At 32.6% G+C, this 57,671-nt stretch carries 52 protein-coding genes and 1 riboswitch (2 of these 53 only partly in view); of the genes, 26 read left to right on the top strand and 26 right to left on the bottom strand.

Features of this window, described 5'->3' with window-relative positions; genetic code table 11:
* From Q0871_RS02060 to Q0871_RS02035, 6 genes are all read left to right on the top strand, one after another.
* Positions 1–12, top strand: partial view of a type I restriction-modification system subunit M gene (locus Q0871_RS02060; RefSeq protein WP_299317300.1) — the end only. The gene continues 2,118 nt to the left of window position 1, outside the view; the window shows 12 of its 2,130 coding nt (coding positions 2,119–2,130); its start codon lies beyond the left edge, outside the window; its stop codon occupies positions 10–12.
* On the top strand, positions 2–1,333 hold the full coding sequence (locus tag Q0871_RS02055) for a restriction endonuclease subunit S (protein ID WP_299317299.1): 1,332 nt from the start codon (positions 2–4) through the stop codon (positions 1,331–1,333). The genes Q0871_RS02060 and Q0871_RS02055 overlap by 11 nt, the downstream gene beginning before the upstream one ends.
* Positions 1,334–6,187 carry a DUF3883 domain-containing protein gene (locus tag Q0871_RS02050; RefSeq protein ID WP_299317298.1) on the top strand — a complete coding sequence of 1,618 codons (4,854 nt, stop codon included), beginning with the start codon at positions 1,334–1,336 and terminating at the stop codon, positions 6,185–6,187.
* Between the two features lies 1 nt (position 6,188).
* A complete protein-coding gene (locus tag Q0871_RS02045; protein WP_299317297.1) occupies positions 6,189–9,476 on the top strand; it encodes a type I restriction endonuclease subunit R in 3,288 nt (1,095 codons plus the stop codon).
* 238 nt (positions 9,477–9,714) lie between these two features.
* The gene (locus Q0871_RS02040; protein ID WP_299317296.1) at positions 9,715–9,915 is read left to right on the top strand and encodes a hypothetical protein; all 201 of its coding nucleotides are present in this window, start codon (positions 9,715–9,717) and stop codon (positions 9,913–9,915) included.
* 66 nt (positions 9,916–9,981) lie between these two features.
* Positions 9,982–10,185: an MbcA/ParS/Xre antitoxin family protein gene (locus Q0871_RS02035; protein WP_299317295.1), complete on the top strand. Its 204-nt coding sequence runs from the start codon at positions 9,982–9,984 to the stop codon at positions 10,183–10,185.
* A 60-nt stretch (positions 10,186–10,245) separates the two neighbouring features.
* Here the strand turns inward: Q0871_RS02035 and Q0871_RS02030 are convergent, their stop codons facing one another.
* From Q0871_RS02030 to Q0871_RS01990, 9 genes are all read right to left on the bottom strand, one after another.
* Positions 10,246–10,635 (bottom strand): hypothetical protein, encoded by a 390-nt coding sequence (locus tag Q0871_RS02030; protein ID WP_299317294.1) that lies wholly within the window; start codon positions 10,633–10,635, stop codon positions 10,246–10,248.
* A gap of 1 nt (position 10,636) precedes the next feature.
* The gene (locus Q0871_RS02025) at positions 10,637–12,733 is read right to left on the bottom strand and encodes a hypothetical protein (protein ID WP_299317293.1); all 2,097 of its coding nucleotides are present in this window, start codon (positions 12,731–12,733) and stop codon (positions 10,637–10,639) included.
* Positions 12,726–14,162 (bottom strand): site-specific integrase, encoded by a 1,437-nt coding sequence (locus Q0871_RS02020; protein WP_299317292.1) that lies wholly within the window; start codon positions 14,160–14,162, stop codon positions 12,726–12,728. The genes Q0871_RS02025 and Q0871_RS02020 overlap by 8 nt, the downstream gene beginning before the upstream one ends.
* Positions 14,155–15,288: a site-specific integrase gene (locus tag Q0871_RS02015; protein ID WP_299317291.1), complete on the bottom strand. Its 1,134-nt coding sequence runs from the start codon at positions 15,286–15,288 to the stop codon at positions 14,155–14,157. The genes Q0871_RS02020 and Q0871_RS02015 overlap by 8 nt, the downstream gene beginning before the upstream one ends.
* Before the next feature lie 977 nt (positions 15,289–16,265).
* The gene (locus tag Q0871_RS02010) at positions 16,266–16,865 is read right to left on the bottom strand and encodes a hypothetical protein (protein ID WP_299317290.1); all 600 of its coding nucleotides are present in this window, start codon (positions 16,863–16,865) and stop codon (positions 16,266–16,268) included.
* Between the two features lie 10 nt (positions 16,866–16,875).
* The gene (locus tag Q0871_RS02005; protein ID WP_299317289.1) at positions 16,876–17,292 is read right to left on the bottom strand and encodes a hypothetical protein; all 417 of its coding nucleotides are present in this window, start codon (positions 17,290–17,292) and stop codon (positions 16,876–16,878) included.
* On the bottom strand, positions 17,280–18,080 hold the full coding sequence (locus Q0871_RS02000; protein ID WP_299317288.1) for an ImmA/IrrE family metallo-endopeptidase: 801 nt from the start codon (positions 18,078–18,080) through the stop codon (positions 17,280–17,282). Before Q0871_RS02000 ends, Q0871_RS02005 begins: the two co-directional genes overlap by 13 nt.
* Positions 18,064–18,462: a hypothetical protein gene (locus Q0871_RS01995; protein ID WP_299317287.1), complete on the bottom strand. Its 399-nt coding sequence runs from the start codon at positions 18,460–18,462 to the stop codon at positions 18,064–18,066. The genes Q0871_RS02000 and Q0871_RS01995 overlap by 17 nt, the downstream gene beginning before the upstream one ends.
* Positions 18,441–19,046 carry a hypothetical protein gene (locus Q0871_RS01990; protein ID WP_299317286.1) on the bottom strand — a complete coding sequence of 202 codons (606 nt, stop codon included), beginning with the start codon at positions 19,044–19,046 and terminating at the stop codon, positions 18,441–18,443. Before Q0871_RS01990 ends, Q0871_RS01995 begins: the two co-directional genes overlap by 22 nt.
* Before the next feature lie 203 nt (positions 19,047–19,249).
* Here Q0871_RS01990 and Q0871_RS01985 point away from each other — a divergent pair, with 203 nt between their 5' ends.
* Genes Q0871_RS01985 through Q0871_RS01970 form a run of 4 tightly spaced genes read left to right on the top strand, consistent with a single transcriptional unit; the run spans position 19,250 to position 21,968 of the window.
* Positions 19,250–19,423: a hypothetical protein gene (locus Q0871_RS01985; RefSeq protein WP_299317285.1), complete on the top strand. Its 174-nt coding sequence runs from the start codon at positions 19,250–19,252 to the stop codon at positions 19,421–19,423.
* A 59-nt stretch (positions 19,424–19,482) separates the two neighbouring features.
* Positions 19,483–19,632 (top strand): hypothetical protein, encoded by a 150-nt coding sequence (locus Q0871_RS01980; RefSeq protein ID WP_299317284.1) that lies wholly within the window; start codon positions 19,483–19,485, stop codon positions 19,630–19,632.
* A 50-nt stretch (positions 19,633–19,682) separates the two neighbouring features.
* Positions 19,683–20,933: a hypothetical protein gene (locus Q0871_RS01975; RefSeq protein WP_299317283.1), complete on the top strand. Its 1,251-nt coding sequence runs from the start codon at positions 19,683–19,685 to the stop codon at positions 20,931–20,933.
* Positions 20,934–20,972: 39 nt separating this feature from the next.
* Entirely contained in the window at positions 20,973–21,968 is a 996-nt protein-coding gene (locus Q0871_RS01970) for a helix-turn-helix domain-containing protein (RefSeq protein ID WP_299317282.1), read from the top strand.
* A 727-nt stretch (positions 21,969–22,695) separates the two neighbouring features.
* Here the strand turns inward: Q0871_RS01970 and Q0871_RS01965 are convergent.
* Positions 22,696–26,160, bottom strand: a complete 3,465-nt coding sequence (locus Q0871_RS01965) for a PQQ-dependent sugar dehydrogenase (RefSeq protein ID WP_299317281.1) — start codon at positions 26,158–26,160, stop codon at positions 22,696–22,698.
* Positions 26,161–27,000: 840 nt separating this feature from the next.
* On the opposite strand from Q0871_RS01965, the gene Q0871_RS01960 reads away from it, so the two are divergent.
* The 4 genes from Q0871_RS01960 (at position 27,001) to Q0871_RS01945 (ending at position 30,146) form a co-directional block, all read left to right on the top strand.
* A complete protein-coding gene (locus Q0871_RS01960) occupies positions 27,001–27,564 on the top strand; it encodes a TetR/AcrR family transcriptional regulator (protein ID WP_299317280.1) in 564 nt (187 codons plus the stop codon).
* A gap of 50 nt (positions 27,565–27,614) precedes the next feature.
* Positions 27,615–28,025: a nuclear transport factor 2 family protein gene (locus tag Q0871_RS01955; protein ID WP_299317279.1), complete on the top strand. Its 411-nt coding sequence runs from the start codon at positions 27,615–27,617 to the stop codon at positions 28,023–28,025.
* Between the two features lie 18 nt (positions 28,026–28,043).
* On the top strand, positions 28,044–29,012 hold the full coding sequence (locus tag Q0871_RS01950; protein WP_299317278.1) for an alpha/beta hydrolase: 969 nt from the start codon (positions 28,044–28,046) through the stop codon (positions 29,010–29,012).
* Positions 29,013–29,168: 156 nt separating this feature from the next.
* Positions 29,169–30,146: an alpha/beta hydrolase gene (locus Q0871_RS01945; RefSeq protein WP_299317277.1), complete on the top strand. Its 978-nt coding sequence runs from the start codon at positions 29,169–29,171 to the stop codon at positions 30,144–30,146.
* A 17-nt stretch (positions 30,147–30,163) separates the two neighbouring features.
* On the opposite strand, the gene Q0871_RS01940 is transcribed toward Q0871_RS01945, so the two are convergent.
* The 8 genes from Q0871_RS01940 to Q0871_RS01905 all read right to left on the bottom strand — a co-directional run bounded on the left by Q0871_RS01940 (position 30,164) and on the right by Q0871_RS01905 (position 37,054).
* The gene (locus tag Q0871_RS01940) at positions 30,164–31,036 is read right to left on the bottom strand and encodes an RNA polymerase sigma factor (protein WP_299317276.1); all 873 of its coding nucleotides are present in this window, start codon (positions 31,034–31,036) and stop codon (positions 30,164–30,166) included.
* A gap of 56 nt (positions 31,037–31,092) precedes the next feature.
* Entirely contained in the window at positions 31,093–31,842 is a 750-nt protein-coding gene (locus Q0871_RS01935; RefSeq protein ID WP_299317275.1) for an SDR family oxidoreductase, read from the bottom strand.
* 417 nt (positions 31,843–32,259) lie between these two features.
* Entirely contained in the window at positions 32,260–32,487 is a 228-nt protein-coding gene (locus Q0871_RS01930) for a CDGSH iron-sulfur domain-containing protein (protein WP_027067135.1), read from the bottom strand.
* 465 nt (positions 32,488–32,952) lie between these two features.
* Positions 32,953–33,552 (bottom strand): DUF6642 family protein, encoded by a 600-nt coding sequence (locus Q0871_RS01925; protein ID WP_299317274.1) that lies wholly within the window; start codon positions 33,550–33,552, stop codon positions 32,953–32,955.
* Positions 33,553–33,630: 78 nt separating this feature from the next.
* On the bottom strand, positions 33,631–34,353 hold the full coding sequence (locus tag Q0871_RS01920; RefSeq protein WP_299317273.1) for an alpha/beta fold hydrolase: 723 nt from the start codon (positions 34,351–34,353) through the stop codon (positions 33,631–33,633).
* Positions 34,354–34,578: 225 nt separating this feature from the next.
* The gene (locus tag Q0871_RS01915) at positions 34,579–35,145 is read right to left on the bottom strand and encodes a hypothetical protein (protein ID WP_299317272.1); all 567 of its coding nucleotides are present in this window, start codon (positions 35,143–35,145) and stop codon (positions 34,579–34,581) included.
* A 32-nt stretch (positions 35,146–35,177) separates the two neighbouring features.
* A complete protein-coding gene (locus Q0871_RS01910) occupies positions 35,178–35,897 on the bottom strand; it encodes an NAD(P)-dependent oxidoreductase (protein ID WP_299317271.1) in 720 nt (239 codons plus the stop codon).
* A 107-nt stretch (positions 35,898–36,004) separates the two neighbouring features.
* Positions 36,005–37,054, bottom strand: coding sequence for a serine hydrolase (locus Q0871_RS01905; protein ID WP_299317270.1), 1,050 nt, complete (start codon positions 37,052–37,054; stop codon positions 36,005–36,007).
* 251 nt (positions 37,055–37,305) lie between these two features.
* Positions 37,306–37,399: riboswitch (TPP riboswitch) on the top strand.
* 91 nt (positions 37,400–37,490) lie between these two features.
* Here Q0871_RS01905 and thiS point away from each other — a divergent pair.
* The 5 genes from thiS (at position 37,491) to thiH (ending at position 40,951) form a co-directional block, all read left to right on the top strand.
* On the top strand, positions 37,491–37,694 hold the full coding sequence (gene thiS / locus Q0871_RS01900; RefSeq protein WP_299317269.1) for a sulfur carrier protein ThiS: 204 nt from the start codon (positions 37,491–37,493) through the stop codon (positions 37,692–37,694).
* Positions 37,695–37,767: 73 nt separating this feature from the next.
* Positions 37,768–38,403, top strand: a complete 636-nt coding sequence (locus tag Q0871_RS01895; protein ID WP_299317268.1) for a thiamine phosphate synthase — start codon at positions 37,768–37,770, stop codon at positions 38,401–38,403.
* 8 nt (positions 38,404–38,411) lie between these two features.
* Entirely contained in the window at positions 38,412–39,065 is a 654-nt protein-coding gene (gene thiE, locus Q0871_RS01890) for a thiamine phosphate synthase (protein ID WP_299317267.1), read from the top strand.
* 1 nt (position 39,066) lies between these two features.
* Positions 39,067–39,831 (top strand): thiazole synthase, encoded by a 765-nt coding sequence (locus tag Q0871_RS01885; RefSeq protein WP_299317266.1) that lies wholly within the window; start codon positions 39,067–39,069, stop codon positions 39,829–39,831.
* Between the two features lie 4 nt (positions 39,832–39,835).
* Complete coding sequence (thiH, locus tag Q0871_RS01880; RefSeq protein WP_299317265.1) at positions 39,836–40,951, top strand: 2-iminoacetate synthase ThiH; 1,116 nt, start codon at positions 39,836–39,838, stop codon at positions 40,949–40,951.
* 25 nt (positions 40,952–40,976) lie between these two features.
* On the opposite strand, the gene Q0871_RS01875 is transcribed toward thiH, so the two are convergent.
* The 4 genes from Q0871_RS01875 to Q0871_RS01860 form a co-directional block, all read right to left on the bottom strand.
* Complete coding sequence (locus tag Q0871_RS01875) at positions 40,977–41,414, bottom strand: hypothetical protein (RefSeq protein ID WP_299317264.1); 438 nt, start codon at positions 41,412–41,414, stop codon at positions 40,977–40,979.
* Positions 41,415–41,574: 160 nt separating this feature from the next.
* A complete protein-coding gene (locus Q0871_RS01870) occupies positions 41,575–43,581 on the bottom strand; it encodes a UvrD-helicase domain-containing protein (RefSeq protein WP_299317263.1) in 2,007 nt (668 codons plus the stop codon).
* Positions 43,581–45,659 carry an AAA family ATPase gene (locus Q0871_RS01865; RefSeq protein WP_299317262.1) on the bottom strand — a complete coding sequence of 693 codons (2,079 nt, stop codon included), beginning with the start codon at positions 45,657–45,659 and terminating at the stop codon, positions 43,581–43,583. The genes Q0871_RS01870 and Q0871_RS01865 overlap by 1 nt, the downstream gene beginning before the upstream one ends.
* A gap of 168 nt (positions 45,660–45,827) precedes the next feature.
* Entirely contained in the window at positions 45,828–45,968 is a 141-nt protein-coding gene (locus Q0871_RS01860; protein ID WP_299317261.1) for a hypothetical protein, read from the bottom strand.
* Between the two features lie 212 nt (positions 45,969–46,180).
* On the opposite strand from Q0871_RS01860, the gene Q0871_RS01855 reads away from it, so the two are divergent.
* Positions 46,181–47,113: a pyridoxamine 5'-phosphate oxidase family protein gene (locus tag Q0871_RS01855; RefSeq protein WP_299317260.1), complete on the top strand. Its 933-nt coding sequence runs from the start codon at positions 46,181–46,183 to the stop codon at positions 47,111–47,113.
* Between the two features lie 56 nt (positions 47,114–47,169).
* Here the strand turns inward: Q0871_RS01855 and Q0871_RS01850 are convergent, their stop codons facing one another.
* From Q0871_RS01850 to Q0871_RS01835, 4 genes are all read right to left on the bottom strand, one after another.
* The gene (locus Q0871_RS01850) at positions 47,170–48,375 is read right to left on the bottom strand and encodes a MalY/PatB family protein (RefSeq protein ID WP_299317259.1); all 1,206 of its coding nucleotides are present in this window, start codon (positions 48,373–48,375) and stop codon (positions 47,170–47,172) included.
* Between the two features lie 79 nt (positions 48,376–48,454).
* Positions 48,455–50,008: an aryl-sulfate sulfotransferase gene (locus tag Q0871_RS01845; protein ID WP_299317258.1), complete on the bottom strand. Its 1,554-nt coding sequence runs from the start codon at positions 50,006–50,008 to the stop codon at positions 48,455–48,457.
* Between the two features lie 255 nt (positions 50,009–50,263).
* The gene (locus Q0871_RS01840) at positions 50,264–51,346 is read right to left on the bottom strand and encodes an Ig-like domain-containing protein (protein ID WP_299317257.1); all 1,083 of its coding nucleotides are present in this window, start codon (positions 51,344–51,346) and stop codon (positions 50,264–50,266) included.
* The gene (locus tag Q0871_RS01835) at positions 51,346–52,467 is read right to left on the bottom strand and encodes a hypothetical protein (protein ID WP_299317256.1); all 1,122 of its coding nucleotides are present in this window, start codon (positions 52,465–52,467) and stop codon (positions 51,346–51,348) included. Before Q0871_RS01835 ends, Q0871_RS01840 begins: the two co-directional genes overlap by 1 nt.
* A gap of 542 nt (positions 52,468–53,009) precedes the next feature.
* On the opposite strand from Q0871_RS01835, the gene Q0871_RS01830 reads away from it, so the two are divergent.
* The 6 genes in view from Q0871_RS01830 to Q0871_RS01805 are tightly spaced (at most 5 nt apart) and all read left to right on the top strand, a layout consistent with a single transcriptional unit that may run on beyond the window.
* A complete protein-coding gene (locus tag Q0871_RS01830; RefSeq protein ID WP_299317255.1) occupies positions 53,010–53,564 on the top strand; it encodes a LemA family protein in 555 nt (184 codons plus the stop codon).
* A gap of 5 nt (positions 53,565–53,569) precedes the next feature.
* On the top strand, positions 53,570–54,721 hold the full coding sequence (locus Q0871_RS01825; protein WP_299317254.1) for a glycosyltransferase family 4 protein: 1,152 nt from the start codon (positions 53,570–53,572) through the stop codon (positions 54,719–54,721).
* Between the two features lies 1 nt (position 54,722).
* Positions 54,723–55,676, top strand: coding sequence for a hypothetical protein (locus tag Q0871_RS01820; RefSeq protein WP_299317253.1), 954 nt, complete (start codon positions 54,723–54,725; stop codon positions 55,674–55,676).
* A gap of 4 nt (positions 55,677–55,680) precedes the next feature.
* On the top strand, positions 55,681–56,088 hold the full coding sequence (locus tag Q0871_RS01815) for a hypothetical protein (RefSeq protein WP_299317252.1): 408 nt from the start codon (positions 55,681–55,683) through the stop codon (positions 56,086–56,088).
* Entirely contained in the window at positions 56,088–57,191 is a 1,104-nt protein-coding gene (locus Q0871_RS01810) for a glycosyltransferase family 4 protein (protein ID WP_299317251.1), read from the top strand. The genes Q0871_RS01815 and Q0871_RS01810 overlap by 1 nt, the downstream gene beginning before the upstream one ends.
* Positions 57,188–57,671, top strand: partial view of a hypothetical protein gene (locus tag Q0871_RS01805; RefSeq protein WP_299317250.1) — the 5' portion only. It continues 125 nt past the right edge of the window; the window shows 484 of its 609 coding nt (coding positions 1–484); its start codon is at positions 57,188–57,190; its stop codon lies off the right edge, out of view. The genes Q0871_RS01810 and Q0871_RS01805 overlap by 4 nt, the downstream gene beginning before the upstream one ends.

The raw sequence follows: 57,671 nt of genomic DNA, 5'->3' as shown, positions 1-57,671 counted from the left end.
CATGAACAATAATTGGAAAGAGTTTAGTTTGGGCGAGCTATGCGAAAGAGTTTCCGTAGGACATGTTGGACCTACATCAATTTTTTTTACAGATAAAAAGAATGGCATTCCATTAATAAGATCTATGAACGTAAAACCTGGAGAGTTCAGGCAACACGTCATGGCATATATTACTAAGGAGTTTCATAATAAATTAAAAAAATCACAATTAAAATCTGAAGATATATTAATAGTTAGAGTTGGAGCTAATAGAGGTGATTGTTGTACTGTCCCAAAGGGAATTGGTGAAATTAACTGTGCAAATATTGTTTTTGCCAGACCTAAAAATAAAAGCGGATATTTAGGTTACTTTTTTAGAAGTCCAATAGGACAAGGAATCTTACAAAGTTTATCTACTGGGGCAGCTCAAGGTGTAATAAATACCGGTTCAATTGAGAATATAAAAATTCCAATGCCTAATTACGAAAATCAAAAAAAAATAGCCACAATCCTTTCTGCATACGATGATTTAATAGAAAACAACAACCAACGCATTACGCTATTAGAAGAAATGGCAGAGGAAATCTACAAAGAGTGGTTTGTACGTTTTCGTTTTCCTGGCTATAAAGAAGCTGTGTTTTTAGATAAAGAAGGAAATAAAGTTGCTCACGGAACAAAAGGTGCTATTCCTGAAGGTTGGGAGAATACACAACTTAAAAATCACATTGAATATTACAGAGGAAAATCATACTCATCAGCAGAATTAAGAGATGATGAAGGTTTGGCTATGTTGAATTTAAAAAATGTAAATAGACAAGGAGGGTTTAGAAGGGATGGCTTAAAATATTTTGAGGGAAAATATAATCCTAATAATGAAGCTTATTCTGGAGATATTATAATGGCTGTAACTGATATGACTCAAGAAAGAGAAATTGTAGGTAGAGTTGCAAGAGTACCAGATATGGGAATTGATAAATTTATTATTTCAATGGATTTAATAAGAATTGAGCCAATAAAACTACCTAAATTATTTACGTATTGCTTTTTTAGATTTTCTGGAATCGGTTATCAATTAAAAGAATTTGCAAACGGAGCTAATGTTTTACACTTAACGCCCAGTTTAATAGAGTTTCAAAAAGCTATTATTCCTGCTATTGAAATTTGTAAGGATTTTGAGAAAATCGTTGAACCAATGATTACAGAGATAGATCTTTTAAATAATAAAAATCAAATCCTTCAAGAAACCAGAGATTTATTATTACCACGTTTAATAAGTGGAAAGTTATCTGTGGAGGAGTTGGAGGTAGAAGAGATGAATATGGCTGCAGAGCCTCAAGAAAAATATAGTAAGTAAATGCAAGACCTTCTCGTTACACATATAGATAATACCGCTATAAAAGATTTAATAAAATTAAGGCGTCAAGAATATTTACAAGCGCCTTTGCGTATTGTTGAAGATTATAATAATGAGAATAAAAATATAGACGAGTATAACGGTAGGCAACTACTAGAAATGATACAAAATGCCAATGACGAGAGCGATACGTTAAAGGCAAAGAAAGTATTTATTAAAGTAGATGAAAAGAGCCTAATTATTGCCAACAATGGTAATGCCTTTTCTTTAGGAGGTGTGGAGTCGTTAATGTATAGCGATTTAAGTCCTAAAACTATGGAAGAAAACAAGGTTGGTAAAAAAGGATTAGGTTTTAGATCTATACTTAACTGGTCTAAAGAAATTTATATTGCCAGCTACGATTTGCATTTAAAGTTCTCTGAACAACACGCTTCAAATTTTTTACAAAGCGTTTTAGAAGAGAAGCCTGAAATTAAAGAAACTTTAAAACGTAAAACTAAAAAACACATCCCAATTTCTGTTTTAAGATGTCCATACATAGAAACTGATCCTTCTAAAAAGAAATTTGAAAACTATGATACCGTTATAGAATTGTCTTTAAAAGATGATGAAACTATTTATGAGAGTATCATCAATCAAATAGAAAAAGATATTGTTCCAGAAGTGCTTATATTTCTTAATAAGTTAGAAGAAATTGAAGTAGAAACACCAGAATCTCATTTTCAATATACCAAGGAAGAAAATAAATCTGAAAACCAAATAACGATTACAAAAACAGATTTTTTAGATGAGGAAAATAACCAAGAGTGGCTTTGGAATATTTTAGAAGATGAAGGAGTACTTGAAGGTGTAGAAGAAACTAAAAAGTACGAATTAAAAATAGCTTATAATCCAAATGAAGAGGTTAGTTTTCATAAACTGTTTTCTTATTTTAGAACAGAAGTGGATTTTCCTTATCCAGTAATAGCACACGGTTCTTTTGAATTAAAGTCGGATCGTAACCAACTCTCTAGAGATAAAAATAATTTTAATGTTTTGCTTATTGAAAAGTTAGCAAAGCTTTTGGTTGATTGTGCATTAAAACTAACAGAAAGCGACGTTAGTAATTATGATGCGCTTAAATTATTAATACCTACTGGTCATCAACATTCTTCTTTATATGATGATCCTTGGAACTTTGATGATTTAATTAAGGATTATATCAATGAAACTGCAATATTTCCAACAATTAACAATGAGTATATAACGTTAGAAGACGATTTTAATTTTTATGATGTAGAAATAGACCATTTAATACCAAAAACGCATTTCTCAGATTTCAGTACACTTTTAAAATCAACATCTGACGATACAATTACTGATTATTTTTCTGAAGAATATGAAGATATAATTTATCCTGAAAAACAGTTTACAGAAAAACTAAATAAAATTATTAATGATAATGGTTTCTCTATAGATGAAAAAGTAGAATGGATAGATATACTTAGTCGTAATACAAAGAATTTTTATCATTCAGAAAAACCTACACTACCAAACTTATTAATTAATGCAGAAGGCGAAATAATTAATACAGGTAAAGAAGAAATTATTCTACCGCCAAAAGAATCTACTTATAAGCTGCCAACCGAATTAGAGTTGCAATTTATTGGTAGAGATTTTACAGAAAAACTAAAAGAACAAATAGATGGTGATATTCGTAATTTATCGACACGTTTAAGAGTTTTTCAGGTAGACGAATATTCTATGACTGTTGTTGCTAGAAAAGTAATTTCTGCTTCACATAAACTATTAGATAACGCTAACGAGAAAAGTCCAGCTATTGTTAGCGGAATGCATACAGTATTATTTCATATTTATAATGGTTTGGACGAGGAAGATAAAAGATTCTTTTTTCCAAACTTACCATCACCTTTACTATATAGCTTAAATGGAAATTTAAAAGCTGCGAATAAGCTTTATTTTGGTGAAAATTATGATGCAGGCTATTTATGTAAGCACCTATTAAAATCTATTGAGGAAGATGTCTTTATTGGTTCTTTAGAAAAAAACGGACTAAGTGATTTAATAGAAGAACATCAAATATCTAAATTAGAAAAATATTTAAAATGGATTGGCGTAGCAGATATGCCAAGACGTAAAATATTTGAAAACAATAGCATACCAAATAAGCAAGAGTATGTTAATTACATTTTTGATAATTTAAGCTATCCTTATTCACTTCCAGATGATCCTAAGACATTTGAAACAAGAGAGGAAATAGGTAGAACTTATGCTCACGAGATTAATGTTTTATGGTATGACTATTTTGATGAAATTATCGAGAACACTGCCATAGAATTCTTATTAGCTTGGTTTGTCAAAGACAGAGAGATTAATAACAGCATAGTAATTGATAATGACCATGACAAGGCTGAATTATGGTTTTTGTTTGATAGTGTTCGTAATCATAGGTATTTGGAAGATAATGATGTTAGATCATATCTTTTATTTTTTTTAAAAAACACCAAGTTTATTCCTGTTGATGGAGGAAAAAGAGCAAAGCCAACAGAGTGCGTAGCTAATAGTGGAAATTTATCACCGCTAGTGCATACACCTCAAATTAATTACGATGCAGATGTCTTTAACTATTACAATATTAAAGAGGATCAGATAGAACTGCTATTAAATAGATTAGGAGTTAAAGAAAGTTTTAAAGAACTATCTGTTCAAGTTATGTATCGTCTTTTAAATGAACATCACAACCACTTTAATAAAAACAAAAGCTCTGCTTCGATACTTTACAATGCTATAATAGATGCTACTATGAATTTACCCAAAGATTTTAATTGGGATTTTGATGAGCGTAACAAGTACTTAGAAAATGGTGTAGTATTAAGTATCGTAAATGGTAAAAATGAATATGTGCCCATAAGCGAAGCAACTTATGTTTTAAATCCAAATCACAGTCAAGATTTATTAGCAAAGTTAAAGGTTTCTAAAATTAGACAAAGAGTTGGTAATACCAGGATTAAAGAGTTGTTTGGTGTGCAGCCAATGGATCACATAGAATTTAAGGTTAAGAACCCGTCGTTAAATGAAAAATTAAACGATGAATTTCAGCAGGAGTTTAATCAATTAAAACCGTTGTTGTTTGTTTATAGACAGCAAAAAAACCTAACAGAAACTCAGAAAAAAAGAGAGTTAGGTAGTCTTAAAGAATTGAAAATAAAAATTTGTTTTAATGCAGACGTGAAGTTTGATATTAATGCAATAACCCAGCAGTTAAAATTAAAAGACAACGAATATGTTTATGAAAAAGAAACACAAACATATTACGTTCAGGTAAATGATAATATTACTTCTTATAAAGATTTAAAACAGGAATATCGTTTTACTGAAACATTATCAGATATTATTTGTGGTGCTCTAACAGTAACAGAAAACCGTAAAGATTTTATGTTGATTATAAGAGAAGATCAATCGATTTGGAAAGAAATCATGACAAGAGAGTTTCCTGATTTTTCAGAGATTGAAATAGAGGTTATGAAAAACTTTGAAGGCGCATTAACTTCAAAGCAATTATTTTGGAGAACTATCCTAAAATGTATTAAAACCGAATTTACTAATGCAGATTTAACAGATGAAAAAGAAATTTACAAATACTTCAAGAACAAGATTTCTTGGGATGATTTTTTTGATATTTACAGAGGTTTAAATTATTATGAACTATCAACGAATGCTAATTATAAGCTTGTAAAAACAATATTTAATAGTTTAACTATTGACACCAAGGACTATAATAAATATTCTAAAGTTGATTTAGATTTTAATGGTTATTATTTAAATCAATTAAGAAGCTTACATCATAATATTTCTGAAAAATATAAATCCCACTTGTATTTAAAAGGGTATTCCGAAAATTTTATTGAAACCATTGAAGCTTTTGATAATTATGATTTAGCAACTGTTGAAATTCCAAACAGCCTCTATTTAGACTTAAAGAAAATATACGAATATGAGCTTGCCAAACATGACGATTTCCCGGCTATTGAAGATTTGGAAGCTAAGCTTATTGATGTAGAAAAAATCTATGGAGATAATTTAAAATCTTTAAAGAAACTACTACAAGAAGAAAACATTTTCGATAGAGATTTATTTATGTCTTTAAAATATGAAAGTGATTTTAAAAACAATATCTACTTTTCTAAATACTCGGAACTATTAGAAGCCTATAAAACACGGTATCTTAATGAAGATGAAAAAAGGAGAACAGTTTCTCTTTCATCTGAAGGTAAAGACATTGATATTAAGGATGATGAAGAGTTGATGAAGCAAATTGAGGCAAGTATTAAAGCGACTGATTTAAGTATTGAATTCTATACGCCTGAAAGAGCAGAAGCACGACAACATAATGGAGGCGGTAATAATGCTGGGCAATCTACTTATAATAAACCTTCCTCAGGAATTTCTAAGTCCGATATAGGTTTCATTGGCGAAAAGTATGCTTTTGAATTATTGAAGAAAGAGTATGATGAAGTAATTTGGAAATCTGAATATGCAATAAGAGCAGGGTTTTCTGGTGGGACAGATGGTTTGGGGTATGATTTTGAATGCATTAAAGGTAATGAAACAAGGTTTATAGAAGTCAAAGCCTCAACAACATCGAATAAGTCATTTCATATTAGTAATAATGAAATAAAAATTGGGCATGCTAACAGTGAGAATTACGATGTACTTTTAATATCAAATTTACTGTCTGATAATGTAAAACCTAAATATTTGAAAAGCATATTTAAGTATAATGACAGTGATACATTCTTTGAAAACAATAGCTTCTTGGTACTGGCTGATGGTTATAAAGTAAAATTTAATTAATATGGCATTTTTAAATGAATCACATATAGAAGAAGCAGATATTCAATTCTTTGAGTTGATATTAGGTTACAAACATAAAGACGCTTGGGAAAAACAGCTTATTGGTAGAGATAGCCTAAAGGATGTAGTTCTAAAAGAAGATTTAAGAACAGCTTTGAAAAGGTTAAATCCAGACTTACCAAAGCAGTGTATTGAATTTGCGATTGATGAATTAACAAAAAGTCGCGCAAGTTTAACGCCTGTAATTGCTAACAAAGAAGTCTATAGTTTAATTAAAAATGGAGTTCCTGTTTTATTTCAAAATGAAGAAGGTAGAGAAGAAAATGGTTATGTAAAGGTTATAGATTTTGAAGATGAAGGAAATAACGATTTCCTAGTCGTTTCTCAATTAAGCATAGAATATCTTCAAACAAGTAATATTACGAGAAGACCAGATTTACTATTATACGTTAATGGTTTGCCTTTAGTAATGATTGAGCTTAAAAACGCAACCGAAAAAATAAAAGTTGGTTTTGATAAAAATCTAAAAGATTATAAGCGCGATATTCCTCAATTATTTTGGTACAATATGTTTGTATGTATTTCAAACGGAATTCAAACTCGTGTAGGTTCGTTTAATGCACCATGGGAGCATTTCTTCTCTTGGGTAAAGCTTGAAGATACAGCTATTTCAAACAGTCAATTATCACGTTTAGAAGTAGAGGCCGAAAGTAAATCATCTAACAAACGTTTAAGTTTAAAACTTTTTGGCGAAGGGTTATGCACTAAAAGTAATCTTCTAGATTATTTCGAAAATTTTGTTTTGTATCATAAAAATAAGGTGAAGATTATAGCAAAAAATCACCAGTATTTAGGGGTTAATAATGCCATAGAGTCATTGCTTCATAAAGAAGATAATAAAGGAAAATTAGGAGTGTTTTGGCATACACAGGGATCAGGAAAATCGTATTCCATGATTTTCTTTTCTCAAAAGATAGAACGTAAAGTTCCTGGGAATTGGTCGTTTCTAATTGTTACGGATAGAACAGATTTAGACAGTCAAATTTATCGAAATTTTCAAGAAACAGAAGTTGTTTTAGAAACCAAAGAACAGAAAGAAAACTATTATAGACCGAGTAGTAGAAACAAGTTAAGAGAATACTTAGAATCTAATAGATCGTTTGTATTCAGTTTAATCCATAAGTTCGGTATTGAAAAAGGGAAAACCTATCCAAAACTAACAGATCGCGATAACTGGATTGTAATCGTAGATGAAGCACACAGAACACAATATAAAGGATATGGTGAAAATATGCGTATTGCTTTGCCAAACGCGCAATACATTGCCTTTACAGGTACACCATTATTAAGAAGTGAATTGACTAAAGATTGGTTTGGTCCTTATGTCTCAGAATACAACTTTGCACAAAGTATAGAAGATGGCGCTACAGTACCATTATACTATAAAAAATCTGTTCCAAGAGTAGAACAGATTAATGAAGATTTGGTTGGTGCTGCCGCAGAAATTTTAGAAAACGAGAACTTAACGGAGGAGCAAAAGAAGAAACTGGATAGAGAGTATTCTACCTTATTGCAAGTTGTTCGTAGAGAAGATCGTCTACAAGAAATCGCAAAACACATAGTGCAACATTATCCGTACCGTCTAGATGTGCTTAATGATGAGAAAGAACGTAAACCCATGAAAGCAATGGTGGTTTGTATAGATAAATTTACAGCTGTTAGAATGTGTGAATTTGTACAATTAGCACAAAAAGAAGAGATAAAAGATTTAAGAAAGAAAATTGCTAAAGAACGAGATTCTGAAATAAAAGAACGATACAAACAAGCGATTGCTTTTATGGAAGAAACCAAAATGTCTGCAGTGGTTAGTCAGGAAGGTTCAGACAAAGAGGAAAAAGAGATTTTTGAGAAAGAAGGACTTAATATAACACCGCACAGAAAGTTAATGGATCATCCTGATGAAGATGGTCGTAATATTGAAGATTATTTTAAAGACCCAAACAGTCAATACCGTATGGTCTTTGTAACCGCAATGTGGTTAACAGGTTTTGATGCGCCAGCAGTATCTACGTTGTACCTAGATAAGCCATTACAAAACCATACCTTAATGCAAACTATTGCAAGAGCTAATCGTGTTTTTGAAGGTAAAAAGAATGGTTTGGTAGTCGATTATTTTGGTGTTTTTAGAAATCTTAAAAAAGCCTTAGCAGATTATGCAGAAGGAACAAAAGGCAAAAATAAAACTGATGATGACGATGAGTTTCCGGTTAAAGAATTTGATGATTTATTAGAACTTTTAGACCAAGCAATTATAGAAACAAAAATATACTGCAAAGGGTTAGGTGCAGATATTGATGCCATTTTAAATTTAGGAGAAAGAGGTTTTAAAGAAGTGGAACTGTTTCAAGAATACGCAAACATAATTCTTGAAAAGGATGAATATAAGAAGCAGTTAGGTTTATTTGTAAACACTATAGTTAGCTTGTACGATTCAGCAAAGCCAGAAATTTATGGGTACCCAAAAGTTAAAAAAGCAAGGGATGTCTTTGAGTATTTACGTAAAGTAGTTGATAGGCATGTTGATCAAGATGAAGCAATAGAAAGAGCTAAGAAAAATTTAGATAATTTATTAGATTCTAGTGTAGTTGGTAAAGGAGATTTACAAGATCAAACTCATGATTATATAATTGACAATTCTACTCAAATAGATTTAAGTAAGTTAGATTTTGGTAAGTTAAGAGCAGAGTTTCCAGAGAAAAAGCATAAGAATATTCAGTTTGCTGATTTACGAGAACTAATGGAAGTTAAGCTAAAGCAGATGCTAGCTCAGAACAAAACTAGAGGTTCATTTTTAGAACGTTTTGAAAAAATTATAGAAGATTACAATTCCGGTAGTTTATCCATTGAAGAGGCATACGAAGATTTGATGACGCAGGCAGAGAATATGTCTGAAGAACAAGAGCGCGCAGCCAAAAACGGGATGACCGAAGAACAACAAGAACTTTTTGATTTATTAAAGAAAGAAAAGTTGACAAAAGAGGAAGAAAAGAATGTAAAACTTGCCGCTGCTGAGTTACTAGTAATTTTATTTGATGCTGAAAACAAAATTTTAATCCAAGAATGGCATAAGGAGAAAGCTACTCAAGAAATGGTAAGACAAGAAATAAAAAAGATTTTGAATAAAGATCTGCCTCAATCGTATGATAGGAATATTTTTGCTGAAAAAACAGATATTGTTTTTCAACATTTCTATGAATTGGCAGAGCAGGGTAGAGGGTTTGCTGCTTGATGGTAGCTGTGGACCAAATCTAGAAAGGACTTGAAGAAATGAGGAAATATCTATAGAAGATAAACGATATCTAAAACTTTATAAAATATTCAATACAGATACCGGTAATGTATTTTTTTTTAAATTAGTAGGAGGGAAGGACATATTGATTCGTGTTTAAACCTATTCAATATTTTTTCTAAATTTTAACGAGCAGTTCATAAAGTAATTTCTGAAAATTTGAATTAAAAAAAGGACTATGGACAATCAACCAAAATTAGACTTAAAAAAAGTAAAAATTTGGTTTGAATCTTTACCAGAAAAAAGAAAATACGAGATACATCAAGCTACTAGAATGACTTATCACTCATGTTCAATAGAAGGAAATTCTTTAACTGAGAATGACACATTTAATTTAATTGTTCAAGAACTTTATAAGCAAGAAATTATTAAAACTTAATTAGTTTAATACAATTTATTTTAGTGTAGTAATTGTTAAAGATCAATTCATTAACTTTAAGTGAATATGAATAATATAAACTTTGAAATACAAAAGCTGAATAAATTTGGAAATGAAGTATTTGGAGATAATACCAATTTTGAAAAATGGTTAAACTCTAAATCCATTGCCTTAGGCAATGTAGTGCCAAAATCTTTTTTGAAGACATTTGAAGGTATTCAATTAGTAAAAGATGAACTTGGTCGAATTGAGCAGGGCATTATTTCATAAAAATTATTAATGATAGATAAATTTCATTTTTTAAAATGATTACTAGGTTTACTTAATTATCTAAATATCAATTATAGGCATCATTATTTCTTCTACATTATAACCTTTGGCTTGTGCTCCATTTACAATCATTGCCAATTTTTCTATTAAGGCATCCCGTTGTTTCTCCAATTCGGTTATTTGCTCTTTTAATCTCTCATTTTGCTCTTTTAAAGTATTTCTTTTCTTTTTGCCATGAATATTTAAACCTGCCTCTTCAAGTTGAACTAAGCGAGCAGATTCAATCATTTCAGCCCGATGTTTAATAGCCAATGTACTCCTGCTATTTTGATTTAGACGCCTTTGTAAAGTAGATCTTGATATAGGTGCTAATTTATAACCTATTTTAATCATACTTTCTAATTCTATTTTTAATTGGGTATCAAGATTTTTTCCTCTTAAACGTTTCATTTTAAACTGATTTATTTTTTCTTTTATTTAAAGGTTTTGTTACCTCTTCACCATTCGGAAAAAGTTTTAATGGAGTAGAGGAGGGAGATACTTTCAAAGCTATCTCCATGTTCTTAATTTTCTTTTCTAAATCTTTCTGCCAAACGTTTTTAATATCAGACCCTTTGTTCTCATTAATCATCTTTTGTAGAATAATTTTATTATTATCTAATTGTTCTTTGATTCTTTCCGTTTCACCTGGTGTATTTGTTCTATGAAGATGAGAGCAGCCATTCCAACATTGCAAATGTTTTTGGCAAGGTGATTGACTAAAATCGTGTGTACATCCTCCAAAAGGCGTTAAATGAAGTGCTAAACTGTGAGTCTTGATAAAGTCTTCTGCAGTATTTAAATCTTCTTCTTTTTTTATATAATGATAGGTATCGGTTATTTCTCCTAAAATTGTTTTATTTCTTATTCCATTCCTAAGAAAAGTAACCTTGTCCGTTACAGAATTAAAACTCAAAAATTCTTGATGTAATTTTAATTTCTGTTTTATACTCGTATGCTGGTAAGCTTTGTTCTGATTTAAATTTTGACGTCCCATGGCTAATGCTTGCTGAACGTTACTCATACCAGCCAACTCGTATATTGTATTTCTCCAATGTCTAGGTTGATGACTTGTTAATCTAATTTTACTACCGTCTGCCTCCGTTAAATTTCTTCGTTCAAATATTGACTTATAATCATCTTTGACACCTAATGCTCTATTTATTTCGACAACTGAAATTTTTTCCGGATAAATTTTGAAAGTATTCATTTTCCTCTCAAATCTAAAAGCACCTTGAAACTTAATTATTAATAAATCACTCGTTTTTAGTATTACTCGATTTTCACCTTGCTCTTCCTTAATTAACTGGTCATGATTAATTTGTTTTTTTACTAATAGATTTTCAATATCTCCAGCTTTATATATTCTAGAATAATGTACCTCGTTAGAATTTGGGCTTCTATACTCATAATAAGATTTATCTAAACCAAGATATACTATCTTATTTCTTCTTAGATATCCATGTAAATAGGTTATTCTATTAAAGCCTAAGTATTCAATAAATTCATGTGATGAAATTTTTTGATTTTTTTTATACGCCCACAAGCGTTTCTTTTGTTCTTGGAATATGGCAACTTTTCTAACATCGTTAGTAAGTTCTTTTAAACGAAATATTGCTCTTTTTGCAAACGGAACATCTTGGGGGGCTAGCCAATGTACTCTATCTTGAAATTTTTTCTCTGCATAGTATCTAATTCCATAATATTTTATGACATTATTATGCATATCTTTTATGGGTTTACCTCTTGTGTCTTTTTTAATTTTTTCAACCCAGCAGTCAAGAGGAATGTATGCCACTTCATTTGCTCTCATTCCTGTAACTATTAATAAATCAATCGCCCTTAATAAAATCTCTTCATCATTATTGGTTGGATTATTAGTGCATTTCGCATAAGCAACCAAAGCCTCATAACTCGGTAACTTATCATTTCCTATAGGATCATTTACTTCAATTTTTTTCAATGATTGATAGTAATTATAAGTATTAGTTGACTTAAATGAATGTTTAAAACTAATAACTGACTTTGAAAGATTTTTGCTATCGATAATTTCTGCTACAACTTGCAGATTAGTTGCAGCATCAAATATATTTTTATATTTTATTTTTTTTAAATAAGATATAGTTTCCTCAAAATGCCATCTAGTTAAATCGGTAACACAAGATTCTCCTCTCAAGGACATAATAATATATAACCTTCTACATTCATTTACATAGTTTCTTGCAGCCATATAACCTATATTCTTAGTTCTAATTACGTAAACACATAATGCTTTTGCAAAATCTATAAAAGGGGTAGGGAGATCACCTTTTTTAGGTAAAATTATATGGGAAGGTATGTTTTTAGTTCTTCTGCTATTTGTTAAAAAAGAAATAGTTTGATCTTTACCTCTATGACTTAACCATAAACCCATATCCCAACGATTGTTTTCCCATTTAATATTTTTGCTTAAAATATTAAAGTACTTTTTTTCATCTTCTATGAAATTGTATAGATTTTCTTTATTCATTTAAGCCATTTATTAAGTTGATTACTTTATCAACCGCTTGAATCGTATTTTCTAATTGAGTAACAGGGCGATTATGTTCTAAATCATTCCCGTTTTCTGCAATATCAATGAAATACTGCGCTTGTTTTTGAAGATTTTTTTTGATTGAATAATGATTACCATTTTTGAATGGATGAAATTTTACACAAGTATAACATGAGTAAACTGGATTCTTAGGACATGAAGTATTTGTAGGAAGCCCACAAGATCCTATTCCTCCAATATATTGACCATTTACGACTCCTTTTACAGATCTTTCTTTATCTGAAGTAGATTCATCAATAATTTCTCCAGTAGTCATCATAGTCATAATTTCCTTATACTTATTATTCTTAGCAAGGGCAGTAGCCTTGATTTCCGCTATCTTAGGGGTAGATGCAATATATGCTCTGGCAGGTATTGTAGAGTTGTGCCCTAAAAGCTCAGCAATTATTTCTGCAGAGGCACCTTGGTCTGCAAGATTTTGTGCTAGATTATGTCTTAAATCCGTAGCAGATTTATGTACTCCAATATCCTTTAATTCTTTTATAATTATTTGACTGAAATCTTTAACTGATAACCTTTTATCTTTTATATCACAAAATAGTGGAGTAGGGGTGTCCTCAGAATTCCTTTTATCTCTTAATGAAAGTAACTTTTCAATTTTACTTGATAAAGAATCACTAATACTTCTCTTTCTTTTTTCTATTTCTAATGATTTTCTTTTTTTAGACATAGAAAGATTAATTGAATAATATTTCTTTCCGCTTTTATTTGTGAAAATTTTAAAATCGGATACATTTAATGTATAAAATTGAGATGGTCTAGGAGATAATTCATATGCTAGATGGAGTATAACCTTATTTTGTATTTCGTAAATACTAGAAAGCCCATTTATTAAATCTAAATCATTTATGCTATCTATTATTTTCATCTCCTCAGATTCGGATAGATAATCTTGATTTAAAAAAATAGCTTCATAAGAATTTTTTCTTTTTATTTTAAGTTCTTTAATTTTTAAATAAAAAGAGTTTTTAAAGTCTTTACAACCTTTGTTTAAAGCCCACTTATAAAATGACTTAAAACCATATGTAGTATTATAATCTCCACTAGAACTTAAAAAGAAAATTACTTTGTTATATTCGAAAGGATAATTAAGATTAGAACTAGACATTTTCTTTAAAAACCTAAAATCGCTATTTATAACAGTTGAACTAGATTTTGATAATAACCTATAAACCATGTAATTTTTTAAAAGAATTAGAAGTTCATTATCGACAATAATTTTACTCCAATTTAATTTGTAATTAGCTCCTCCATATTTAATACACCATATATTTCCGGAAGTTTTTATAGTGTAAACTTCATTACTTCTCGTTTTAAGTACTAAGTTTTCTTGTAAATCAAACATCTTCATACTTCGTTTTAATTCTATCCATGTTATGTTGATTTGCTAATAGTGCGATATAGTTTTTAGCATATAAATTAGGCATACGTGAGTTTAATGACCAACCGCATATGATTCGTAATTCATCTTTTGCCCTGTCCATATCTATGCCCTTCTTCTCTAATAAAAAATTGAGCATTCTTTCAGCAAAATAATGTCTAAATTGATGAGGGGTTATAGTAAATTCTAATCTCTGAGATAAAGTTTTAAATAAATTTGAAATACTACTTTTTGACAAAGGTTTTCCATTTGAATAATTTGTGAGTAAAAATGAATTAGACTTATTTTTCTTCCTAAATCTAATTATGTATTTATCGATTAATAAATATAACTCGGGGCTTACAGCAACAATTCGTTGTCCTAAATCGTTTTTTAATAATGGCTTATTTTTTCTTGTTTCTTGGGAGTCATTTAATCGTTCTATTATTTGTAAATAAACCAATCCATTATCTCTTATGAAATCATCTGTTTTCAAATTGAGAAGTTCACTAAGCCTTATTCCAGTTTCTATAAGAATTTTTACTATTATATAATTTCTAAGTCTATTATTTGATATGAATGGATTTAGTGAATTTGAGTGGGATATTAATTCGTATAACTGTTCAATTTGATTTTCTTTTAAAGAGGTATATTGGCTATTACGCTTAATATTAAGTTTGTTTACCGAAATTATATTATTAAGTATTTCTATATAACTACTATCACAATAATTAGTTATACACCAAACAAGAAATTTATGAATGTTTATCAGAAATTGGTCAAAATTAAATAAGTGATTTTGTGAATTTTTTTTTGTTTTTTTTGTTCTGGATTTTAAAGTAATTTTCCAGCTTAAAAGGTTATTTATTGAATGTAAAATTTCTATGGGATTATTATTTAGAATTTCTTTTTCCAGGTTAATATTTTTTTTGTGTAGAAATTCAATAAACTTCTTTATATCCAATAAGTAATTATATTGACTTTTATAAGATTTATATTTTATACCAAGTATAGAATATTTAAAAACTATATAGTATGGAATATGGTCATTAAACATTATAGGAATATAACTTCCATCAGATAGTTTAACTCTTAATATCTTTAATTCCATAAACTTTGTTTATGTATTAAAGATATATTTTTTATAGTAAGTTTAATGTAGGAATATAAGATATGGACATAGTATACATTGAATCCTGTTTTACATAATATAAATTATAGTACAGATTGGTATATCTAGATATGAAACAATCACATAGCTGTAAGCTATAATTACATTATGTAAAATATCCCTCACGTTTATAGTTTTTATTAGAATTACTAACAGGGTCATCAGCCTGTTTAATTTACGTATCTTCAATATTCGTACTTAGAAAAATCTTTTTAGAAAATTTCAAATTCTCAGAACCTAGCGATAACCCTTGTAGCTGTATCTATAATTTGTCATTATGTCAAATTGCCGCTAGCCAAATGCTCGATTGCTTTTTAAATTCTAAAATGCTGAAAAACGCATTTTAAATTTAAACACAATTTGCCAGCGCTTACCAACGCCAAAAAAGCAAAACTTTTAGATTCTTTTGAAATTTGCGATTTATGAGAAACTCTAAGCCAATAAATTTTTCACAACATTCTCGGCAGCTTGCCGCAACAGCTCAAAATTTCGAAAATAAAATTTTTGAGCACTTGCTACCTCTTGTCTATGATTGAAGCTTTTCTTTAGGTGTTCCTAATATTATGTAAAATAGACTTTCAACATTGTAACCAGTAATCGTAATGTTTTATTTTTTTTTCTTGATACGGCAAAGTATACTTTGAGCGAGATGATGCGTTGGCGAAACAAAAAAATCAAGGCTTCAGATAACTTTGGAAACAATGTACGGCTCAATCGCTATATTCTAGAAAGTATTCCAACTCTTAAGATAACTTAGAGCTTTATACGGTATTGTGGCTGTCAACAGGCATTATTACTATGAATCTAGAATATGGCCGCTCATTTCGCCTATTGTTTTACCAAAGTTCTCTGAGGCCGTTTTGCCACCGCCCCATCTGGGTAGAAATGAACTATTCTATTTTACATAATACTAAACTCTAGTGTCTTCCACAAAGAGGCTTTAATTTCTTTGCAACGAGTTTTTCTATAATATTTAAATACATACTACAAGAACTCTCAATCTTAACAACATTAATTGTAATATCAAAATCACACTCTTTGGCAAAATGTATTAGTTGTAACCCTTGTGTACTTCCTTTATGATAATACCCAAGATGTTGATTAACCCTGCCAGTAATATTTGTTAATCTGCTTTTTATAGTAATGCCACCACGACGTATTCCAACATATAAAACCTCACTATCTTCATTTTTACTTGTAGCTGGAACACATCTAAAACCTTTACTTCCTTTTTTATTTTTCTTTCTGTATTTATTTAAAAGGCTATTTAACTCTTTTGCTTGCTCCTTGGTTTCTAAAGAAAACCAATAAAGACAATCGCATTCTATTTTGTCTAATTGAGTAAATATATATCTAGAGTCTTTGTGAGTGTTAGCATCTACATCAAATCCATCATGATTAGGTAAATTCTTTATTTTAAAAGTTGCAGAAAACCTCTCATCTACATTAGATATTACTTTATCCCTAATTGTTTCTAAAATCCTATGTGCTTCTAAAATTTCCTTTTTTACATTCATACCAGTATGCTTAAACTTTCAGTTTATGAATCATTTTTTCTAGAGAGTATTCTGCTAATTCTGGAATTACATATGTAGAAACTTTAATCTCCCAATTCGATAAACTTGGCATTAAACTGATTTCATTATCTGTAAAAATATTACTATCAGATTGCAGCAAATCCTTTGAAGGTATTAAATAGATAACCCTTGGCTCTTTATCTAATACTACAATTAAAGCGATAAACAAGTTATCTTTTAATCCTAACAAATCTTGTTTTGCTATTTTTATACTACGTTGTACTGTATCTAAATCTATTGATTGTAAGTACAATTCATTATCTCCAATTAAAAAATCAACCCCTTCCCTCCCATCTAACTTTTCATTTATTTCTAAATTAAAATTAAAAAGCTGAGACATAACAAAATTTAATATTAAGCTTCCCATATTATACTAATTATGGTTTTGTAGCTTTTAGTTGGAATGCAATATTCCATAAATTCTGAATCCTCCTGATTTTCATATAATTTAAACCAAGTTGAACGGTCTATCTCTTGTGCTTTTTCATTTCCTTTATATACAAAATCATATTCAGCATCAATATATTCTTTTGCAACTGAATCTTCTGGTGGAGGAAGTTTAGTAATATCTTTTAACCAACCTTTTAAATCTGAAGATTTTCTCCAATACCTAACCACTCCATCAGAAATAAAAACAACTAATAAAGGATAAGCATCTAGTGATATTAATTTATAAACTACAGAAGTTAAACTAGTTTGAAATCTAGTTGATATTTCCTTTACTAAAGACGGGCTAAAAGGCTTGTATTCAATAAACTTACGGAAAACGGCTTCTGGCATCAACAGTTCTGAAGCAAAATCATTAGCTTCATACTCTTGTAGCCCTCTTTTCGCTTGGTTTTCTACATTAAACCAGTTTAGAGTTTTAGAATTATCAGTATGAATTTCTAATTTATCGTGTAAAAAATGATGCCCTAATTCGTGTGCTATAACAAAGCGAATTCTCTTTGGGTAAGAAATCAAAGAATTTACTTTAATAATTGTTTTTGTTTTACCTCTAATTATCTTTCCATCAGCATTATCAAGAGGTTCAGATATAAAAATAACGCCGAAACCACTTACTAACTCTGAATTTGAAATCTCTGTCACTTCATCAAATCCAATTTCTTCGAGTACTTCTATGGCCTTAATTTTCCCTTTACTGTTCGTTTTCAAGTAGTTCAATAATTTCAATCAAATTTTGGTCTTTGATTATTTCCTTTATTTCTTCTGTACTAAGTTTTTCTAAGTTATTATATTGAACTGCAATTCTATTTTCTTTTATAAGTTTATTTAAATAAGCTACTGGCTTTTCTAATCCTTTGACTATAGCTTCTTGAAAAGATTCTGTCGCTCTAATTAGTAAAGCATCAAATTTTTCTTCATTTATAGATGAACGTAATTTAAACTTTAACTGTTTAATTAATTTATTTTGACGTTCTAAATTTTCGTCCAAATTAACTCCATAATCAGACAAGCTTTTACGAATATCATTGATATTACCATAAAGGTGGTTTTCCGTAATACCAGTATCTATTATTTCTTTAAGCTTGCCCATTTTTTCTTTAGTTCGATTGTTTTTCTAGAAAGCCTCTTAATTGCATTATTTATTTCAAATGTTTCACCATCACATAATTCTGCAATCTCTTGAGGTTTAAAATATCCAGCTAGCCAACATTCAAATACTTTAATTTCTAAGTCATCAGCTCCTTGTTCCTTTATTGATATCAATGCATCTTTTGAAATTTCATTAAAATCAATATCAGGAGGTTCTTCTTTCGCTTCAATTTCACTTAAATCTGTAAACTCATTTATTTCAATCAAATATACTTCTTGTTCTATTTCATTGTTCGTTCCTTTATTCTTTTTTGCTAATTTTCTAAAAAAATTATACAAATCGCTTTTAAGACAACCAAAGGCGAACTCTTCAAAAGTAGCTTTTTCTTTATCCCAATTTCTAACTCCACTACAAGCTTTAGTCAAAACTTCATAGCAAAAATCTAGATAATCTACTCCTTCTCTTATTCTTTCTGATTTATTATAAAAACGGCCATGAACATAATGTTCCATTCTATCTAAAAGGTCGTTCAAATCAATGGAGTCAAGATGCTCCAATATTTCTTTTTTGCTAGCTACAGCCATATTTCAATAGGGTATGCTCATTATAATAATAAAAAATCCATTCAGATGGCAAAAAAATATAAACTATGAGCATATATGATTGTAACACAATAATATAGTGTTTTACTCATGAAATAAATTTCAACTTAATCAGATGGTAATTTACAAAAATGCATGAGTATAAACTCATATTCATTCAATATTAATCTTACAAATATTAACAAATGGCAAAAAATGACCCTGTTGGTGACAACGCAAGAAAAGGAGCTGTAAAAGGACGCTCGCAAGTATTAAACACGAAAACAAATCTGTTTGTAAAACGAGATGCAGAAACTGGAAAATTTATGGATGTAAAAACTACAGGCGGTAAGTTTAAAGGAGTTAGAAAAGAAAAGTAAGCCTATAGTTCCTCGGGCTTTATGTGAGGGAATTTCTAGAATTTTAAATTTATGAAATTATGTATTTAAACAAACTTTCAAAAGATGAGATTAGTATTTGTGAGCAAGATTTGTGTTTTACAGCTAAAGGCGAACAGGCAAAAATAATAGGAACAGTAGTGACTGTTGCTTTTGCCTTATTTGCATTGTCAACATTATTAAAATCATAATTATTTAAATGTCCTTAGCAAGACTTTAAACTGCTTTTAAAAGAAAAAATATGGAAGTGAAATTTACCCAAAAACAATTACACCTAGATGCAGATAATAGCTCAGGTAAAATTAAAATTGATAAGCTATGTTCTCTTATTGAGAATCACCCTTATAAAGAAGATATTTATAAAACATTTGATATTGATAGTATAAAAAACGAGTACATCGCTATCGATTTTATTGATTCAATTTATAGTAGAATCAACTATTTTACAACAAAGTATCACCGATATAAAATAATAGCAGAGACGAAAGATATTAATGTATATGAGGAAGCAATTTCAGGTAGTAGCGATACTAATATTATTTTCGATTTTGAGGAGTATGTTGATATTGACGAAGTTAAAGAAAATTTAAAAGCCGTTTCGTTATATGATTCTAAAAACACCTTTTTAGATGAGTATTCGATGACAAAATATGCGAACAGTCTATTCAAAACTGGGCAAGCTTCACTTGCCAACTATAATGTTCAATACTTTAAAGAAAAGGCTTTAAAGAGTGATGGATATAACAAAGAAAGAAGTTATCGCTTAGTTGATAATGAAAATATTACATATCTCCGGGGCATAACTTCAACGCGTTATTATGAATATGGAATTGATTTTACTTTTGTAGTAAGCATGTTAAGTTTACATAAAAATATGAAAGCTAATCCAGGAGTTGAGTATGAAATAAAAAGTGCAGCGATTAGTGAATCCAAACTAGAGATAATTGTATCAGAAAAACATACTAAAGACGCAGGTAATTTTGGTCAGGTATCAACAGCGGTTAAAATCACTACAAATGATTTAGGTACAGGTTCTTTGAATTTTGTAAATGTTATCAATGTTATGCAAAAAGATTCAACTGGTTTCTATTTAATACCTAAAAAAGATTCAATAATTGAAAATAGTTCATTGGTAATAAATCATAATACAAAGCCAGAAAATGTTTTTGTTTCATTACAAACTTTGGATACGATATTTAATACAACAGATAGTTTTATTGATGAGTTAAAAGATGTTAAGACTATTAAAACTCCAGATGAGTTAAGAATGAAAATTCTTGCTAAAATTCAGTCTCCTAGAAGTAGTTTTAAGTCAATTACTAAGCTTTCTGATATCTTCAAACGAAAAATAGATAATGAGGTTAGTAACTTTAAAAAACTTTTAGGAATGTGCAATAAAGCAGAAGAATTACATATAGATTATGATTTAAAAGATAAATTGAGATATATTATTTCTGATATCATACTTTATGGTAACTACAGAGATAAGTAATATACTTTAGTCTTTAAAAAAATACTTTTAAATAGAATTATGAAATACTCACAGATACAGTTTGGAAAAGATTTATATGATTTAGATTATAATGATTTAATTCAATTCTTTAACACGGAAAAGGAAGAAACATTAAATCTAGAATTCAAATCATATCCTGCTCAAGGTAATCCAGCAGAAAAAGAGAATTCAGTATTTAAAGCTATTTGTGGGTTGTTAAATTCTGAAGGTGGAATTATTATTTGGGGAGCACCAGTCGAAGAAAGAAATGCTCAAGGAAATACCACAGCTGAAGGAGCTTTAACACCATTTACAACAGCTTTAGATAGAGATAGATTTATTAACAAAGTTACTGGATTAATTATCCCACTTGCTATAGGTATAAGAGTTCAACAACTTAATGATGCTAACAATGATTCAATATTTGTGATTGAAGTAGAAAAAAGTGATTTCAAACCACACCAATTTAAAGACAAATATTACATCCGTTTGGACGGGCAAACTAAAGTTGCTCCACATTATCTAATAAGTGCAATGATGAAAAGTGTTGATTTCCCAATCGTTAAAGGACACTTAAGATTGAAGAATATAGAAACAGATGGACATAATATTTCTTTAAGATTTAGAAAGGTTGTTTTTAATACATCCCCGTTTAATAATGACTTAAATGTCTTCATTAGAATTGTAGCATCTCCAGGTGTCATTGTTGTAAATAATAATCAATATGCTGGAGATTATCATAGTCCAGGTTTAAAAATATTGAGCAATGGTAGGCCTAGTATGTCCGAGTTTGACTTAATAATTCCTTCAGAACAATTGATTCAGCGAAATAATGAAATACAAATAGTGTTGAATTTTGGAGGAGAAAAGTCACCTTCTAAAGTTTCTTCATATAAATATTCTCTTGCAAATTTAGTGTTAGGAAATGTAGATGATGAAAATACTTTTTTAATAGAAAAAAAAGAAAATAGCTTACCTTCCGATGCTAATAATAAAACAGCAGATGTACAAATTAATGAACTTTTAGATTTATAATCCCATTCCATACACATTCCCACTTCGCTCCTATCGTCGCTTGGGCAAAGAGTATTCCATTACATTTTCAAGAAGTTTTTAGAAAGAAAAAAATAAAAGAAGATTGGAGTAAATAACTTCGCTTTTACCAAAGCAAAGTTTCATAACGCAAGACATTATAGAACAGATTGATATATAAGTAGTTTTGATTCAACACCTTAGCTGTAAGCTATAATTCTATTATGTAAAATATCCCTCGTATTTGTAGCTTTTAGGAGAATTACCAACAGGGTCATCAGCCTTTTAAATTTACGTGGCTTCAATATTCGCACACAGAAAAAACTTTTTAGAAAATTTCAAATTCTCAGAACCCAGGCAACAAACCTTTTAGCTGTAACTATAATTTGTCATTATGTCAAATTGCCGCTAGCAAACGCTCGATTGCTTTTTAAATTCTAAAATGCTGAAAAACGCATTTTAAATTTAAATACAATTTCCAGCCGCTTGCCAACGCCAAAAAAAGCAAAACTTTTAGATTCTTTTGAAATTTGCGATTTATGAGAAACTGTCTGCGAGTAAATTTTTCACAGCATTCTCAGCAGCTTGCCGCAACAGCTAAAAATTATCGCAGCCGCATCAACTCGTAGCTTTTAAATTGATACTTAATCAATTTAAAAATCTCGTGAGATAATTTATTAGCCCTTGCTAACCTATCGTCATGTTTAAAATTGTATACAAAGTATGTATTCTATTGAACTAACAACGTCTTATATTGTGCAGCTTGGTTGAAACTGTAAAACCCAACAACATATATACCACTAGATAAACTATTCGTATCAATTTCGTAGTTGTTTTCTCCTTTCTCCATTAGAATGGATACATGTCGGACTAATTGACCATCAATACGTACCACTCTTATTTCTGCAGCACCTTCTTGTTCTGCAGAAAATTGAAGAATAACTGGTAGGCCACTTATTACAGGGTTTGGAAATAATGTTACCCCGTTTGAGGGTATACTTTCGGAAAGAATGTTTAAACTATTTGCTATTAAGGGCTGGTAGTCCATTTCTTCACCAAAAAGATTACCAGCTTCTTCGAATACCATGTAATTAATTGCTTCTGCATTCGTATGGCTAAGCTCTGTATCACCACATTTTTCTTCTTCGACTAAAATTTGAACGCTAGCAACACTTAGATTTTTATAACGGGCAGCAGCAGCATCGGGTCCATAATATGATTCGATATTTGAAATGAAAATAGGTTCGTTGTTCGAATAATCTTGTGCGAAATCTAAAGTTCTCCATACCTCATTGAATTGCGGAAGCGTTGTTGATACCTCAAACTTTTGTTGCTCTGAAAAAGCACCTGGTTCAATCGCCACCCAACTGATGCGTTCTGATATATGGCCTGACCTGTCCTTATCTTTTTCGTCTACAAGTACTTGCATCGTTGAAGTGCTTAATGTATTTGCATTCATACGCATGGCAACAGTTTCGTTTTCTCTTTCTGTTACCACTTGCGCAAAGGAAACTGGTTTTTCATCAAAGGTATATGGGAAATTTATTTCTGTAAAAACCTCATAACCAGCATCGGATTCTATGTTGCCAGCTTGTAGCATTTTACCATTTTTTAGACGGTAACTGCCTGCTTCTACTACTAAATAAGGTACTGTTTCCGTAATGTGCCACTCATCTAAACAAGACCATTCATCTAACCGAATATCAAAACTCGTTCGTGTTACATCGTTTACCCTAACTGCTAGTTGATGTGCCCCATTGTAAGAAGCTCCTCCTGCAATTATAACTGGGTTCGTATACTCATTATTAAGCACCACGGTACTATATTCATGATTAATGTTGACGGTACCGATTTCCCCGATAACCGGTTCTTCGGCCAAGCCATAAACCCACGACATTAGTACCTTGATATATTCCTCATCTACCATCGTTTTTGCCAAAGGCGGCATCGCATCGGGCCCTACACTATTATCTCTGAGGTATAGTTCTGATTTAAGGTAATCTCCTGGAACAATAATTTTTTCGCTATGCGAACCTGCACTAGCGACCATTTGATCAATAAGGCCCTGCGCTTCCAGCGGTGTCGTAATTCTTGCATCGAACCCAGCATCTACGCCACCTGGCATATGACAGTAAGCGCAATTGGCATCCAAATAGGAACGTACCTTTAACTCATCTGATGCCAATGGATCATTTAAGGGTACATTTTTTATATAGTCTTCCGAATCACTCAAAGCTGTACTAAAAATGTTCAAATGCTTTAATGTGTTTAATTGATTATCCGTAATGCCCGTGTTCGGGTAGGTATAATTTCCATTCAACTGTTGCGTATTGATACCTAAACTTTGCCCTGCGTTAGCATTATGACAATTGACACATTCGCTAGAGCTTGGATAATGCCAGGTTTGCACATAATTTGTGCCATTGATAGCAGAAATTTGAAAGTCTTCTTGGTCACCATTAAATAAAAGTTCAGCATCACTACCATCTGGTAGCCACTTATAGGTTACACCATAAGTGCTACCTGCTTCTCCGATAATCATAAATCTCGTTTCTAAAGGTCTAGTTTCGGATGGGTTATTTTCATCTAACGCAAGTTTAAAATGTTTTATAAACACGGTACCCTCAGGAAATTGCCAAGGATTTTCTGATTCAAAAGAGATTTGTTCTTCAACGCTATCGAATTCGCCATCGTTTGGTAAAACAATCCAACGTTCTTTAGCTGCACGGTCTGACCATAATGGGGTATTAACTGTATAGGGAATTAGCGTTTCGTTAGCGGTCAATGGCGTAAGTGAACTAAAAGCACCAACTTGAGAAAGTAATTGCGGAAATTCTTCAATATTTAAATCACTACGTTCCAATACAAAAATGTTGCCTGCTGTAGTAATACCCATGATATCGCCTAACGGACTTTCAAAAAGGGTGTAAGCAGCCGGTACATTTGGTAAATTGTCTACAGCAGTTTCGCCTGTTTCTTTGTTGTAACCAACCATCCACGCATTTTTCTTAGAAATATCAGCAAACATAACTTTGCCATAATACTCAGGCCATTTGGTTCCTCGATAAACAGATCCTAAATATGAATTTGAAGCTTGATTTCTTTCTGGGCTAAATATCGGTTCTGTTAGGATGCCAATAAATGGATTAGGCATAGGTTCTGTAGGTTCTCTACGATCCCATACTACTTCGCCGGTTGAACCTACTCTGTAGGGCCAACCGTAATTATGACCATTTTGTAAAAGGTTTACTTCTTCCCCACTCCATGGACCGACCTCACTTATCCAAACTTCTCCTGTTAATGGGTCTACTGCCAATTTCCATGGATTTCTTTGACCAATGGTAAAGTACTCTTCCATATTTACCCCTTCTGGTGAAACCCAAGGGTTGTCATTGGGTATGTAATAACCATTTCCTGATATTTCGCCTTCAAAGGTTTGAGGTAATTTTTTTACTGGTTGATGACTTTTTTCCGGGTCTTGGTTTACGTCTATACGCATAACTCCACCAACCAGATTACCTTCTAGATTCTGTACGTAATTTTCAATCATTGGAACAACATCGTCACTACCTCCTCCACTACCGTCACCAAATGGTATATAAAGAAAACCATCACCGCCAAAACCAAGTTCACCTACAGAATGGTAAGAAATTCCCGGTCCCAAAAGTTCAATCATTTTAAGCTCAGAATCTCTTTCCAGAAGATCAGTTGCTTCATTTACCGAATACCTGCTTACTTTCCGGGTATGCTCATTGGTAACAGAACTGATGTATACAAAATTTCGATTAGGAGAATTAGGATTTCCAAATTCAGGATGAAAGGCTAAACCTTTAAGTCCAATACGACTACTGGAGGAAGTAAACCCGCCATCAGGTGCAATGTTCCATACCTTATCGGAAAGTGTATTGGCATCAAAATCATAAAAATTAATATTCCCGTTGGTTCTAACGAAAGCTATGTTATTAGTGTTCGGTACTCTACGTGCAGATATTATTCCTCTTATTCCAGTAACATCATGGGTTGTCCATTCCAAATTTGAAGATAACTGACTTGGAAATGCATAATTCAAATAGGGGGTTACAGGAGCTACACTCGTAAGTCCGGGTTGATAGAATAATGGTGATGCTGCAATAGTAAGTAAGAAAAGTGTTGAAATTAAAAGTGATTTTTTAAATTTAGGGTAGTTTTTTGGCATCTTTTCTTGGTTTTAAAGCTGTAAATTTCTCCCGGAATAAGGTAATTTATGTAAAACTATTTAATCAGCTTGGCTTACACAAAACTTGAGTTTTAAATACGACTAAGAGTTAGAATATTTGGATGTATTACACATTACATCTAAACACGTTTCTGATTTTGCGGTGCTGGCTGTACTACCAGTGCATAGAAAAAATTTAAAAGTAACTCATTAGGGTATTTCGTGGTTCAATAATATTTGAAGTTTAATACCATTCCAAACACATTATACTCCCCTCCTACGGTCGGCTCGTATAATAAGTGTTCCATTACCTTTTGAGAAGAAAGTTTTTAGAAGAAAAAAATAAAAGAAGATTAGAAAAAATAACTTCGCTTTTACCAAAGCAAAGTTACATAACGCGGAACATTATAGAACATTTATAGCAGATTGCAGATTAACGAATAGCGTATTTTCGCGCTATTTTATATAGTTACTTTATAAGCCCTGTAAGAGGATTATAACAGAGTAATTATGTAAAAGCTAATTTGCGGGAAGCTTGTAACAAAGTTTAATCCAATTAATTATAATGATACCATGTAAAATATCACTGAACCGCTCAGAATTAATCAAAATTTTACAGCAGGTCATCAACGTGTTTAATTACGTAGATTAAATATTCGCGCTAAGAAAAATAAATTTAAAAAATTTCAAATCCACAAAGCTAACATAGAAACCTAGTAGTTGGATTTATATTTGTTGCATGTAGAATAACGAGCACTTAATGATTGATTCCTATAAAAAATTTTTATCTCATAATTTACCAATCGTTCGGTAATTAATAATTTATATTACCTTTGCAGCATGAGACCACAAAAAGTACAGGATAAAGATATCATGATGAGCCTAGTAAAAACTTTTCGTTCTAAAGGTTACGATGGTGCTAGTCTTGCAGACTTAGCGGAAAGTACGGGCTTAAAAAAAGCAAGTCTTTACCATCGCTTTCCAAAGGGAAAAGAAGAAATGGCTACCGCAGTTCTAAAAGATATAGACGAATGGGTAGAAGAACATATTGTGAAAGCATTAATGAATGAAAATAAAACGCCTATAGAGCGATTAATTAACGGACTGGATCAAATCCGAACTTCTTACGACGGAGGAAAAGAAAGCTGTATTTTCAGAGCATTATCCTTAGGTCAAAGTTTAGAATTATTTGATGTTCATATTAAAAATGGAATGAATAAATGGATTACCGTATTTAAAAATGTTGGTATTTCATTTGGCTTATCAGATGCTGATGCTCTTAAACAAGCCATGAATACACTAATTAAAATACAAGGAAGTCTTATTGTAACCAAAGGTTTAAACGATTTATCAATTTTTGAAACTACATTAAAGGAAATCGAAGACTCTTATTTAAAACAATAAAAAAATTTATAATATTATATTACCGAATGTTCGGTAATTAACTATGGTTTATGGAAAAGAAATATCCCCTACCCCCTTTCAATTATGAAACGGCAAAACAGAAAATTCAATTAGCGGAAGATGCTTGGAACAGTAAAGATCCTGTAAAAATAGCTCAAGCGTATACCATTGATTCTGAATGGCGTAATCGAAATCAGTTTATTAATGGAAGAGACAACATACAAGCTTTTCTAACACATAAATGGGAAAACGAATTAAATTATGTACTCAGAAAAGAGCTTTGGGCGTACCAAGGTAACCGCATTGCCGTGAGGTTTGAGTATGAATATAGAGATACAAAAGGGCAATGGTTTAGAGCCTACGGTAACGAAAACTGGGAATTTGACAAAAATGGATTGATGCAAAAAAGATATGCCAGTATCAATGACCTTAAAATAAACGAAACAGAAAGAAAATTATAATCTTGTAAAACTACCTCAATGAAAAAAACAAATCTCCTAATGCTATTAGTAGTCTTTCTAATATTAGCATGTAAAGAAATAAAGGCTCAAAGTACTATAGATAATTCAATTTTGAGACAAAAAACACTAATGACAAAATTTAAAACCTTAGAAGTTAATGGTGTACATATTGCTTATAGAGAAGCCGGTAATCCAGAAAACCCAACTATTGTTTTGTTACACGGCTTCCCATCTTCTTCTCACCAATACAGAAAAGTTTTAAATCAATTATCTGATACGTACCATTTAATAGCTCCCGATTATCCTGGCTTTGGTAATAGTGATTTTCCTGATTCAAAAGACTATGAATATACTTTTGATAACCTCTCAGTAACCATAGATGCGTTTCTAGAAAAAAAAGAAGTTTCATCGTATGCGTTAATGATTCAAGATTTTGGAGCTCCCGTTGGTTTTAGAATTGCAACAGCACACCCTGAAAGGGTTACCGCCATTATAAATCAAAATGGAAATGCTTACGAAGAAGGTTTGGGAGAAGCTTGGGCTGACGTTAGAGCACTATGGAAAGACAGAAATAAGCAAACAGAAGAGGCGCTATTACCTGTTTTTTCTTTAGAAGGTTTAAAATGGCAATATACACACGGAGTTAGAAATGTAGAAAATATAAATCCTGATACTTGGCATTTAGATTATTTGAGATTATCTAGACCAAATGCTCATGCTGTTAATTTAGACTTGTTTTATGACTATCAGAATAACATTAAATTATATCCTAAATGGCAAAAATATTTAAGAGACAATCAACCTCCCTTGTTAGTTGTTTGGGGTAAAAATGATGCTTTTTTTCCTGAAAGCGGTGCAGCTGCATTCAAGAAAGATGTTAAGAATATTGATTATAATATTTACGACACAGGTCATTTTGCACTAGAAGAAGATGGAGATAAAATCATTGAAAAAATCAGAAGTTTCATGTCAAATACTGTAAAGTAATTAGACATTTGAAACCAAAAATTGGATTATTAACAATAAAGCATCATGCAGCGTTTTTAGATTTTCCTCCGTTAAATATTCTTAGTGCCGATTAACAATCTTATAAAATAGCTTTAAAAACGTAGCTCTTCATGAGTTTCGATAATTACTTAGCAAATGAAAAATATCATTCTTGTATTTAGCGCCCTATTTTTAATGATAATAGGGTGTAATACCCCTAAAGTGAATACTGTTGTAGCTGAATCGTTTTTCCTCCCCCCTCCTACTACCTATAATTATATAGAGGTTAACGATGTGAAATTGTTTTATAGGGAAGCTGGTGACCCTAGCAAACCTACCATCGTTTTATTACACGGTTATCCATCTTCTTCGCATAGTTATAGAAATTTGATTCCGATGTTGGCTAATCATTATCATATTATTGCACCCGATAATCTGGGTTCTGGTTATAGTGACCACCCAAACCCCAATACTACATCGTATACCTTTGACCTACTTGCCGATTATACAGATGCTTTATTAGAGCAACTAAATATTGATAATTACATTATGTATATGCAAGATTTTGGGGCTCCTGTTGGGTATCGTATGATGATGAAAAATCCTAAAAGAATAAGCGCTTTAATTGTTCAAAACGCTAATGCCTATTTAGATGGATTAACACCAAAGCGACAAGATTTTTTTAGAAATGCACAACAGGATACGTCTCAAACAGAGGTTGACTTTTTGTACTCCATAACCAGTAGAGAGGTAACTATTAACAAACAATATTTATTTGATATTGATTCGGTAAACTATAAAATTCAAAGTCCCGATGCGTGGACACATGATTTGTCTTTTTTACAAAAGCCGTCAGATAGATATATACAAGTACAATTATTTCAAGATTATTATACCAATTTATTGTCTTATCCTACTTGGCAAAAAATGTTGAAAGAAACGCAACCTAAAACACTTATTGTTTGGGGCGCTAAAGATTTAAAATTCAATGCTAATGGAGCAAAAGCATATTTAAGAGATTTACCAAATGCTGAATTGCACTTATTGGATGCAGGTCATTTTGCCGTCGAAGAAAAAACAAGTGACGTTGCAGAACTAATTCTGAAATTTCTAAAAAAAGAGAATATTAAATAACGATAGTTATGCCTATTCTATAAATCTAAAATTGATTTTATGAGATCGTTATTCAGTATTTCATCAACTATTTTTGATGCTTGTATAGGAGTTTGTGCAGGGTGACTTTGAAATACTTTTTTATTCAATTCGTCTACCGTATTCGTAAACTGAGTGGCTTTATTCATTGAAAGCTCGCTAATTTCTGAAGTATATCTTGTGTTAAATTTTAGGTTAACCGGATCTACTTTACCTTCTGTTATGTAACCTCTTGTTTTTTTAGAACATCTACATGGGTTGTTTGTATTTACCAATCCACATTTTTTATTCATCCAGTTATACAGCTCTTTACGAGAACGCATTAACTTAATTCTAAAATTACCAGGTGTAATTCCTAAAATTTCTCCACCAAGATTATGATCTATATCAAACATTTCGCCTAAAATATAAATCATGCGTTGTTCTTTAGACAAGCAAAGCAACATACCAGTAGTACAATTTATTCTAATTTCTTCTATAGTATCTCTAAACTCTTTTTCTTCTTGGTCATTTAATTCAAAACTCGGAACATTGTCAATTTCATTAAAATAGCTTTCAAAGTTCACGACGCGTAACTGCGCCTTTTTCTTTTTATCATTTAAAAAATGGTTCACCGTAATACGATATAACCAAGTTCTAAATTTACTTTCGCCTTTAAATTTGGCTAAAGCGGTAATCACTTTTATAAAAACTTCTTGAGTAACATCTTCAGCATCAGCTACATTACCCAGCATTTTTAAGGCTAGATTGTAAACAAAAAGTTGATGACGAACAATGAGTGTTTGAAGTGCTTTCTTGTCACCATCTATTGATAACTGTACCAACTCAGTGTCACTACTATCCGTATAGCTATCTGGAAAAAAATTTGTCATAATATAAATTTTAAAAGCCTCATATATAGAACAATAAATGAGGCTTTTAATTATAATTATATAGAGTTAATTCCGCCTTGCACAGCAATTTCTTCACCGGCAATGTATGATGAATCGTCAGAAGCTAAAAATAATACAGCCTTTGCTACTTCATCAGGATTTCCAAAACGCTTTAAAGCTGTTTGTGCTGTAATCGCTTCAGCTGCACCAGCAAGGACGTCATCAGGTAAACCAATTTTACCCCAGAAAGGTGTACCGATTGGACCAGGACTTACTGCATTTACACGTATTCCTCTATCTGCAAGTTCAGCAGAAGAAACACGAACTAAAGAACGTAGAGCTGCTTTACTAGCACTTAATAAGCTACTTCCACCAAAACCAACTTCATTTAAATATGATGTAGTAATAACTACAGAAGCTTTGTTATTTAAATATTTAATTCCTTTTTGTAATGTAAAGAAGTTTCCTTTAAAGTTTACATCCATCATATCATCAAAAAATGCTTCATCTGTATCTCCTACAGGAGACAATTTTCCTTTACCTACATTAATGAATAATGTATCAACGCCACCAAATTTAGATTTAGTTTCTGAAAACAAACGCTCTAAATCGGCATGGTTTGTAACATCTCCTTTTACAGCATGACTATTAGATCCTAATTGTTTTACTGCAGCGTCTAAAGCTTCTTGACCTCTACTAAAGATCACAACTTTAGCACCGTTATTAATAAACTCTTGCGCAGTAGCTAAACCAATACCACTTGCACCACCTGTTATTACTGCTACTTTACCTTCTAACTTTCCCATTATTTTTGTTTTTTTAAATAAATTGAACATATTATTATTGTATCTATAACTTGGACAATGAAAAAACAGTGGTGTTACAAAACTTTTGAAATAAGCTTAAAAAAAGTAAATCTATAAGGGTGTAATAGGGATGTTTATATAGTTGTTAAATCCTATGCAATAGACATACGCACTTCGCTGATATCTTCGCTTAGGTAAAGCGTATTCTATATCAATTTTATGGAGATTTTAGAAAGAAAAAAAGTAATAAAGGCATTGACAACATTGACCGCGCAGTATTACTATAAAAAAAAACTAAATTTTTAATTTTATGCTGTAACCAAAGCTCAAGTTACATAACGCAGGAGATTATAGAACAAAAAGTTATTATTGCTTTTTTATGAGAGAAGTCCATTAAAAAGCAATAATTCATATGTTTTATTTCTTTTTCATTGGTGGTAAATCGAAAGCTGTTGCTTCGTGTTCAAAATGATTTCTGTGTGAACCATCGCAAAAAGGTTTGTTATTAGAAAGTCCGCAACGACATATACCTAACGCTGTTCTACCTTGTAAGTTATATGAATTACCTTGGCTATCTACAATTTCAAAATCTCCTTCTACTTTTACAGACCCATTACTATTTATGGTTAGTTTTGTTTTGCTCATACTATTAAATTCTTTTATTTGATTTTGGTAAAAATAGGAATATAGATTTAATTTTTATCGTGAATAATTAAGAGTTATTAATTTTAAAACAACTTGTAATTGCTTCTTTTATTTATACTCTTTATCAACGTAAATTTCACTTTAATTCCTAACAATATGTAAATTGGCAGTACGTCAGAAGTTGAAATACCAATTGGCACCGAAACGACTATACATCTTAAAAATACGGGAGGAAATACGGGCTGCTTTATCAGTACTATAGCACTTACAGGTGATGCTATAAATCAGTATAAAATTGAGTCAAAAGGTGACCATATTTTGGTGCCAACAGGCGAAGAAATGGCTATTGTTATTAGACATATAGGTAATTCGTCGAATCAACAAGCAGGTTTGAAAATTGTCTATAACGGCGATCAAGTAATTGAAATCAAATTGAAGAGTAAGTGATTTGTTTTAAGTAGAAATTTAATAATACAATCTAAAATCAAGCAACTTGCAGACATTGTAATGCCTTTGGTGTAATTCTTCTACCACCTCAAACATATCATCATCTTCTTTAAATAAGTTGAAGAAGGCTTTGTCTAGGTTTGCGCTGCTTATGCCATTAAAAGCATTACCGTAACCAGAAACGGCTTTTGCACCAGTGATATCTAAAAAATACTGTGATTCTTCTTCGTCTAAATCTAAAATTTTGGCATTAGAGAAATGTAAAATCTTTCCTTTTAATTGACCTTCAAAGATTTCTGCAATCTCTTGTAAACTATAGTAGTAATTATTTAGACAGATGCTATTTGCCTCACCGGCCATCACCAAATAGATGATCTCGTAGTCCTTAAAATTATGATCATCTAAGACCAGTGTATTTAAGCTTTCTTCTAGTCCTTCTATGGTATCGCATGTTTTGTAGATACTTGCAATGCCATATTTCATGGCTAGTTGTTCTAAGCTTTCTTGTGCTTCAGTAACCTTTTCATTTTCAATATCATCAACTCCTTCTAAACAGTAAATAAACTGATCTTCGTCAATTGATTGTTCTTGGGGTAATTGTTGTCTTTTTTCTAGCAAGCTTTTGTATTTATTTGGGGTGTATGAAATACAAAATTACTGTAACTATTTTATACTTTTTAGTGTTTTTGGATTAAACTATAACTGCTTTAAAAAGTTTTTTACGGCGTTCCAATAGCCATCATTATCCTCAAACTTTTCCCACAACGCGCGCGAACCGTGATTTCCTTTGGTTGCCGGTACATAGGTTAATTTTGTTGTGGTAGGTATAGCATCGTTTATGGCTGCCCAATTATCTTGTTCGTTTTGCGCAGAAGTAATAAACGTTGGTACTTTAATGTGTGCAGCACTATTTTTTATGAAATCGTCTTTGCCAAAATATTCTCCCGGAGAAAAAGCCATTGCGGCATCTACGCTGTCAGGGTAGTCACCTGCATATTTAAGTACCAAAGAAGAAGAGTAAGAGCTGCCCCAGATAACTATTTTCTTTGGCGTATATGTCTTTTTTACATAAGCTACGGTTGCCTCAATATCTTGAAAAGCGTCTAGGTATTTAACCTCTTTCCCTGCTTCTGCCGCTCTTTGGTTGGTTTGGTTGGTAACGGAATTTACCGCTCCACCAGAACGTTGGTCAATTGCCAAGCAGCTATAGCCCAAAGTGTTAAGTTTAGGCGCTATTTCTTTGTATTCTCCACGGCTCCATCCTGCTTGATGAAAAAGCAGTATAAAGGTTTCGCTTCCTTTGGCTTCATAGAAATCTGCTGTTATCAGTAGACCGTCTTTAGAAGGAAAGTCTATAGTTTTCTGTGCGAACATACAAATGGAGCTTAAGCTTAAAACAAAGGAGAAAATCGTTTTCATAAATAGCGTTGTTAGGTTATACATGCATGAGTCTACCATTACTGCATTTGCTTACAAAAAGTGGAGAATAAATCTTTTTGCAAGACCCAGATATAGCGTATTGATTCTGGGGTGTGTGAAATACCAAATTAGGGTAACTGTTTATACTTTTTTATTTGTTAGATATGAGTTGTAATAAATAGTGCCTCCCTCCCATTGATAGTTATTGGGGTTTTGCTAATGCTGCTAATTTTTGCTTCTAGGTTTCAACTTACGAAAACCAAGTATCATCAAGACGACTATTAAAACTAAAAAATAAATAGTGGTAGAGCTACTTTTAATAATTGAAAACATACTGGTGATGTTTACAGAAGTCTCTGTAACAGTTGGGTAGGTATTTAGCATGGAAATAATACCGATGTTTTCAATATAATCCGCTATACCGGCAATTATGGGCAATAGACACAGATATAAGTAATTAGGGTTCAATTTAGGTAGTTTGGTGAGGAAATAAGCCAGTACTGCTGCATAAGAAATACCAAAGAGTAATGGATAAATCATATCTACAGGAATTTGTTTGGTGAGATACGTTTGGCGACCAATATCTCCTAGTGTATGAAAAAGGGTATTTACAACCTCTAAATCATATCCTGTGGGCATCATATCCAATAATTGCAATCCGTTCGAGAAATCCACAGTTGCCGGAATGGTAACTAAAAGCATATACGCATAAACGATATTGGTGAGTAAAAAAAGCACCAGCACCTTCTTGCCAGAATGTTGTTTTTCTAACTGTTTTATAAATCCTTTCATCTTACTACTATGATATTTAACTAATTGCCTTGCTATGAACTATAGATAACCGGCATCTGCCCTATCCATTCTTTCCATAAATTTTCATTGGTGATGAGGTTGGCCATGAAATTCGCCACATTTATGCGACTCACTTTACCGGCATTAAATATGGCACTACGCGTAGGTGAAGGAAAAATTTCATAATCGCTAACCTGGTCTTCGTTTATTAATCCGTCTGGTCTTACAGCTACCCATTCCACGGCCCAGTTGTTCTGACCAATTTGGGTGCGTAGATAATCTGCCGCCTTTTCATTATCTACATGTGGCGGAAGTAATAGGCGAAGCAGACCAATGACACATTTTTGGGCGAAAGAAATACGTTCGTCCAAATCACGATTTCGATTTCCGGTTGTATTCATCAGAACAAACTGTGTAGTGCGTTCTAATTCATTAGATTTTATGGCATTGCATAAACGTTTTGTAGCATTGGTAACCAATTTTCTGGGGTCACCATAGATACCCTTCCAGGTTAAATTGTGCCCTAAGCACGATGCTACTGCATCGCAATCTTTGACTATATTTTCTATTTCATAATTGCTTAATGCTAAAATACTCGCAGTGATAATTTGAAGATTTTCATTGTTCTTCCATGATTCAGGGAGCTTATGGGGAGAACGTACAATTACTTTTACGCAGTGTTGTTGCAAAAGAAGTTGCGCTACCAATTGGCTACCTGTGGCACCACTGGCGCCGACAACTAAAACTTTCATATTGATTGATTGATTGATGATTTGACTGTAAGACGATAAAATGCTAAAATTGTTACAGATTTTAGTATGTATATATTTAATTTTAAGTTAGTTATGATATATTATGGCTATTTGGCTTTACGTAATATTTTAACCACACGGCTATGGGTAATTTGTAATAAATTCCATTGATAGCCTTCAAAATCGGTCGTGTTCATAAATTGAACAACTACGGCGTCAATATCCTTATGATATTCAGCCATACTTTGGTAACCGGGTATTAATCCGCCATGATTAAATTCATAGATAGATGCATATATTTCCATCTCTTTTTCAGTAAGTAGAGTGCCATCGTTTAAAGCCCTTAGAAATATACCCACATCTTCGGCAGAAGCAATCATAGAGCGATAATCGGTCGTTTTAATATCCTTTTCAACACCAATATAATAGCCGCTCATTAAGTCAGCCATGTCTATTTCATCCATAGAGCCGTAAGTATTATGAAGTTTTAAGGGTACTAGTATGTTTTCCTTTATAAACTGAAAATTAGGTTTGCCCGTTACCTTTTCTACAAGCATGGAAAGCAATAGATAATTGGTATTAGAATAGGCATAATCTGCATTGGGTGCAAAATCAGCAGACTTACCCAAAATAAGAGCTAAAGCATCTTCACTAGATTTTGGCGGCTCGTTCCAGAAGTTTGGTGTATCGGTTAAATTAGGGATTCCGCTTCTATGTTGTACCATCATTCTAACGGTGATCTTTTCTGCATTTTCAATTTGTCCAACAAGCTCAGGAAAGTAATCGGCAAGAGTTTTGTCCAGCGATAAACGGTTCTCATAAACTAATTTGGTAATTGCTACGGCATCGTATAATTTACTGATACTGGCAATTTTGAAAAGTGCTTTTGGATTAACTGGAATTTTATTTTCAGTGTTATGATAACCAGCGCCATAAAACGCCGGAGGCTTACCGGCTTCATCTAAATATACAATGACTCCGTCAAATCCGTAACCTAAAGTTTGATCTACTTGTTCTTGAACCGTATTCGGTAACGGTAAAATCCAAGCTTTCACTAAAATCCATGGTACAAACCATAAAGAAATGAAGGTACTGGCAAATAATATGATTCTGAAAATTTGTTTTTTCTTACTGGTCTTTGGTTTGGCATGTTCCATGTTTCGATGCTGTCCGTTTGATTGATGATGCAAACCTATATGGAATTAAGATTACATTAAATTGAGAATTACCGAATTGTAATTTAATTGGGATGAATTGAATGAATTCTCATGAACATATCAGTAATTGAACCTTCAACTTTCTTTTGATGTATTACTGAATTACATTACTTAACCTTGGTCTGTTCGAAAAAAAAATAAACTATTCCATTTTAAGAATCACATTCCCCTTCAAATTCTTAAATTAGCCATGTAAACTTTAGGAGTAGCTATTTCATAGTTTGAGAAATATCCTTAGAACCTGATTTGATTAATATCAACGTAGGGAAAAGTTATCAGGATCAACAACCTGTACTTTCCTTTTATCATTTTCTATTCTTTCTGTTTACACCAAAAAATATAGTAGCGAATACGCTTCAATTAATTAGTGAAACAGATGATACACATTAAAGTAAACAACACCACTCACCTATTCAAGCCGAACGTTACATTAGATGAAATCATTAAGGATTTGGATATTTCTGCCAGCGGAATAGCCGTAGCGGTAAATGAGAACATTATTACCAAAACAGAGTGGCATACTAAAACACTGAACGAGAGCGATGAAGTATTGGTCATTAGAGCTACCCAAGGGGGTTGAAAATCAGGCTTTCTTCTCCCCTATTACCCACATGAAGCAAAAGAATTTACATTACAATACTTAAATCACAAAAATGATCGTATTAATAGCTCCAGAAAAAGATATCCCGAATGAAATTGAATTGCTACATCAGTTGTTTCAAGAAGGTTTGACGTATTACCATTTAAGAAAACCTTTGAAGGACTATCAAGAACATTGCGATTATTTAAATGCAATCGATACCAAATATCACAATAGAATTGTAGTACACCTTTTTCATGAATTGATCAATGAATATGACTTAAAAGGGGTTCATTTTCAAGAGCAAAAAAGAATAGACCATATTAACAATCCTGGACAGTATTTTAAAAGTTTAGATATGTACGGTAAGACCATAAGTTCTTCTTTTCACGATCCAGAGGTATTAGAAGATTGTGAATTTGAATTTGACTATCATTTACTGAGTCCCGTTTTTTCTTCTATCTCTAAACAAGGCTACGAAGGCAAAGGATTCAACGTCAACCAAAGTGAAAAGTTGATCGTAGGCATGGGCGGTATCACCGATAAAACATTGCAACAAACATTAAAGCTCGGTTTTAAGGGAATTGGAGTTTTAGGCGGAGTGTGGAATATGGAAAACCCTGTTGAAAGCTTTGTAGCCTTAAAAAAGCACTATGAAGCAGCATGGATTGAACAGAAGAAAACAGCGAGTAGAAATAGCATGAAGTAAACATTTATATGATACCAACATTACATTATATATCACAAGGCAGTACACCGCAAGAACACTTAGAAAATATTCAGAAAGCGTGCTCTTCTGGTGTAGAATTGGTGCAATTACGTTTAAAAAATCAGCCTGAAAAAGTAGTACTTGAAACCGCACAACAGGCACGAGAAATAACATCAAAGTTTCAGGCACTATTAATCATTAACGATCACTATAAAATTGCCGCTGCAGTAAAAGCAGATGGTGTGCATTTAGGTAAATTAGACTCCTGCCCTACTAAAGCAAGAAAAGAGCTGGCTTCTTGGCAAGTCATTGGTGGCACCGCCAATACGCTCGAAGATTGTGAAACACTGATCCATAAAAAAGTAGATTATATAGGTCTGGGACCTTTTAGGTTTACCGAGACCAAAAAGAATTTGAGTCCCGTTTTGGGCATCAACGGTTATTTGACCATACTCGAAGAACTCAAAACAGCTATTCCTGTAATTGCCATAGGTGGTATTGTTATAGATGATGTTTTAGAACTAATGAAAACGGGTATTCATGGTATTGCAGTTTCCGGTGAAATAACGCGCAATTTTAATAGCATTCCAGATTTTAAGAAACGCATCAATGGTGGCGAAGTAGTAGAACAACGTTGGATATCCGAAGAAAAAAGAAAATAAGATGTTACAGATAGCAGATAAGAAGTTTAATTCAAGGTTGTTTACGGGAACGGGAAAATTTAGCTCGTCGCAAGTAATGAAAGAAGCCATACTAGCATCGGAGAGTGAATTGGTGACCGTGGCTTTAAAACGGGTAGATGTTGGTGATGCTCAAGATGATATATTAAGCCATTTAGACCATACCCGCATTAATTTATTACCCAACACATCGGGAGTTCGTAATGCAAAAGAAGCTGTTTTTGCTGCTCAATTATCTCGTGAAGCCTTAGAGACCAATTGGGTGAAATTAGAAATACATCCCGATCCAAAATATCTGCTTCCCGATCCCATAGAAACTTTAAAGGCTGCGGAAGAGCTTGTTAAATTAGGTTTTGTAGTTATGCCCTATATACATGCCGATCCTGTGCTATGTAAACGATTAGAGGAAGTTGGTGTGCAGTGTGTAATGCCTTTAGGCGCACCCATAGGAAGTAACAAAGGATTAAAAACACAAGAGTTTTTGGAGATCATCATCGACCAAAGCAATGTTCCCGTAATTGTAGACGCAGGTATTGGTGCCCCTTCACATGCAGCCTTTGCGATGGAGCTTGGTGCAGATGCCGTTTTGGTGAATACTGCCATTGCCGTTTCTCAAAACCCTGTAGAGATGGGTAAAGCATTTAAAATGGCGGTAGCAGCGGGCAGAATGGCTTTTGAAGCGAAGCTGGCACCTATAGTGCATAAAAAAGCCGAAGCAAGTAGTCCCTTAACCAGTTTTTTGAATTAGAAGTATGAGCAGTTTCAAAACCCTATTCGATACTTACAATTGGGATGATACCTTAGCCAGTATTTTTTCTAAAACAGAGCACGATGTGTTACGCGCATTAAGTAACACAAAACGAGATTTAGAAGATTTTAAAGCATTGATATCGCCTGCAGCCAAACCCTATTTGGAGCAAATGGCGCAGTTAAGTCGCAAATTGACCAAGAAACGCTTTGGGAATACCATACAAATGTATTCGCCCATGTATTTAAGTAACGAATGCCAGAACATTTGTACCTACTGCGGTTTTAGTATGACCAATAAAATTCCACGTAGAACCTTGACCGACGCTGAAATTTTAAAAGAAGTAGCATATATAAAGTCTAAAGGCTATGACCATATTTTATTGGTTACAGGAGAAGCCAATAAAACCGTTGGTGTAGATTACTTCAATAATGCCTTGCAGTTAATTCGTTCTAAATTTTCAAATATCACTATAGAGGTACAACCCTTGCTGCAAGATGAATATGAGCTGTTAATTGAAAATGGACTATATGCCGTTTTGGTATATCAAGAAACCTACCATAGGGAAGAATATAAAAAACACCACCCAAAAGGCAAGAAATCGAATTTTGATTTTCGATTGGATACTCCAGATCGATTGGGCAAAGCCGGAATTCACAAAATAGGATTAGGCGCATTGTTTGGGTTAGAAGATTGGCGTGCAGATAGCTTTTTTACGGCATTGCATTTAAAGTATTTACAGAAGACATATTGGAAAACGAAGTACTCCATCTCCTTTCCTAGATTACGACCCCATTCAGGCGGATTAGAACCAAAGGTTGAAATGACCGACCCAGATTTGGTACAACTCATCTGTGCTTTCAGGTTATTAGATGAAGATGTAGAATTATCAATGTCTACGCGTGAAAGTGAGCTGTTTAGGAACAATATTGTGAATTTGGGCATTACCTCCATAAGCGCAGAGTCTAAAACCAACCCTGGTGGGTATGCCGTAGCACCAGAATCTTTAGAGCAATTTGAAATATCAGACGAAAGACCAACAGAGGACATCACCGCCATGTTAAAAAGTCAGGGTTTAGATGTGGTTTGGAAAGATTGGGCTAATAATTGGCAAGACTAAAAACTATCATTACCTAATAGCCTAATTATTGTTTTTTAAACAACTCCTTCGGTAAACTTTCATTTAAGCAAAAAAGTCTATCCGTTGTACGTTCGAAGTCTTCTCTATCATTTATATAAATATAAAAATAGGTTATGCCTCTTTTTCTTTTAAAAACTTTATGAGTATCATCTATTAATTTCATTGATACCGCCCAATCCGCTAACAATTCGTCATTAGAATAAGCTTCTATAACGAACATTTCTTTAAAATCTATTGACACTTTTTTGCCATTTTCTAACTTTCCAGTTTTGTTATAAACGGAATCTTCCTTAGTTAAAATTTCGTTTACATTTTCAACACTGTATGTATAACCCCAATGACTTTTCATATTGTTATTACTCTCTTCACCAAAATGATATTGGTCAGCATAATCTTGAGAATAATCCTTGTTGAGTCTTTTAATGTTTACAACTAACTTCATATTTCTTTAATTATGATAAAACTTATTACTTTTTATAAAAATAAAATTTAGTATATAAACCCAATTGAAGTCGCTTGGGTAACTTCTAGATTCAGCTAAATAAATTCTTTAATTTCCTTATCTGAAAATTCATGAAGGGTTTTAAAGAAGCAAAGCATAATTAACAAAGTTCATCATTAATTACCCAACCATTAGAAGCTAATTTAATTTTTAATTCTGGAGTTATTACTTCATTTCTTACAGCAACGCACAATAAATTTTTAGGTCTTGAAGCACCAACAAATGTATATTTTAGTGGTGCTATAATTGAATTATCTACGATTTGACCAATGTTTGTTCCTTTCTTTTTAACTTTAATTATATCACCAGCTAAATAACTTATAACTTTTTGGACATCATAGGTTCGAATAAATGTTTCTAAGTATAGCGTTGCGGAATGTGTTTTTCCCTTTTCCCCATTTACTGTGTTAACTGAAATTGGTATTGTTCTCTCTTGGCCTTGACTATTTTTTTTTTGAAATTTAATTATGTTTAAATCTTCCGGTATGTCAGTTTTTATTTCTGCTGCTTTATCAGTGAAAAAGTCAAAATTTTCGTCTAGTTCTAAATTCCAAATTGTTCTGAATAATAATAGGTATTCAGGTATTAAATTCTTTTTTAATTCTCCGATTTCTAAACCTGAATCATAGAGTTTAATCCACTTTATAATATTTGAGTTTAACTTAAAATATTCAGATTCATCTATATTTTTTATAAAGTTCAAAAAAGTCCGTTTCGTAAACTTTCTTTTTGTTTTAGGGTTTCTTTTATTATTTAATTCTAATAACATTGTCATTGAATTTATTATAGCAGTTGCTCTTTTTTTTATAGATAAATTATGGTTTAGAACAAAATATGATTCTAAGTCCTGATAGTTTTTATTTTCCTTTTTAATGCTTCTCTCAAACTCCGGGAAATATGCTTTAATAGAGTTTTGACCCTTTCCAGGCACCTTTGAAATTCTTCCAATTGCATAAAATCCATTCTCTTGTTTAACTTCCTCCTTAGCTATGATATCAGCAAATTTTTCAATTACTTTTTTTACATTAGAATGTTTAAATACAATTAAATGCGGGGTTTTCGATTCGTTTATTGAAGTCGATGTGATTTTTGGCAGCTCATTATGGAAATTGATTCTTAGAGTATTTATAACATTACATATATTATCAGAAAATCTTTTGGTATTAGAAATATAGATTGAATTTTCTTGCTTTGGTGCCCAAACACCCTCATCTCTACCATCATTATATAACGCTTGATTTGCATCACCAAAACATTGATATACAATGTTTATCTTGTTTTTAAATAACTTTTCTAAAATTTCTATTTGATGTGCTCCAGAATCTTGCATTTCATCAACAAACACATACTTAAATCGCTTGCCAATAGCTTCGATAATTGATGGATTACGGTTAAGGTAGTCGTAGGCCTCTGTATATGCCTCGTCATAAGGTAGATAACCATAATTATATATCATTTCTTTAAAAGCTTTAATATTTTGATAATGGTCTTTAGTCGTGTCGACTTCAAAAGCATTTCCGAAAATATTTCCCTTAGATATTATATTAAAATCATCAAATTTGAATCGCATATTACCAAGAAAAACATATGGTTCTAGGTTGCTATATCTTGAATTTATTTGTCCAAGAATCCACATTTTATGTCTAGAAATAGCGCCACCTTTTTCATAACTTCTTTTAACAGCCTCATAATATGAATTATTATCAATATTTGGTCGAAAACCGTTTTTATTGATATAGCTAGGTATTGCTAAATATTTATTGACAAAGGATTGAATAGTGCCAAAAAAATTTGGATAAGAGAATAAGATGTCACTTTTTGTTCCTAGTTCTTTCTTAATCTTATCAATTGCCACATTTGTATGTGTGAATACACAAATACCTCTTCCGTCATCAAAAGGCATTTTATTTGACAAAATCATTAGTTTGGCCAATAACGTGGTAGTTTTTCCACTTCCAGGGCAGGCAACTATATTTACATTTTCAAATGATTTTATAACATCAATTCTCTCTCCTTTTTTGTCCAATATATCGCCATCATAAAATGCATTCTTATCATTTAATAAAGCAAAAGCCGCATTTTCTATTTCTTGGTTAACTATTTCCATTAGGCAGATTTTGTTACATGATAAATAGCTTCTCTTAAATATGCTAACTCAGGGGAATTAAGTATTTTATCTTTATAATCTCCTTTTAGTAAATTGTAAGAGAGTCTTTGTGCAACAATAGCCTTGGAAACTTCCTTATCATTTAAAGGTTTAAAAATATCATAGGCGACCTGTTCTCGTGATTTTAATTTATTTGTTTCAAAATAATCTTCAGATTGTTTTTGGATTTCTATTTCATCTATTTGGTCAAGACTAAGTTTATTATCCTGTTGAAGCATATTTGCTTCAAGAATAGATATATGCAAAACCTCTCTAATTTCAGAAAGAGCTATGTCATATTCTAATGTCCAATTGGATGAGATGTTCCCTTGTATATTCTGCGTTGTATATTTTTTGGTTTTTGCATTATGTGTTTTGTTTTTAAGCTCATCTATATCTACTTTGTCAATTTCTTTAGTGAAATTTCTAATTGTTTCCTCTATCTTCCTTTTAACACCATTTGGAAATCTCTTGATAACTTTATTTGTATTTATAGCTTGAAAAAAATTGTTAATAGATGTGTAAATACCTTTCATTTCATTAAACAATACATCGCTTGACAAATCTTCAAAATCCTTAATATTAGAATCGTCTAAATAGAAAACTAATTTCATTGTAACATCATCATCATTGTAATATTCAATAGAAGGAACATCTAAATCAGTGACTATAGATACTGGAAGGTTTAGTATTTTACCGTCTTTTCGTTCAAATATTTTTGAATATCTTAAAAAAGCAATACTTCCAACATTTACAATTGAAACACCAAATTTATATAATGGGCGATCTATTATTTCAGCTATTGCAGGTATTAAAAGATTTTCAGAATCACCTTCAACAAAAATTAAACCTCTTGCGAAAAATAAATTAGCTTTTGTATCATCTAGAAAACGTTCTAAAAAATTGTAATCACCTTCTTCCAACATTGTTTTTCCCTTTCCCAAAGGAAAAACATTATTATCTCTGCAAAGTATGAGGTGTTCTAATTTGACTTTTGATGTTAGCGTAGTACTGTGAGTTGTTAAGATTAGTTGACCATCGTATGTTTTTTTATTTTGTAGAGCTTCAATAACTTGCAATTGGGCTTGAGGATGAATATGTGCCTCTATCTCCTCAATCAAAGCCAGTTTCAATCCTCTGTCATTCGCTTGATTAAGTAATAAAAATTCAGCTGCCATATAGAGTTTATTAAGCGAACCTAATCCTGATTTATTTGACTCAATGACAAGACTTAAGTTTTTAAGTATCTCGCTTAGCTCACCCTTTGACATGAAAAATTCCGGATTATTGATTACATTATCAAAAGAAAAAGCATCTAAATACTCTTTAATCTCTTTGGTTATTTTTTTTCCTTCAAAATTTACATCATTTTCATTTTTGTTAATATCGAAATAACCTGAAACTTGGGCATTAGCAATTTTTACTTTCTCTTCTAATTTATGTTCAATTCTATTTCCGTCCGAATCCTTCTTATCTTTAAAAATTGAATGACCTTTTAGTATTTGAGCTAATCTCGATCTATATCCAGGCGTCAGTTCGGCAAGAGCATCACGTAAAGGTTTGAGATAAATAGCTTTTAAATTTTCCCGAGCTTCTCCGTCAAGTTGTTTTCCTTCATCATCATGGCCTGCTTTGACAGTAGTATAGATAGCCTGATTTTTTCTTACTGCAGTTAACCAAATTTTTAGTTCAATTTTTTTTTTGGCATCATACCCAATCCATTCTATAAAACTTCCAGCCTCTTCAGGCGTAAAATCTTTAAAAATACATTCTATTCTTAGTTCTTCTCTACGTACTCCTTTGCCTTCATCATAAAAGTCTCTATCCTCAAGCCAAAAAGTGTCTAAGCTTTTAGTTCGTAAAATATACTTAATAGAATCAATTATAGCTGTTTTTCCTGAGTCATTTTCGCCAATTAATACATTCAATGAATCATTAAATTCTACAGATAATCCTTGATTAGATTTTGAAATAGTTTTTGCTCCGTCAGACGTTGAATATTTTCTGAAGTTCCAAAGTTTAAGAGTATCTAGATACATTTTAGTTTATAATTTAAGGATTACGAATATATTTTTTTTTAAAAGGTAATATTTTATGATTTTCCGTAATTCAATAATTTACCATTTCCACTATATTTTTAATTAATAGATTTACGTATTTGTTAGCCACTAATAAGTAGAATTACAAACGAAAAAGGTAAGTTTTCTTTAATCGTTCGGCTTATGCTTATGAGGTTTTAGTTTAGGGTGTTTCGGTTTGTTATCGGGTGTTACTCTTCTTCTTTTATCAGGAGTACCATCTTCTTTTTTTGGTTTAGGACCAGGTTTAATCGCTTCTATTTTTATCATTGTTGTTGATTTTAATATCTAAGAATTAAAGTTAGAGAGTTATCACGGTTATCTGTTACGGGTTTCCGTATTCGACCAAAATAATCTTGTAAACTCCTCTTGTCTTAGAGTTTTAATCCTTTAGAATATATAGCCAATTCACAAGAAAGTTTACAACCCAAACCACGTCTAAACACCCAGGTACTTATCACAACCACAATTAGACGAAACCTATGAATTCTATTTTCCATGATGGGCAATTAGCTATACAAAAAATAGCAGGTGAAGAAGACATTGCAAAACAAAGAATACCCATGCTTGCAGCATCTCTTCATCCAAGATCTATCGCTTTTATAGAACATCAGGTATTGGCTTTTGCTGGTAGTGAAGATGCTAATGGAGCTATTTGGTTATCGTTATTAGTGGGTGAACGTGGTTTTATTGCTATCCCATCCGTAGAAGAAATAAAATTCGACCTTACCAAGGTTACCAGTACTACAGACGATATTTTCTTTACCAACATTGTAACAAAACCAACGGTTGGACTCCTGTTTCATGAAGCAGCAAGAAGGGCACGTTATAGAGCATGGGGAGAAGCTACAAAAACGGACAATGAAATTAGTGTTGCAATAAAAATGGGTTACCCCAGTTGTCCAAAACACATACAACGAGAAGAAATAGAAGTACCCGCCAAAACAAAAGATACATTAAAAACAAGCTTTGAAAAAGGCAGTAGTTTAGGTGAATCTGAAAAGAAATGGATCAGCACGGCACATACTTTTTTTATAAGTACACAGACTAAAAAAGGAAATATAGAAGCATCGCACCGAGGCGGTGATCCTGGGTTTATAGAAATACTAGAAAATGGGCAGTTACGTGTACCTGATTACTTGGGCAATAGTATGTTCAGTACTTTAGGCAACATCTATGAAAACCCTAAAGCAGCGTTGCTTTTCGTAAATTTTGAGAAAGGAGAAACGTTACAGCTTTCTGGTACTGCGGCATTAGAATTTGATCAAAATTCTGCCGATGATTTTTACAAATCTGGCGAAACCGGTAGATTCTGGACTTTTGAAACCAAGCAATGGGTAAGAACGGTACACCACCATAAAGTGAATACCGAATTTATAGACTTCTCCCCTTTTAATATATTGAGTAAAAAATAAGTTGCGCTCCCTGCAGCTACCTAAAACACTTCATTTGATCATAACGGTGCCCTACCCTATTGTTCTAATATAGCAGCGATTACACGACGGAGGCCTTCTTCTAATCTTGCTCTGGGGCAAGCAAGGTTTAAGCGTATGTATCCGTCGGCATTGGCAACGAACATATTTCCGCCTTCCAATAAAACACCGGCATTACGTGCAAAGAATAAGGTTAGGTTTTCATCGGACTTAAAGTAATGACCAACATTTACCCAAGCCAAATAGGTAGCTTCTGGTATTACAAAATCTGTTTCTGGCAAGTGCAGTTCTAGCTGTTCTTTTAGGTACTGAAAATTAGCATCTAGGTAAGCGGTTAAATCTGCCAACCAGGCATGACCTTGTGTATAGGCTGTTTCTGCCGCAACAATACTCAAGGGGTTTTCTACGGGTAAATAGTTTTCAACATAGTGCTCTCGAATAGCATCGTTCGGAATAATAATATTGGCAAATAAATTACCGGCTAGATTAAATGTTTTACTGGGCGCCATACAGGTAATAATACGGTCAGTATCTGGAAATAGTTTTGCCATAGGCGTAAACGACTGATCGTCTCTAACCAAATCGCAATGAATTTCATCTGATATAATCGTTAGTCCGTTCGCTAAGCAAATCTCGCCCAGTTCTTGTAACTCATCGCTAGACCAAACCCTACCAGTAGGGTTATGAGGATTACAGAAGATACCCAATACGCATTTCTCATTGGCGGCTTTTGTTCTAATATCGTCCATATCCATAACGAATTTGCCTTTCTCCTCTTTCAATTCAGAACATACCAATTCAATACCATTATAATCGGCAGCATGTTTAAAAAAGGCATATGACGGCGTAACGATAAGTACCTGATCATCTGGTTTACAAATTTGACCAATTAAGCTGTACAGCGCAGGTATTACACCTTTTGCGTGCACGAGGTGCTGTTCATTAAAGGTCCAATTATACCGATCTTGACACCATTTCTGGAAAGCCAAATGATAGGCAGGATCTGCAACCATAGAATATCCCAACAATGGATGTTCTAGTCGCGCTTTTAAGGCATCGATAATCACCGGAGCTATGGCAAATTCCATATCTGCCACCCACATAGGTATAAAATCCTCTTCGGCATACTTGCCACTTAAATCTTCATTTGGATCAAAGAGATAGCCTCTATAGCCAGTACGAGACATTGCGTTTGTACCATCTCTGTTTATGATTTCATCAAATGAGTAAGTTGTAGTAGACATCGGTATTTTAATTAGATATGTAACAATTGATTTAAAAACTTCGATGATGCTTAAGTAAAACATCACCTAACTAACAAATTTAAAGATCAGGATATAATAACAAACGTTCTGTTCTATGAAATGTAATTTGATTTGCGAACGGCCTTGGTGGTATAATGGTCGCTTCAAACAAAACGACGCTGCTAGCCATGTCTATTTCTATACTTTTTCCAAAAGGCTGGGCACCCGTAAGAATGGCTCCAGGAGAAAAAAGTATATGATCGCTAGCTGCTAAATAATCTACGTCTGACACAATTCTAGAATAGGTTTCTTCGCCACGTTCCTTACCATATTCCCATACTTGTTGCACGGTACCGTTAGTTTCATCTATCTGATAATGTACGGCCCTGCTATACGGTCCCGTGCCCGTAAAATTTCTATTGTCACCGTTGTCAAAAAGAATAAGAGAGCCATCTGCTAATACCTTAGTGGCATGTTGGTACCAGTTCCATTCAAAATCAGGGTGGTTTTCAGAGCCGTCAAGTACAGAAGTACTGGTAATAGCGGTTCCTGTAGCATCTAGGGGCTGTAATAAAAAAGAGCTAAGGTCTGCACCGTTTCCTGCGGTTTGCCAGCCTACATGTGGTGCCAATATCCAAACCACTTCATTGGCATTGTTTAATTTTACAACGCCCTGTGTACGCCCAGAAATTACTATAGTATCATCATTAGCATCATAGCTGACAGCGTTTACATGAATCCAATCTTCACTGTTGGTCGTTAATGTTGTTCTAGAGTTATCTAAAGATTCATTAAGGTCCCAAATAGTTATAATTTGATTAGAAGACCGGTCTATCTCAATAATATAATCTTCTATGGTATTTGCACCTTGTTTATCTACCAATACAATAAAGTTTCCATTGGGTTTTTCAAGCACTTCATGATGAAAACTAAAACCGGGCATCGTCCACGTATTTACGATAGTACCAAAAAGGTCTACCTCATAGATGGCATCTGGTTCGTTATTTCCGAAATAAAAATTACCGTTTGCCAAGCGATGTGGTCCATTATCAAAATGTAAATTATTTAAGAAAGGATGTTCTTTATAGTCTAAATACCACCTAATATCACCATAAGAATCAAAAATAAACGGTCTAAAAGGATGTATTTCGGTATCGTAACCATAATAGTTGACCATGGTCATACCTGCTGCCATTTGGCTTCTGTTTGCCGTATTGATCTCAATTTGGGGCATGGCAGAAATTAAGGAAGGTGTTGTAATACGAACTACTTGAGAACTCAATACTATATTGTTGCTGTCACGAAAGCTTAGTTCGACCTCATTTTCATAATCTGGATACAAACCATGAACGGGAATTTCTAGCGTATTTCCAATTTCGGGAAAATCTACGATCACATCAGAATCTTCTCCATTTTTTCCAATAACACGTAAACTTACCGAAACGGGTACTTCTGTTTTTAAAGATACCGTAGCCGATAATGGTGCATAACCAGAAGGATTTACCTCCGTTTGTAAATCTATGACCAGTTCATCAATACTAACAAAATCCTCCATTTCAGAAGAAGAGACATCATCATTTTCACAGGCTACAAAAACCAAACCCAAGAAGGTAAAAAATAGAAATTTTTTCAAATCGATATTCAATTAAAACTATTCAATAATCTAAGTTATAAATATACCCTTTTCACATGAATAGCACTACTTTGCTTTAATTGGTAATCGTTTTAGTTGTTCTAATCGAAATTGAATTTTTGTAAAAGTTTTCTAAGCTTAGAATCACATTGTAACTAAATAGAAATACTACATATTGGGTTATTGGTAAGAATGGGTCTATGAAAACAAAACATGTTAATTTTGTTAGACATTTTTATCTTTTTAGTATTACGCTTATTCAATACTAAAAGTCATCGTCTGTTCATTAACAGTTTTTTTGTCAGTTGTTTTTAAGGATATATTTTGATCAAATAAATGCTTTAAATTATTACCTGCTAAATCCTCTAAAATAGGATCTACTTTAATTTTATAATTACCTATTTTCCAAATCGTATCGGGCTTAAAAATCAATTGATTTTCGTTGCTACCTATGTTATAATTTCCGGTTACTATTTCATTGTTAGATCCTTTTATTAGAAAGCTTTCTTTTAATAAAATCGCATCTAAAGCTTCATTGAAATTAATGGTCAAGGCATCTTTGGTTGCTGATTTAGGAGGATTGATCTCCCAGTTTTTACTACTAGGTTTTTGAGTATCTCTAGAGATAACCGATAGCGTTTTTGTGTAAATTGTTGATAAGGTCATTCCGTTTGCCCCTTTCAATTCATCTGAAATACTTATCTCATATTCCTTGCCTTCCTGCAAAGGCAATCCTTTTTCTTTATTTGGAATTAAATCTCGTTTAATACGCCCTGGATCTAACCATAAGGTCAGTTGTGTATGCTTGGCGTTCCAAAGTTCATTTTCCAACTCCAAAAAAACGGTAGCATCTTTACCATCGGTTTTATTGTAGACGGTAATGTAATCGGTCATTTTACCAACAGCTTGCATAGGCTGAGAAAAAACAAAATATATTTTCAATAAATTTTCAGGTACGCTGTCGTTGCTTGGATAAATACTAAGCAAGGCCGGAGCTTTAGTTTTCTTTGCTTCAATTTCAAACTCAAGTATAGTATGAGCTTCTTTTTTAAGTTCATAGAAACCACCATTTGAAAATGGAATAACAGGTTCAAATACAATTTTGCCTTGATCTTGTGTAAACGTACCTAGCATGGGTGTTGTAGAAACTCCTTTTACAAAAATGTCATAGACATTAGTGTCTTCGCTTGAATCAAAAGAAATAGCCGTTGCACGCTCCTTATTATAATGGATTTTAAAGTCTGTAATATCTTCTTTTTTGCCACAGTTGGTTAAAAGAAGTCCATAAAAAAAGACCAAGAGAAACTTGATCTTTTTTGTGTTTTTATGTAAAGGCATTATACTCTTTTTGTTGGTCGGCTGCGCAATACTAAACTTCCATTAGCTGTACGTTGTAGGTAAACTACATTTTCCGCATCTAGATTATCTAACTGCAATACATTTACCATTGGTAAAGATATATACGGTACGCCCATAGCCCCATAATTATTGACCTTAGTTGGTTTTGTGTAAGATTCCTTAAAATCTGCAATGGCATCATAATCAAAACGCATAACAGAGCGATTGGTGTTAGACATTAGAAAATACGTTTTTCCATCTTTTTGGTACGACAACATATCCATTGGTGAGTTTCCTGCGCCAAGTTCTGCTACTGTTCTTCCTTTTAGGTGCTTCCCTCCTTTTAAGTCTTCCATAGGAAATAACACTAAAGGGGTACAAGTATAACTTGCCATAAGGTATTCTTTATCTTCTATTGTTATAAAATCGAATGTCTTTATAGGGGCATAAGTTTCAAACTTACCATGTGCGGCATGCCATATTTCTAACGATGCATAATCTTGTTTTCCGGTAAACGGAAAAGGAATACTTCTAAAAGTAGAACTGAATTCTTGATTAGACAATCCGGTAACCATAAGATTACCATCATGATATTTTAGATCGGCAATAGCCCAGTTGCGTTGTGAACGACCTCTTTTATCTTTAAAATCTTCACTAACCGGATTGCTTAAAGCGACTTTAGAATAGCTAGCATTTTTTAATGATACATTCTCTAAAGTTTCTCCATTTAGTTTTAGAAGTACTGGAGTACCTTCTGTTGTGGTTACCGAAAAATAAGCTGTTTTTGAAACAGGGTTAACGGCCATATCGGTAATTTTGATATTTTCTTTAGTAGTACCCAAAGCAGAAGCAATTTTATCATCAAAATCAGCTATATTAATCCCTTTTGCAGAAATAGTTTGTTCAGTATCTTTAGTATCAAGGGCATATATGGCAGCATTTTTAGAGTCTCCAATAAATAAAATACCCTGGGGACCAAAGCTTAATTGATTAATAGAACCTATTTCAAGATCACCAGTAACAAAGTCTTTTGTGAGATCTTCATTATTTTTTTCAATGGTGGTAGCAGATATGGTTATCAAAGCGATAGCAAAGATACCTGCGAAAAGTAATTTTTTCATGTAGTTGAATTTAGTGTATTACAAATTACTTTTTTTTATAGGCTGAGAACGTTTTTTTGCATCCAATTAACTAAATTTTAACCTTATACAAAATTGAGTTGTTCATGAATAAAAACAAATTGATGAAAGAATTTATTCTTTTTTAAGGATTGGGAACATCGTTTTCAGATACCAACATTCCTTAATTGTTATCATCATCTGCATTGTCGTTAATGCCATCATCGGTATAAATTCTAATGTGCTTGTAATTAGTTTATTATTATTTGTGTTTCGTAAAACAGTGTTGCATTATTGAGTGGGTGTGTCTTTATGGCTGTGTAATTTATCTCCGTTAATTCTACCACCCATTATATTCCTTTATGATACGAAATCAGAGCATTTGATATTTCTCCTCTGGCATTTAACCAAACTGATTTGTTTAGGGACCACTCTTCTACTAATCTATTACATCTATTATTAGTGTAGGAGTTTACTTTGTAATATGATTCCAATTTTATAATAATACTCGGCTAATTCTGTTATTTTAGCATAAAACTATCCCTATGCTTATATCTATTGTATTAATTGCTATTGTCCTTATTTTGTTTTTCTATGCTATTTCAGTGTATAACGGTTTGGTTAGAAAGAAAACAGAAATGGCAGAAGGCTGGAGCAGCATTGATGTATTCTTGAAAAAACGTTATGACTTGATTCCTAGTTTAGTAGAAACCGTTAAAGGCTATGCGACACACGAAAAAGAAACCTTTGAAAATATCACCAAAGCTAGAAATTTAGCGCAAAACGCTTCTTCTGTTGATGAACAAGGAAAAGCTGAAAGCGCCTTAAAAAATTCTATGGTAAACCTTTTTGCCGTTGCCGAAAATTACCCGGATCTAAAAGCCAATCGTAATTTTAGTGAATTGCAAAATGAGCTGTCTTCATTAGAAGATGATATTGAAATGACCCGTAGGTATTACAACGCCACGGTAAAAGAAAACAATATTGCTATTGAAAGCTTTCCGTCTAATATTTTTGCCAATATGTTCAATTTCAGCAAGGGTGAGTTTTTTGAAATTGAAAATTCGAAAGAGAAAGAACCGGTTAAATTTTCTTTCTAATTTCGATGAACAGAAATGTATATGCTACATATGATGTGTTCCCGAGCGCAAAAGGAGCCTCAACACATATTAAAGAGATGATCAACGTATCATCACAGCAATGTGATGAATTACAATTATTCTGCTTACGAGGTAATAGCACCTACCCTGCCGTACAAACGGAAGGGAATATTGTTATAAAGCGTTATTACAATGAAGAGGAGATGAACTATTTAGAAAAAGCTTCTCTTTTTTCCCAACAGCTATTTATTGATATCCAAAAAAATAAAGAATCTATTCAAATAGGTCATTTTAGAGATGTTTGGAGCGGCATGGGATTAACTGCCGAACCTAGTATAAAAACGATTTTTGAGGTAAATGCCCTAACATCTATAGAGCTACCTTATAGATATCCCAATTTAACACCCACTTTTTTAAAGAAATTAAGAGAGATAGAATCGCAATGTTTACAAAAGGCGACCGTGATTATTACTCCGTCCGAAGTTACCAAAGCATATTTAGAAACTAATTATGCCATTGATACAGCAAAGATAAAAGTGATACCAAATGGGGCACATATACCAGAATCTTACGATAGACCCATTGATGCACCTGAACAGTACATTATCTATTTTGGAGCCATACAACCTTGGCAAGGTGTAGATGTGTTGCTTAAAGCTATGACGTATTTAGAAGATTTTGAAGATCTAAAACTGGTCATTTGTTTAGCGGTAAAAGAAAAGGCCTTTAAACCTTATAAAAAACTGGTAGAGAAATTAGGCTTAAAAGATCGTATAATTCTAAAGTCTAGATTATCTAAAAAGGAGTTGTACAACTATGTACACTATGCAGAAGCTTCTATAGCCCCTTTAAAGGCATGCGACAGAAATATTACACAAGGTTGCTGTCCGCTAAAGATATTAGAGAGTATGGCTTGTGAGACGGCCGTAATTGCATCTGAATTACCAGTGGTGACCGAGTTGGTTACCGAACAAGAAGCTTTACTTTTTGAGCCCGATAGAGAACAAGATTTGGCACGTTGTATTCGGTTTATATTAGATGAGCCAGAACGAAAGGAAACCTATATAGCCAATGCTTTTGAAAAGGTGAAAAGCACTTTTTTATGGGAAGATCAAAAAGAGAAATTGAAAAAAATATACCAAGATTTAACGCTCTAATATGGATAGACAAGGCAATGTATTAAATAAAGAACAATATATAGGAGCCCCTATAGAAAGAGCACACTTACACCGTGGTTTTAATTCTAAAAAAACACCTGTAAAATGGATTCGTTTTTTTAGGGCCTGTGTAATGCAACGAGAAATAGCCAGAGAACAAAAAAGTAAGAGAATTAAGCAAATTTGGTTCATTCTTCTCGGTGTCTTCTTATGTAATTTTGTGGCAATTCCTTTGAACTTTATATCCGAGACTTTAGGGTCAATTTTTACAGTAATAGGTATGCTCACTTGTCCTGGGCTGATTGTTGCGGGTATCATGACCTATTTAACGAACAAGAAGTTTAAAAAGAATTATACAGAGGGTTTTGATTTTTTTGCCGATTACTTTTCTGCCTTGTTTACCTTGATCGAAGAAGATTTACAGTTAGATTCTAAAATAGCATTAGAGGCGAATGTAAAAGATACGGTAACGGAAGAAAACCTTATTAAGAATGAGTCGTACACTAGTGAAACTAGAGGGTTTATATCAGGAATAGAAAAAAACTATGAACGTGTCATCAGTAAGGGTTCTTGTTTCTTTAATGATGAATCGTTGATCTTCTTTCAGTTTAGCGAAAGAACAAGGGAGCGTATAATTAAAAAAAGAGGTAGTAGCGGTAAAAGAAAAACAAAACATAAGTATAGGGCTGCCTACCCTTTTACTATTAAAATGAAAATACCTAAGCACAAATACCAATTAAACCCAACAATTGATACTTCGCAAATAAGCTTTGCTGAAGATGATGAGTATTACGTATTTAAGGTATACCGAAAATTCGATGTTAAAAAAGAAAATCCGGATCAATACAGTCCGTATGAAGAAAGTAGCATTTCTTCATTTGCTGTAGATTATTTCTCTTTAGAAGTTATTAACCTGATCAACACCTGCTACAGTTGTGTAACACCTAGCGCTTAATCTTATGGAAGAAAATAAAATACGTTGCGAAGAATTTACAGGATTATTTGTAGTTCGCAATTGCGAAAATAATCGGACCGTAGTTTGCGAGAAATGCAAGAAAAATGTGTGTAATATACATGCGTTTAAAGCCAATAAAATTATAAGTAAAAATAGTGGGCCTGAGGTTTATAGAAAAAAGAACGCCATATTATGTATTAGTTGCTTTGTAGAATTCGATGCACGACTTACCAATGATATTGAGCTCTATTCTAAAGATAGATCTGTTTGGAGAAGAAAAATGATCAATAGATTCCATGCAGAATACCCGTACATGGTATTTATGGCAGATGATTATGGTAGTTTATTTGATAGTAGCTCTACTATTTTTATGCATGATGATTCTGATGATGGATCTTATTTTGATAGTTAATGAATGTTCTATTGATCACTCAAAATTACCCACCTAATAAAGGCGGTATGGCTGTTTCTTGTGATCGCTTGGTGCGTAATTTTAAGCGAAACGGTATAACGGTACATATCATTCATTTTACGAATAGAAAGAAAAAGTTCAAAACTGATACCGTTGTAAAAGGAACCTATTCTGCCGTGCCTATAGAAAACTCTGAGGAGTTTACATTATCGTTAGCGTCAGAATTTATACAGCAACTCCCCTATTTAGATACATTGACCCATGTTGGAGTATTTGGAGGTAACCTACCGCTTAATATCGGGCCTATTTTATCTAAATGGCTACAAAAACCGCTTATTACCTTTATAAGAGGAAATGATTTTGACGAAGGTATCTTTTCAAAGAAGCGAAATCAATTATTATACGCACTAGAGAATTCTAGCTATGTATTTACTGTCACGAATGAGAAGAGAGAAAAAATTGACCGCCTAGTAACACACAACAATACTTATTTTACGCAAAACGGAATTGATACGGCGTTATGGAAACCGGCGAAAAGCCATCTTAAACATATAGATGATTTAAAAAAGTCGTTCAATTCTAAAATACCGATTGCCTTTGTAGGGCAATTAAAAGCCAAAAAAGGGGTTGTAAACTTTGTAGAAACCTTTGCGAAATTTCCACACAAGAACGATTTTGTACTGTGTTTAATAGGTGATGTAAGCGAAGAAACAAAAACATACATTCTAAATTTAGAGGTCAATGTTCAGTTTTTTGCTTTTGCAAACCAGAATGAACTTGTATCGTTTTACAATGCCATTAGTATCGTTGCCATACCTTCTTTTTATGACGGTATGCCAAATGTACTGTTAGAAGCAGCAGCAACAAAAAACATTGTAATTGGTGCAAATGTTGGAGGAATAAAAGATGTTGTAAATACTAAAGTCGATGGATTTTTATATCACCCCTTGCAGCCGAATGAACTGTTAGATATTCTGTTGCAAGTACATAAAATGACACCTGCAGAAAAGGAAGCTATGGGTGAGGCATTATATCAGAAAATAAAAACGAATTATACAGAAGAAATAGAAATATCAAATTACCTAAATATTTTAAAACCATGAGAAAATTACACCTACTTTTTGTACTATCATTACTTCTGTTAGGAAGCTGTAAAACAGAAAACAAGAACTCGTCTAGCCCTGCAGAAACCACTACAAATGCTAGTGCAACTACAAATAGCCTTGATGTTACCATTGCAAACGCCGACGGAGCATTAATAGGTGGTTTTGACGTATCGCCAATAAAGATCGTTGCGAACAATACGACGTATACTTTTAAAAGTAAGCCAGATAAGCATAAGTTCTATGCTAACGGAAAAATGAAGTATGAAGTAAAATTCAAAGAAGGAAGTTTAAAATTACGCGATGAAGATTCTGATTTATTATGGAAAGTGAAAATATACCCAGACAAGGTAAAAATCTCTGATAACGAAGAGAATGAAAATGCTTTTGAAGTCCGCCCTTATGATGATAAGATTAAGGTGAAACGTGATGGTGAAGAGTTATACAGGGTAAATTTAGAAGGAAATATCGTAAAAGTGA

The sequence above is a fragment of the uncultured Maribacter sp. genome (assembly GCF_947500985.1).
Taxonomy (GTDB): domain Bacteria; phylum Bacteroidota; class Bacteroidia; order Flavobacteriales; family Flavobacteriaceae; genus Maribacter.
This window is presented reverse-complemented; position numbering and strand designations above follow the sequence as displayed.

What these genes read in the sequence shown, in the direction of transcription:
- Q0871_RS01825 (WP_299317254.1), top strand. Translation starts at nt 53,570, where the DNA reads ATGAACAGAAATGTATATGCTACATATGATGTGTTCCCGAGCGCAAAA.
- Q0871_RS02030 (WP_299317294.1), bottom strand. Translation starts at nt 10,635, where the DNA reads ATGAAACGTTTAAGAGGAAAAAATCTTGATACCCAATTAAAAATAGAA.
- Q0871_RS01955 (WP_299317279.1), top strand. Translation starts at nt 27,615, where the DNA reads ATGGAAAAGAAATATCCCCTACCCCCTTTCAATTATGAAACGGCAAAA.
- Q0871_RS01980 (WP_299317284.1), top strand. Translation starts at nt 19,483, where the DNA reads ATGTATTTAAACAAACTTTCAAAAGATGAGATTAGTATTTGTGAGCAA.
- thiH (WP_299317265.1), top strand. Translation starts at nt 39,836, where the DNA reads ATGAGCAGTTTCAAAACCCTATTCGATACTTACAATTGGGATGATACC.
- Q0871_RS01910 (WP_299317271.1), bottom strand. Translation starts at nt 35,897, where the DNA reads ATGAAAGTTTTAGTTGTCGGCGCCAGTGGTGCCACAGGTAGCCAATTG.
- Q0871_RS02035 (WP_299317295.1), top strand. Translation starts at nt 9,982, where the DNA reads ATGAATAATATAAACTTTGAAATACAAAAGCTGAATAAATTTGGAAAT.
- Q0871_RS02040 (WP_299317296.1), top strand. Translation starts at nt 9,715, where the DNA reads ATGGACAATCAACCAAAATTAGACTTAAAAAAAGTAAAAATTTGGTTT.
- Q0871_RS02015 (WP_299317291.1), bottom strand. Translation starts at nt 15,288, where the DNA reads ATGGAATTAAAGATATTAAGAGTTAAACTATCTGATGGAAGTTATATT.
- Q0871_RS01950 (WP_299317278.1), top strand. Translation starts at nt 28,044, where the DNA reads ATGAAAAAAACAAATCTCCTAATGCTATTAGTAGTCTTTCTAATATTA.
- Q0871_RS01970 (WP_299317282.1), top strand. Translation starts at nt 20,973, where the DNA reads ATGAAATACTCACAGATACAGTTTGGAAAAGATTTATATGATTTAGAT.
- thiS (WP_299317269.1), top strand. Translation starts at nt 37,491, where the DNA reads ATGATACACATTAAAGTAAACAACACCACTCACCTATTCAAGCCGAAC.
- Q0871_RS01870 (WP_299317263.1), bottom strand. Translation starts at nt 43,581, where the DNA reads ATGGAAATAGTTAACCAAGAAATAGAAAATGCGGCTTTTGCTTTATTA.
- Q0871_RS01990 (WP_299317286.1), bottom strand. Translation starts at nt 19,046, where the DNA reads ATGGCTGTAGCTAGCAAAAAAGAAATATTGGAGCATCTTGACTCCATT.
- Q0871_RS02045 (WP_299317297.1), top strand. Translation starts at nt 6,189, where the DNA reads ATGGCATTTTTAAATGAATCACATATAGAAGAAGCAGATATTCAATTC.
- Q0871_RS01885 (WP_299317266.1), top strand. Translation starts at nt 39,067, where the DNA reads ATGTTACAGATAGCAGATAAGAAGTTTAATTCAAGGTTGTTTACGGGA.
- Q0871_RS01835 (WP_299317256.1), bottom strand. Translation starts at nt 52,467, where the DNA reads ATGAAAAAATTACTTTTCGCAGGTATCTTTGCTATCGCTTTGATAACC.
- Q0871_RS01920 (WP_299317273.1), bottom strand. Translation starts at nt 34,353, where the DNA reads ATGAAAACGATTTTCTCCTTTGTTTTAAGCTTAAGCTCCATTTGTATG.
- thiE (WP_299317267.1), top strand. Translation starts at nt 38,412, where the DNA reads ATGATACCAACATTACATTATATATCACAAGGCAGTACACCGCAAGAA.
- Q0871_RS01895 (WP_299317268.1), top strand. Translation starts at nt 37,768, where the DNA reads ATGATCGTATTAATAGCTCCAGAAAAAGATATCCCGAATGAAATTGAA.
- Q0871_RS01875 (WP_299317264.1), bottom strand. Translation starts at nt 41,414, where the DNA reads ATGAAGTTAGTTGTAAACATTAAAAGACTCAACAAGGATTATTCTCAA.
- Q0871_RS01940 (WP_299317276.1), bottom strand. Translation starts at nt 31,036, where the DNA reads ATGACAAATTTTTTTCCAGATAGCTATACGGATAGTAGTGACACTGAG.
- Q0871_RS02010 (WP_299317290.1), bottom strand. Translation starts at nt 16,865, where the DNA reads ATGAATGTAAAAAAGGAAATTTTAGAAGCACATAGGATTTTAGAAACA.
- Q0871_RS01960 (WP_299317280.1), top strand. Translation starts at nt 27,001, where the DNA reads ATGAGACCACAAAAAGTACAGGATAAAGATATCATGATGAGCCTAGTA.
- Q0871_RS01865 (WP_299317262.1), bottom strand. Translation starts at nt 45,659, where the DNA reads ATGTATCTAGATACTCTTAAACTTTGGAACTTCAGAAAATATTCAACG.
- Q0871_RS01850 (WP_299317259.1), bottom strand. Translation starts at nt 48,375, where the DNA reads ATGTCTACTACAACTTACTCATTTGATGAAATCATAAACAGAGATGGT.
- Q0871_RS01930 (WP_027067135.1), bottom strand. Translation starts at nt 32,487, where the DNA reads ATGAGCAAAACAAAACTAACCATAAATAGTAATGGGTCTGTAAAAGTA.
- Q0871_RS02020 (WP_299317292.1), bottom strand. Translation starts at nt 14,162, where the DNA reads ATGTTTGATTTACAAGAAAACTTAGTACTTAAAACGAGAAGTAATGAA.
- Q0871_RS01915 (WP_299317272.1), bottom strand. Translation starts at nt 35,145, where the DNA reads ATGAAAGGATTTATAAAACAGTTAGAAAAACAACATTCTGGCAAGAAG.
- Q0871_RS02005 (WP_299317289.1), bottom strand. Translation starts at nt 17,292, where the DNA reads ATGGGAAGCTTAATATTAAATTTTGTTATGTCTCAGCTTTTTAATTTT.
- Q0871_RS01995 (WP_299317287.1), bottom strand. Translation starts at nt 18,462, where the DNA reads ATGGGCAAGCTTAAAGAAATAATAGATACTGGTATTACGGAAAACCAC.
- Q0871_RS01935 (WP_299317275.1), bottom strand. Translation starts at nt 31,842, where the DNA reads ATGGGAAAGTTAGAAGGTAAAGTAGCAGTAATAACAGGTGGTGCAAGT.
- Q0871_RS02055 (WP_299317299.1), top strand. Translation starts at nt 2, where the DNA reads ATGAACAATAATTGGAAAGAGTTTAGTTTGGGCGAGCTATGCGAAAGA.
- Q0871_RS01985 (WP_299317285.1), top strand. Translation starts at nt 19,250, where the DNA reads ATGGCAAAAAATGACCCTGTTGGTGACAACGCAAGAAAAGGAGCTGTA.
- Q0871_RS01965 (WP_299317281.1), bottom strand. Translation starts at nt 26,160, where the DNA reads ATGCCAAAAAACTACCCTAAATTTAAAAAATCACTTTTAATTTCAACA.
- Q0871_RS01810 (WP_299317251.1), top strand. Translation starts at nt 56,088, where the DNA reads ATGAATGTTCTATTGATCACTCAAAATTACCCACCTAATAAAGGCGGT.
- Q0871_RS02050 (WP_299317298.1), top strand. Translation starts at nt 1,334, where the DNA reads ATGCAAGACCTTCTCGTTACACATATAGATAATACCGCTATAAAAGAT.
- Q0871_RS01855 (WP_299317260.1), top strand. Translation starts at nt 46,181, where the DNA reads ATGAATTCTATTTTCCATGATGGGCAATTAGCTATACAAAAAATAGCA.
- Q0871_RS01815 (WP_299317252.1), top strand. Translation starts at nt 55,681, where the DNA reads ATGGAAGAAAATAAAATACGTTGCGAAGAATTTACAGGATTATTTGTA.
- Q0871_RS02025 (WP_299317293.1), bottom strand. Translation starts at nt 12,733, where the DNA reads ATGAATAAAGAAAATCTATACAATTTCATAGAAGATGAAAAAAAGTAC.
- Q0871_RS01905 (WP_299317270.1), bottom strand. Translation starts at nt 37,054, where the DNA reads ATGGAACATGCCAAACCAAAGACCAGTAAGAAAAAACAAATTTTCAGA.
- Q0871_RS01860 (WP_299317261.1), bottom strand. Translation starts at nt 45,968, where the DNA reads ATGATAAAAATAGAAGCGATTAAACCTGGTCCTAAACCAAAAAAAGAA.
- Q0871_RS01830 (WP_299317255.1), top strand. Translation starts at nt 53,010, where the DNA reads ATGCTTATATCTATTGTATTAATTGCTATTGTCCTTATTTTGTTTTTC.
- Q0871_RS01945 (WP_299317277.1), top strand. Translation starts at nt 29,169, where the DNA reads ATGAAAAATATCATTCTTGTATTTAGCGCCCTATTTTTAATGATAATA.
- Q0871_RS01840 (WP_299317257.1), bottom strand. Translation starts at nt 51,346, where the DNA reads ATGCCTTTACATAAAAACACAAAAAAGATCAAGTTTCTCTTGGTCTTT.
- Q0871_RS01975 (WP_299317283.1), top strand. Translation starts at nt 19,683, where the DNA reads ATGGAAGTGAAATTTACCCAAAAACAATTACACCTAGATGCAGATAAT.
- Q0871_RS01820 (WP_299317253.1), top strand. Translation starts at nt 54,723, where the DNA reads ATGGATAGACAAGGCAATGTATTAAATAAAGAACAATATATAGGAGCC.